Here is a 57,671-nt window from a genome sequence, read left to right on the forward strand (position 1 = left end):
GCCAGCACCAGCCTCAGGAGCTTCAGCACCAGCCTCAGCACCAGCCTCAGCACCAGCCTCAGGAGCCTCAGCACCCACGTCCAGCGTCTTCTGGCCGGTTGCCACTGCGGTTGCTTCCTCTTCGCCTTCGTCCTCAACGTTGCGGTCGATGGCGAGCAGCTCCACGCCGTCTGCAAGGTCCACCAGGCGCACGCCCATGGTTGCGCGAGAGGACGGACGGATCTGGTCCACCTCGGTGCGGATCACGCCGCCGGCGGAGGTGATGGCGAAGATCTGGTCTTCCTCCTCCACAGCCAGGGCGCCGATGAGCTTGCCGCGCTTCGGGGTGTACTTGAACGTCATCACACCCATGCCACCGCGGCCCTGGGTGTTGTACTCCTCAATCGCGGTGCGCTTGCCGTAGCCGCCGGAGGTGGCAACCAGCAGGAATTCGCCGTCCTTGGCCACGGCCATGGACAGCAGCTGGTCGTCCCCACGGAATCGCATGCCCTTCACGCCTGCGGTGGCGCGGCCCATTGGGCGTAGCTGCTCATCGTCGGCAGTAAAGCGGATGGCCTGTCCCTGTTCGGAGACCAGCAGCAGGTCATCGTCCTCACCGGCAAGTACGGCGCCGATGAGGGCATCGCCCTCGTTCAGGTTGATGGCAATCAGGCCTGCGGAACGCGCGGACTCGTAGTCGGAGAGGCGGGACTTCTTCACGCGGCCGTCGCGAGTAGCAAGCACCAGGTACGGCGCATCCTCGTAGGACTGGATCTGAATGATCTGTGCGATCTTCTCCTCCGGCTGGAACTCCAGCAGGTTAGCCACGTGCTGGCCACGTGCGGTGCGGCCTGCCTCCGGCAGCTCGTACGCCTTCAGGCGGTACACGCGGCCGAAGTTGGTGAAGAACAGGATCCAGTCGTGCGTGGAGCAGATGAAGAAGTTCTTCACCACGTCATCCTGCTTCAGCTCAGCGCCGCGGACACCCTTGCCGCCGCGCTTCTGGGACTTGTACGCGTCCACCTTCGTGCGCTTGGCGTAGCCGGTGGCCGTGATGGTCACCACTACGTTCTCGCGGGCGATCAGGTCCTCCTCCGTCACGTCGCCGGTTGCGGCAACGATCTGGGTGCGGCGCTCATCGCCGTACTTGTCCACGATCTCCTTGAGCTCCTCGCCCACAATCGCGCGCTGGCGCTCCGGCTTGGCCAGGATGTCCTTGTAATCGGCGATCTGCAGCTCGATCTCGGCCAAGTCGTCGACAATCTTCTGGCGCTCCAACGCAGCCAGGCGACGCAGCTGCATCGCGAGGATTTCGTTGGCTTGGATCTCGTCAACGTCGAGAAGCGAAATGAGCCCCTGCCTAGCATCCTCCACCGTGCGGGAACCGCGGATGAGCGCAATGACCTCATCCAGCATGTCCAGGGCCTTGACCAGGCCGCGCAGGATGTGGGCGCGCTTCTCAGCTTCGTCCAGACGGTACTGGGTACGGCGGACGATGACCTCGATCTGGTGCTTCACGTAGAAGCGCAGCATCTGGTCCAGGCGCAGCGTGCGCGGCACACCGTCCACAATGGAAAGCATGTTGGCGGAGAAGTTCGTCTCCAGCGCAGAGTGCTTGTACAGGTTGTTGAGCACCACGCGCGGCACAGCGTCACGCTTGAGCGTGACCACGATGCGCATGCCGACGCGGTCCGAAGACTCATCATCAATAGCGGAAATGCCCGCCATCTTGCCTTCGTTGATCTGGGTGGCAATGCTCTGGATGAAGTTATCCGGGTTCACCTGGTACGGAAGCTCCGTGATGGTGATGACCTGGCGCCTGCCTACCTCTTCAATCTCCGTGACACCACGCATGCGGATGGAGCCACGGCCGGTGGTGTAGGCATCCTTGATGCCAGAGTCGCCCACGATCAGGCCGGCAGTTGGGAAGTCCGGGCCCTTCACGCGCTCCATAACCGCGTCGAGGGTGGTCTGGTCATCCGCGTCGTGGTTGTCCAGGATCCAGTAGATGGCCTCGGCCAACTCGTTTAAGTTGTGCGGCGGGATGTTCGTGGCCATACCCACGGCAATACCGTTGGAGCCGTTCATCAGCAGGTTCGGCACACGGCTTGGAAGCACCGTGGGCTCCTGCGTCTTCGAGTCGAAGTTGGGCGCGAAATCCACGGAGTTTTCGCGAATGTCACGCACCATCTCCATCGCAATCGGGGTGAGCTTGCACTCCGTGTAACGCATGGCGGCCGGGCCGTCATTACCCGGGGAGCCGAAGTTGCCCTGACCGTCTACCAGCGGGTACCGCATCGCCCACGGCTGAGCCATGCGCACCAGGGTGTCGTAGATGGCGCTGTCGCCGTGCGGGTGGTAATTACTCATCGTCTCGCCGACGGCCTTCACACTCTTGACGTAAGAGCGCTCGGGGCGGAAACCCGCGTCATACATCGCGTAGATCACGCGGCGGTGCACCGGCTTCATACCGTCGCGCACCTCGGGGAGTGCACGGCCCACGATCACGCTCATGGCGTAATCGATGTAGCTGGTCTGCATCTCCTCGTTGATATCAATGGGTTGGATGCGGTCGAAACCGTCACCACTCAAAGTGTCATCTGCCATAGGCGCCATTCTAGCCCCCTTCCTAGGCCTTGAGCTGGTGCGGCGTGGTATCACGTTGGTATGGCTATGACGTTGCGACTCACCACAGAAGAAGACAAAGCCCTCGTTCTGTTAGCCTCCGCGTGGGGCTGTTCCAAACAGGAAGCCGCCCGCCGCGCCGTGGTCACCGCCGCCACCCGCATGTTGGACACGGCGGCCGTCCAGGCACTCGCCCGCGACATGATCCCGGAGTACCGCGCCACTGAATCCCGCATCCGTCAGGCCCGAGCATGAGAAACTTCACAGGCGAGCAGCTCTTAGCCATCGCAGACGAATTCTGTCCTATATATAAGGTGCAAATCCGCTCATTTGCAGCAATCGCCGCCTGCGCCGCCATCCCCGGCGCCCGGCTACACGGCGTGCCTGTGTGCCAATCACCGCAGGAAGGGGCCTTTTTGCTTGCCGACGCCATACGCAACCTCTCCCCACTGACCTCCCACAACCCAGCGTTTGCAGATGTTGCACGCGATGTGTACCTGCGCTGGGCCAACGAAGTCAGCTGACAATTTGGGCACAGCGTCTTACACTGGGCTGGAACCACCCTGAAAATCCTGAAAGTACACAGTAATGAAGCTGAATAAGCATGTCATCGCCCTGGCCACCACCACCGCCCTGATCGGCGCTGGTCTGGCCGTCCCAACCTCCAACGCCCAAGACAACGTGCAGCCGTTCGCTGCGATCACCGCGGCATCTGCAAGCAGCGCGGCGGTAGAGGGCTTCACCTGGCCAGAAAAGGACATCACCGCAGGTGGTGAGGCGAAGGTCACGCCTTCGAAGGCCGCACCTGACGCGGACACGTACCGCTTTGTCGGCCCTGCCGACGGCCTGGGCTACACCTTCACCACTAACGAGAAGACAGGTGAGGTCACCGTCAAGGCGCCGCTTAACGCGGAGCCCGGCGGCGGCGTCAAATTCACCATCCAGGTGTACAAACTCAACGCTGAAGCGAAGAAGTACGAGAAGGCTGGCGAGTACGAGACCTCCGTCAACGTGGTGAAAGGCGGCGACAACCAGGCCACCAACTACGCAGTTTCCTACGACCCGCTGACGGTCAAGGAGGGCGAGAGCAAGGTTGCCGCCAACAAGGCAAAGACGTTGCCGAAGGGCACGATGTTCTCCGTTGTATTCGCCCCTGAGCAGTTCAACGTGTCTGTGAATAACCAGGGCCACGTCACCGTAACCCCGGGTTCCAAGGTGGGCGCAGGCTCCACGGCAACCGCACGGATCAAGGTGACCTACCCGGACACTTCCGTTGCGTACACCGACCTGAAGATCACGGTTTCTGACAAGGACGGCAACACCACCCCGCACACCGAGCGCGACACCGCAAAGTACTCTCCCACCTGGCCAGATACCACTGAGCTGGATGGCAACGCGGGCGCTGCGAAGACCGCCACGCGCTCCGGTGACGTCCCGGCCGGCACCACGTTCAAGCTGCGTGAAGACCTGCTGAGCAACCTCGGCGACTACGTCACCATCGAAGTAGCAAGCAACGGCAACGTCACCGTCTCCCCGAAAACGCCGGTCAAGGCCGGTTTCGCCTTCAACGTTCCCGTGGAAGTGACCTACCCGGATTCCTCCCACACCACCAAGACTGTCCCGTTCAAGGTGACCAAGGACGGCCAGTGGCAGAGCCAGCAGGCCAAGGTGACCTACCCGGACATCAACACCCCGGCGGATAAGGCTGGCACCTCCACACCCACGGGTCAGTGGCCGGAGGGCACCAAGTTCGCTTCCCACAGCAAGCTGCCGGACGGCTGGACCTTCAACGTCAACGAAACCACCGGTGAAGCGACCATCAAGGCCGCCCCGAACTCCTCCGCCGGGCTGAGCGGCACCGCGTTCGTCCTCGCCACCTTCCCAGACGGCACCAACAACGCCTACCCGGTGAAGTTCACAACCGCAGAGCCTTCCAAGAAGCTTGCCGACGCCCACGAGGTCTCCTACCCCGCCACCACCGTAACCGCCGGCAAATCCACAACCGTCAAGCCGACTGTCACGCCCGCGGCGCCGGCGGGCACCAAGTTCGTTGGCCCGAACCAGGACAAGGACGGGCTGAAGATCAGCACCGACGAGGCAACCGGCGAGGTAACCATCAGCGTTGCTGCAGGTACCAGCGCTGGCACCGCGGAGATCCCCGTGACGGTGCGCTACACGGACGGTACTTCCAAGAAGGTGTCGTTCAAGCTGACTATCAAGACAGCACCCTCCACCAAACCGACCGAACCGACCCCGGAGCCGACCCCACAGCCGACCCCACCAAGCGAAAAGCCCTCGCAGGATGGCTCCTCCGGTTCTTCGGAGAACAACGTTGGCCTGATCGTGGGCATTTTGGTAACCATCCTGGTTGCCATCGGTGGTGCGATTGCCGCGCTGCCGATGCTGCAGAACTTCCGTTTCTAGCCGCTGCCTAACACCCCAAACCGGTGGTTCACCGCCTACAGTGTGAACCATCGGTTTTTCGTTCTGCCTTGAACCATGAGGTGTTTTTATGAAGAGGGTCGCAACTGCCGCGCTGGTGCTGGCTGTGTCTGCTTCCGCCGTTAGCGTCACCCCGGCGCATGCGCAGGCGGGTATTTTTGAGCTGTCGAGTGGCTCCAGCAAGGGCTCGTCAAAGATTGATTATGAGAAAGACCCGAATGATCCTTCCATCGACGTGCCTAAGAAAACCCCGCTGGGCAGCGCATATACCGGCAGTGCCCCGCTTTCCATCGCTCTGGCTGTTGGCCTGACTGCCTTGGCCGTGCAGCTGGTTGTGGATGCAGTGCCGCCACTGCGCCAGGCGGTTGATGACGCCGCCCGCGCCGCCGGCCTTGAGTGGGTACCGGGTTCCTCCGAGGGCAACCGGATTTTCGACGTCCCCGCGTGGATCGCGTTTGCCCAAAAACTGCAGGGCAACGTTCAGATGCCGCTGATGCCGTAGCGCTGCTGGTTTTTGGGGCTCCCCCGCTGGGCCAGGTGCTCCCCCGTTGTTATTCCTGACAAATCATGCAGCGGGCCCTTGCTGACCGGACCACGACCTGGGCAAACGCAAACTGCGTCGTCAGATTTGTCAGGATCCCCTCGGGCCCACTGACAAATGCGACATCCCGACGCACCCTAAATTTTTAAACGCCCAGGTCAGAGACTTTTCGCCAAAATAGCGTGATCAACTTTGTCAGCGCACCACCCAGGCGCGATCACTGCCGCCTCAATTTCGGCACTAATTTGACCCAAGTCAACATTCACAACATTCAGGGGACTCCCAGTTGCTCCCACGGTGTTACGCATGTTACTGTTGTTGCCGTTGTGGTTACAGTGACTTGTAGGTAACAGGGTGCTGTGGTGGAAGAACTACGACACCTGGCAGCGGCCCCGCTCAACCGAGCGCGGGCCGCTAAGCTTTTCTCCATGACTGACTTGAACAACCTTCTTACTGAGGCCAACCGCTCTAAGGTTGTCGCCGAGATCGCCGAGCTTGTAGACACCACCGTGGCCAACCAATCCGGCCTCACCGGCATGGCGCTAAAGTCCGCCGTTGCTGCTGGTAAGAAGGCTGACGCGGATGCCGTCCCGAAGGGTGTGAATCGCTACCTGCCGCAGGTTGTTTCTGAGCTGCAGCCGCTGTTTGAGCGCTTCCAGACTGAGGGCGCCGGCTCCTTCGGCGCATTCCTTTCCGACAACGAAAACGAAGTGGTAGAGAAGATCCTCAACGCCGCCGACGGCGCAACCGGCGAAATGCCCAGTGCCATTCAGAAGGTGTACTCCACGCTACGCGGCAAGGTTGGCAAGATCGTGGCGCCGGCACTGCCTGAACTGGGCAACATCATCGAGCGCTACGCAAAGTAGCGCTAACTAACAACAAACAGCCAAAAACGCCCAGCTATTGCAGCTCCTGGGCAAATTCCAGCACCCGGCCAACAATAATCTCCGGCTCGCGGGCCCACCTGTTGTGGCCCAATCCACCGTCGAGTTCTTCAACGGTCGCGCCGGCAACCTGATCGGCTAGGGACTGCGCGGAGGCATACGTGCAATCGCGGTCGTTCTTAAACCGCGTGAGCACGACGGGGGCGGTGATGCGCTGCATTGCGGCGTCGTAATCAATGTCCGCACCCGCAAGCTTGCCGCGTTTGCCGCTGCGGTTCATCCGCGCCCACTCATTGATGTAGGTGCGCGGGTGGCGTCCCCACGTGCCGCCAATTGAAATCTTGTCACCCGGCCAATAGCCCAACACTTGGCTTACCAGCCAAATCAGTTGGATGCCAATGCCGAACTTGAATTGGTCTCGAAGCGGAAACGCCTTGTGCCAAGGGTTACCGGCGCCCACACCCAGCATGCCAATCACATTCAACGCAGACGCTTCCGGTCGCGCCATGAACAGCGTGCCAACCTGCCCGCCCATCGAGTGCGTCAAAAGGATCACCGGGTGATTCTCATCAAGCCCATGTTCCTGCTTGGCGTTGCTGATCGTCGCTGGGTAGTCCTCTGCCGCAACATGGTGATACCCCCACTGATTGCTCCTAGAAGCAACGTGGGGGCTTTCACCCTGGCCGCGAAGCTCACCAACCGTCGTGGGAAAACCAGCCTCGGTCAGCGCCTCGGCGATGGGGCGGTAGTAGCGCGCCTCCATCCCCATACCAGGGAAAATGACAACCAGTGGCCGTGAATTGCTCATGCGGCACAGCGTACCCGGGCCGCACACAAACACACCCCGCCCAAAACCCGGGCCGGCGACCTACACGTCCAGGAAGCGGACGTCCTTCGCCTTGCGGGTGATGAAGCTGCGGCGTGCTGCAACGTCGTCACCCATCAGGATGGAGAACAGCTCGTCTGCACGCTGTGCGTCTTCAAGCTCAACGCGGCGCAGGATGCGGGTCTCCGGGTCGAGCGTGGTCTCCCACAGCTCCTTGGCGTTCATCTCACCCAGACCCTTGTAGCGCTGGATACCGTCGTCCGTGTTGATCTTGCGGCCAACCTCAAGGCCAGCAGCCAGCATCTCATCACGCTCACGGTCGGAGAACGCGTAGCCGGGCTCGCTCTTTGCCCACTTCAGCTTGTACAACGGCGGGTTAGCCAGGTACACGTGGCCCTGCTCAATCAGCTCCGGCATGAAGCGGAACAGCAGGGTCAGAAGCAGGGTGGCAATGTGCTGGCCGTCCACGTCAGCATCGGCCATGAGCACGATCTTGTGGTAGCGCAGCTTGGAAATATCAAACTCGTCGTGAATACCGGTGCCCAAGGCAGTGATAATGGCCTGGACCTCGGCGTTCTTCAAAACGCGGTCCATGCGGGCCTTCTCCACGTTCAGGATCTTGCCGCGCAGCGGCAGAATTGCCTGGTGCATGGAGTCACGGCCGCCCTTTGCGGAACCGCCTGCGGAGTCACCCTCCACAATGAACAGCTCGGACTGCTTCGGGTCCTTCGAACGGCAGTCAGCCAGCTTGCCCGGCAGACCACCAAGGTCGGTCGCGGACTTACGGCGAACCAGGTCACGCGCCTTACGCGCCGCTTGGCGAGCCTGCGAGGACTGCACCGCCTTGTTCACAATGACCTTCGCCTCAGCCGGGTTCGCGTCGAACCAGTCGGAGAGGTTCTCATTCACCGCACGCTGAACAAAGCCCTTGACCTCGGTGTTACCCAGCTTGGTCTTGGTTTGGCCCTCAAACTGTGGGTCCGCCACTCGGACGGAGACGACGGCGGCGAGGCCTTCACGGCAATCGTCGCCAGTCAAATTGGGCTCTTTGTCCTTGAGCAGCTTGTGGTCACGCGCGTAGCGGTTCATCAACGTGGTCAGCGCGGCGCGGAAGCCCTCCTCGTGGGTGCCGCCCTCATGCGTGTTGATGGTGTTGGCAAAGGTGTGGACGGACTCCTTGTAGGAGCTGTTCCACTGCATGGCCACCTCGGCCTCAAGGCCGTCGCCCTTTTGATCAAAACCAACAATCGTCGGGTGGATCTCGGTCTTGTTCTTGTTCAGGTAGTTGACGTAATCAATCAACCCCTCTGGGTAGTGGTAGGTGACCTTTTTCTCGCGCTTGCGCTTAACGTTCGGCGCAACCTCGTCACCGGCCTCAACCGGGTCACCGTCGCCATCCTGATCAACCTCAGCCGCGGCCTCAACCACGGTGTCATCATCAAAGGAGTCGCCACCAATCAGCGCTGCGGTATCGCCCTCTTCGGCGATTGCCTCAAGCTCCAGCTCCTCCTCGGTGACGCGCTCATCCTTCAGGGTGATGGTCAGGCCCTTGTTCAGGAAAGCCATCTCCTGCAGGCGGCGAGCAATGGTGTCGTAGTTGAACTCAACCGTTTCAAAGATCTCCGGGTCCGGCCAGAAACGGATGGTGGTGCCGGTGCCGCGAGCGTTGCCGCCCTCAACCAGCGGCTCGGGCTTGGCGGCCTCAAACTTCTGAATCCAGTGCTTGCCGTCGCGCTTAATGTCCGCCTCAACGCGGGTGGACAAGGCGTTGACCACAGAAATACCCACGCCGTGCAGACCACCGGAAACGGCGTAAGACTCCGAGTCAAACTTGCCGCCGGCGTGCAGCTGGGTCATAACAACCTGGACAGTTGGTGCGCCCGACGGATGCATCTCCACCGGGATGCCGCGGCCGTTGTCTACGACCTGCACTCCACCGTCTTCAAGCAGGGTGACATCGACGCGATCCGCATACCCCGCCATCGCCTCATCTACAGAGTTGTCCACAACCTCCCACACCAGGTGGTGCAGGCCGCGCGCACCGGTGGAACCGATGTACATGCCGGGACGTTTACGGACGGCCTCCAGGCCCTCCAGGATGGTGATCGATGAGGCGTCATAATGCGGTACTTGTTCAGCCACGGAAAGGGACTCTCCTCTTTTATTCTTCACAAGCGCCCATAGGCGCGTTTAACCCCTTGTATCTTACACGCTTGTGGGGCCATGCCTTGGCAGCACTCGAATCCGTTAGAGGGCGTTTTGTGCGCTTATCCGTAAGTGTCGCGCGGCCCGCGGCCTTTCACATGGAGCGGACCCTTGCGCCAGGACGGCGTCTTCGGCCCGTAAATGTGCAGTTTGGTCACCACTTCCGGCCCCACCTTGTCTGCAATGAGTCGCAGCACGGTCGATTGCATGTATTTCAGCTGCGTGGCCCAGGCGGTGGTGTCGCATTCGATGTGCACCTCACCGTCCTTAATCATGTGCACGGTGGTGTGCTGCGCGATTTTCGCACCCACCAGGGTTTCCCAGTTGCCCATGACCCAGCCGTAGGCCATGTTTTCGCTCCACTCGCGGCGCTTAATCTCGCGCCCGACCAGCGAGTTAAAGGAACTCACCCGCATGCGGCGCGGGATCGCTCGCCCATCCAGCCCGGTTGGTCGCCCGGGGCCTTTCTTGCTTATCGACGCCCCGTCGAACCCCCCAACCTCCAACCCCGGCACCAGCGCTTCAGTGGTTGGGGCGCCAAGTGCTGCAGCGCTTCGCTTCGGCACCGGCAGTGTGCCTTGGCGCGAAAGATCCGGAACGCGCCCGCCGCGCTTGCGCGCCATCTCGCGGGTGAGAAGAAACGTGGTTTTAACCAGATCCTGCAATTGCACTCACCCCGTTATCCATGGTCACCGTGTAGCGCGCGGCCACGGCATCGTGCAGGTTAGCGGGCAAGTCATCGCCCACCGCCGCCGTGATCAGCACTTGCTCTGCTTCTTCGGCAACGTGGACTAAACGCTCGCGTCTTTTAGCATCCAGCTCCGCAAATACATCGTCCAAGATCAGCACGGGTGCCGATCCCTGCTCAGAGAGCAACTGGTACTCCGCCAAATGCAGCGACAGTGCGTACGACCACGTTTCGCCGTGGGAGGCGTAACCCTTCGCCGGTGTGTTACCAAGCATGAGCACCAGGTCATCGCGGTGCGGACCCACCAACGTGGTGCCGCGGTCAATTTCCTCTTTCCTGCGCCGGCCCAACTCCGCCAGGAGCGCCGCCTCAAACGTTGCCGGATCACGCTCTTCGCCTAAGCCTTCGCCTAAACCAACGGTGGATTTGTAGCGAACGCTTGCGGGGCGCGACTCCGGCGCCACGCTGGCGTAGGCGGAGGTGATCAGGGGCGCTAGGGCGTCGATAAGCAAGAGGCGCGCGGTTATCAACTGGCTACCCAAGCTGGCAAGCTGGGCGTCCCACACATCGAGCGTGGACAATGCCGCCGCACCCGATTCATCCTGGTAGCCGCGGCGCAACACCATGCTTGAGGTGCGCAAAAGGGCGTTCCGCTGGCGCAGCACCCGGTCATAATCCGCCCGCACCCCGCCAATCCGTGGCGTGCGAAGCGACAAGAGTTCGTCTAGAAAGCGGCGGCGCTCCGCCGGCTCACCAACCACAAGCCGCAGGTCCTCCGGGGAAAACAGCACCGTACGCAACACGCCCAAAACCTCGCGCGGACTTTTCAGACGCGTGCGGTTGATCTGCGCCTGATTCGCACCGGCTGTCTTAATTAACAGGTGGGTGGTCAGCGCGCGGTCATTATTAATCGTGGTCGCGGATACGCGAGCGTTGTCCTGACCAGTGCGAATCAGCGGCGTGTCCGTAGACACCCTGTGGCTGCCCAGGTGCGAGGTGTAATACACCGCCTCAACGATGTTGGTCTTGCCATGCCCATTGCGGCCAGCAAAGACCGTCACCCCCGGCTCAAGGTCCAGATGCAACTCCGGCCACGAGCGGAAATCGCGCAGATCCAGCTCAGAGACAAACACTTAATCCGGCACTTAACCTGGCGCTTAACCCGGCAAACGCACCGGCATCAGCAGGTACGTGAAGTAAGTATCCGGGGTGGGGAAGGTGCCGTCCGCATTCGCCTCCGGAAGCTCCTCCGGCTCCGGCACCATAATCGCCGGGCGCGAAGACTCCGTGAAGCCAAACATCACACGATCCGTGCCAATCACGCCAAGGCCATCACGCAGGTAACCAGCGTTAAACGCGATGAGCAGCTCATCTTCACCAGTGAACGCAGCCGGGATGGTCTCAGACGCCTCACCGGAATCCGCACCAGACGCGTACAGCGTGAGCTCGCCCTGCTTAAAGTGCAGGCGGATCTGCGCATTACGGTCCGCCACCAGCGACACACGACGAATGGATTCCATCAGCGGCGAAATCTCCACCGTGGCAATACAAGTGTGCGTCTTCGGAAGCAGCGGCGCCACATTCGGGAAGTCCGCATCCAGCATGCGCGTGGTGGTTTCGCGGTTGCTCACGTGCAGACCAAACAGGCCGTCCGCACCAACATTGTCCGCACCACCGACGGCGATCTCCACCGGCTCTTCGATATGCGTATCCAGCGTGCGGGCGTTATCCAGCAGCGTCTTCGCCGGGATCAGCAGCTTCGCCTCAACGTTTGGTGAGGTCGGCTCCCACTCCAAGGAACGCAACGCCAAACGGAAACGGTCCGTAGCCGTCAGCTTCAGATGCGTGCCGTTTACCTCCATGTGGATACCGGTAAGCATTGGAAGCGTGTCATCACGACCAGCAGCAGACGCCACCTGAGTCACTGCCGCGGTCAGGGCGGCTGGCGAAATCTTGCCCGTGACCTCCGGCAAGCTCGGCAGCTGCGGGTAATCATCCAAACCCATCAATGGCAGCTCAAACCTTGCCGAACCACCCTTGAGCTGAAGCTTGTTGCCGTTAGTGGAAACCTCCACCGGGCCAGAGGGCATATTTGCGACGATATCCGCCAACAACTTACCCGCCACCGCTACACGACCCGGCTGATCAATATCGGCGTTGATGCGAACCTTGCTGGAAACCTCATAGTCAAAGCCCGCGAACTCCAAACCGTGATCATCAGCCGTAATCACAACAGCGCGAAGCACCGGCTGAGTGTTTTTCGTAGGCAGGGAGCGCGCAACCCACGAGGCAGCTTCAGAAAGATCTTCCTTCTGAACACGGAATGACACTGAGCTCTCAACCATGGCGCGCGCTGGCCCCCTTTAAACAAGATTCTTGGAATTACCGTTTTCACTCTAGGCAACCACGGCACAAATCTCACGCGAGGGGTCCCAGAAGTTTTGTAATTCGCTCGCTTGCCGACGAACTGTGCACAGCCCCTGTTTCTCCTAATGAATTACAAGTAAAAGAGTTGGTAAGAACAGTAAGTCCTGTGCAATCTGTGGATAACGTGTTGTTTGCGCAGCTCATGAGTCCCGTCGAGGGTGTGAGTGGCGTGTGGACAACGTGTGGATGAACGGCTGCGCGCTGTGGATAGATTTCAGCCATGGAATTCCATCCACATTTCGCCTGCGAGTTGTCCACCGATTACTCACAAGAATTTGTTGTTTGTCCCCAGGGGGTGAGCGGGGCTGGCGGTGTTGTTGCCGGGTCTCGCTGGCGTATCGCCATCACTCCTCCGGTCGGGAATTACACAAGCGTAATTACACAGATGTGGATAAGTCTGTGGATAACTGTGAAATGTTGGTGTTTATGCAGTTCACAGGGCTGAACTTCAGCCTGGCGTGCTTGTGGCTTTGCGTGCCTCTCGACCAGTGGGGGACCTTTTTGTAATTGCGGCAGCACGTTGCCAAACCGGGGATAGTTGCATTGGCTGTCAGGTAATTGCCAGGTTCGGGGCCTGTTTGGGCTTTGCCGGGGTGGGATCGTGTTGTGCCACTAGCAGATAATGATTTCGGCCTCGCGTTTCCCCAGGTCAGTTGTCTTTACTCACCGCGTTTTTTGCAATGTCTGCTAGTGCCCTTCTGCCAGTGGCCTCGTCATGGATGCCGAGCGGGCCTGGTGGGCTCCGTATCCAATGAGCCCGTGTCCAAAGAGTGACTGGACATGAGAAATGTCGTCTAGCAGGCAGCGAAACCCTGCTAGACGACATTGAAAACTGGCCTCCATTCCCCCAGGTCGAATGTGGAGACATTTGGCGGATTTTGCGTTGTCGTCTAGCGGCCGGTGCTGAGTGCTAGACGTGCTGAGTGCTAGACGATAATGACAAAAGACCAGGTCGCGGCTCGGGTGAGCCCGGAAGGAAGGCGGGCAGGCCGGGCAGGCCGGGCAGGCCGGGCGGGCAGGGCGGGCAGGGCGAGTGAGTTAGGCGCCGCGGGCGCGGTTCTTCACAATCTGGGTGAGCTCTTGGATTTCGTCGTACGTCTCACGGTTTTCCGTCATCTCCTTGCGGATCTTGCGGTCCGCGTACATGACGGTGGTGTGGTCTTTGCCGCCGAACTCGTCGCCAATCTTGGGCAGCGAAAGCTCGGTCAGCTCGCGGCACAGATACATGGCAATCTGGCGCGCGTGGGCCACCTGCCTGGTCTTTCCGGCGCCAGTGAGTTGGTCGACGGCCACGCTGAAGTACTCCGCCGCGGCCTCTTTGATGGCGGTGGCGGTGATGTGGATATCGCTTTCGTCGGGAAGAATGTCCCGAAGCGCAACCTGGGCAACTTCCATGGTGATTGGCTCATTGATCAGCGAAGAGTACGCAGAGACGCGGATTAGGGCGCCTTCGAGTTCGCGGATGGAGCTTTGGAACTGCGTGGCAATGAGTTCGAGGACGTCGTGACTGACGTGCGTGCCGTCCGCAGCTGCCTTTTTTAGCAGAATCGCGATGCGGGTTTCCAGGTCTGGCGGCTGAATATCGGTGATGAGGCCGCCTTCGAAGCGGGTACGTAGGCGGTCTTCAAGCGTGGTCAGCTGACGCGGCGGCCGGTCAGAGGACAAAATGATCTGTTTGTTGGACTGGTGCAGTGCGTTGAAGGTGTGGAAGAACTCCTCCTGGGTGCCTTCCTTGCCTTCGAGGAACTGGATGTCATCCACCATCAGAATGTCCAGGTCGCGGTAGCGGCGCTTGAAGGATTCCTGACGGTCATCACGCACGGAATTGATGTAGTCATTGGTGAATTCCTCCGATGACACATATTTAATGCGCAAGTTTGGTTGCAGCACTCGCGCGTAGTTGCCGGCAGCGTGCAGCAAGTGGGTCTTGCCTAGGCCGGAACCACCCCAGATAAACAGCGGGTTGTAAGCACGGGCCGGATTCTCTGCGACGGCCACCGCTGCACCATTGGCAAAGCGGTTGGAAGAGCCAATAACAAAGTTTTCGAAGGTGTACTTCGGGTTCAGGCTGGCTTCGCGGTCAGGGTCATGAGCAGGCTTTTCACGCGGGATACGCTGCGGCACGATGGGATGCGCACTTCCACTTGCCGCGACCTGCTGGGCGTGCATCTGCGCAAGCTCATCAAGACCCATCGGCATCTGCTCCCCCACCGGGGTCTGCGCTGTTTGGCTGGATGCCCACTGCTCCTGGACTGGCGGGATCTCGGGTTCCGGTTCAGGCGCGGCCATGGTTACCGCAAGTGTGCAGGGCGTTCCCAAACGCGACTGCAGCAGTGCCGTGATGTGCGGTGCGAGCGACTCCTCTACTACTGACTTGGCCGCGGCATGCGGTGCAGTGACTACGGCATAGCCGTTGACCAGCACCTCCGGGCGCACCAACTGAAGGTAGGCGCGCTGCTGGTGGGTCAGCGTGGGTACGGATGAGTTGGGACGCTCAGAAAGTTGCAACAACTCCGCAACGAGGTCACGCCACAGTGACTCGAGTTGCTGATCGGCCACGGCAGCTCCTCACAAGAATTAACAGCAATTCACAAGTTAGGTCTGGACTGATAAGCCCGCGACCTCATGTTCCACAAGGTTATACACACCTGTGGATAACTCTATCCACCGGGGTTATCCACAGGAGTGTGTTTACCTGTGGATAACTGTGAGTTTCTGTGTGCAACGCTTGTACCTGCAGAAACTAGCGGAATTTCACGAAAGTCTCAACTAGAACTTCACAGTTATCCACAGGACTCCACAATTGGGGTCTGTGATTTTGTGGTGATAAAACATTGTTACCGCGTCCGACCTCGCACTGTCTAGCAAATGCCTGTGAGTACCCCTGTGGATAACTTTCGCGCTCGAACATGTGTGTTGCACGTAAATGAATAGACAATTACTGTGACGCTGGCTGGCTCGGCGATTCGCCCTCCCACCTGCAGAAAAACACACTGTTGTAATTCCGGGGGTACCCAAAAGAAAGGTTCCGACATGCGGCGCGGCGATTTGTAGCAACGCCTTTCAATCACGTACCCTGACATGGTCTGTCACATCAGTGACTTTTGGAGAGCACCTTCCCGGGACGGTGCATGCGAGCGCGATGATCCACATCACGCACCGCAATCTCACTTACAACGTTTCACCACCGGACGGCCCAGGCCCCGGAGCTGGTGCACACGCGGGGAATCCGCGTGAGTACAAGCTGGCCGTTCGTGCAACCGAAGGAGTATTTCCGTGTCTAAGCGGACTTTCCAGCCGAACAACCGCCGTCGCTCCCGCAAGCACGGCTTCCGTGCTCGTATGCGTACCCGTGCCGGCCGCGCCATCATCTCCGCGCGCCGCAAGAAGGGCCGCGCAAAGCTGAGCGCATAAGAGCGCATAAGCCTATAACCAACGCGCGTGTTACCCCGCCCGCACAAACTGACCTCGTCCGCTGACTTCAAGCAGACGATGCGTCGAGGAGTGCGCGCGGGGTCTCGCACATTAGTGGTGCATGTTTACGCCCGCGAAGATCTTGTTGTACGCGGCGGGCCCCGCTTCGGCCTGGTTGTGAGCAAACAAGTCGGCAACGCTGTAATAAGGCACGCGGTGTCCCGGAGGTTGAGGGCTGTGGTGTTTGCGGGGGGCGTCGATAAGCTTAAGCCCCATCACGATGTAGTGGTGCGAGCACTACCACCGGCAGCAACCGCAACCAGCGAAGAGCTGGCCCGGGAGTTTGTATCCGCGCTGGCCAGGGCGTTGAAGAAGCGCTAAATGCCGTACTTCAACTTCCTGGGCGAGGAAATCCCCCAAGCCAAAGGGCCCCTAGCAAAAGCCATGGTGGGCGCCGTGCGTGGTTACCAAAAATACCTCTCGCCCCTTAAGATGGGTGGCACTTGTCGCTTTATGCCTGTATGCAGCGCGTATGCGCTTGAGGCCGTATCACGCCACGGAGCTGTGCGAGGTGGCGCGATGGCAGCGGCACGAGTGTGTAAGTGCGGCCCGTGGCACCCCGGGGGATACGACCCGGTACCCGGCAGCGCGGGCGAAGCGGAAAAGACAACGAGGAGAAACACCGAACAGTGCTGAACTTTATTTACTGGCCAATCTCGTGGGTGCTGCGGTTCTGGCACGAAGCCCTCGGCTTTGTCCTGCCCAAAGATTCCGGCATCTCCTGGATCCTGGCCATTGTGCTTTTGACCTTTACGGTGCGCATCTTCCTGGTTAAACCCATGGTCAACCAGATGCGCTCCATGCGCAAGATGCAGGAAGTACAGCCGCGGATGCAGGAAGTCCGCGAGAAGTACAAAAACGACCAGACAAAAATGGCCGAAGAAATGCGCAAGCTGCAAAAGGAAATGGGTGTCAACCCATTGGCCTCCTGCATCGTGCCGCTGGTGCAGATGCCAATCTTCCTTGGCCTGTTCCACGTGCTGCGCTCCTTTAACCGCACCGCGCGTCCGAACGACCCGCTGAGCGTTGAGGTAAACCGCGAAACCGCCAACTACGCCTTCCCAGCGGAAGACGTGCAGTCCTTCCTGGACGCCAACTTCTTCGGCGTGCCGCTGTCGGCCTACATGTCTATGCCGGAAGCCGCGTTCGAGGCGTTTACCGGCGTTGACCTGACGCGAACCCACATCATTGCGGTCTGCTTGCCGCTGGTGATCATCTCCGCAGTGTTCGTGCACTTCAACGCGCGTATTTCCATCAACCGTCAGAATGAGCGCCGTGCAGCTGGCAAGGTTGCCGCACCGACTGGTGATACTGCGAAGATGATGGAATCCCAGATGGGCATGATGAACAACATGATGCTGTGGATCATGCCGATCATGATTCTGGCGTCCGGCTTCCTGTGGCACGTCGGCCTGCTGTTCTACATGCTGGCCAACAACGTGTGGACCTTCTTCCAGACCCGCATTGTCTACGACAAGATGGATAAGGAAGAGGAAGCGGAAGAGGCAGCGAAGCGTGAGGCTAAGCGTGCATCCGCACCTGTGGTTGGTGCCCGCACTGTGGATAAGCGCACCAAGAAGCAGCGCAAGCAGGGCAAGTAAGACAAGTAGCCCGGAAGCGTAAAGCCACATACCGGCAGCGTCGGCCCTTCGGGCCGGGGTTGCCGGTTATTTGTTGCCTACCTGCGGATATGGCGGCGGCTGCATGGTGTGTGGCGGCGTTGACTAACATCTAGGGAACAACACTGCAGCTTTGCAGAACGCCCACCTGAGCAAGGAGTACACAGCCGTGTCAGATCAGTTGCCCGAAATAGCCAAAGTGGTCTTTGGGGACCGCTTCAACCTTGCGGTGGCGTACCACGACTCGCTGGCAACAACGGCTGCGGAACGTGGGTTCATCGGCCCGAAGGAAGTGGAGCGCCTGTGGGAGCGCCACATCCTCAATTGCGCGGTGGTTGGTGAGGCATTCACTCCGGATCTCAAAGTTGCGGACATCGGTTCCGGCGCCGGACTGCCGGGTATCCCGCTGGCTATTGCGCGTCCGGATCTTCAGATCACGCTGATTGAGCCGCTGCTGAAGCGCTCGGTGTACCTGGGCGAGGTCAAAGAGGCGCTGAACCTGGATAACGTCACCGTGGTCCGCGGCCGTGCTGAGGAGCAGAAGAAAGGCCAGTTCGACGCGGTGACCTCTCGCGCCGTGGCGCCGCTGGGCAAGCTCGCTGGGTGGTCTTTGCCGCTGGTGAAACATGGGGGGCAGATGGTGGCGTTGAAGGGGGCGTCTGTAAGCGAAGAGCTCGAACGCGACCGTAAGGAAGTGACCAAGGCCGGCGGCGGGGACGCGGAGATTTTCACGGTGGGTGCGGTGCTTGCAGAGCCGACCACGTTGATCAGGATTGTGCGGAGGTAGGCCATGAGCAACGTGCGCTTATTTACGGTGGCAAACCAAAAAGGTGGCGTGGGTAAAACCACCACCAGTGTGAACATTGCTGCCGCCTTGGCCAAGCAAGGCCACAAGGTGCTGGTGGTGGACCTAGATCCGCAGGGCAATGCCTCGACCGCACTAGGTGCGGAGCACACCTCCGGCACGCTGTCCTCCTACGAGATCCTGATCGGGCATGCAACGCCGGAGGAGGCGATGCAGCCGAACCCGGACAACCCGAACCTGTTCTGCATCCCCGCAACCATTGACCTGGCCGGTGCTGAGATTGAGCTGGTCAGCATGGTGCGCAGGGAGTACCGGCTTTACGACGCATTGAGGCGCGGCTTCCTCGAATCACACGGATTCGACTACGTATTTATTGACTGCCCGCCGTCGTTGGGCCTGCTCACCATCAACGCGATGACCGCGGTGGATGAGGTGATGATCCCGATTCAGTGCGAGTACTACGCGCTTGAGGGCGTAGGCCAGCTGCTGAACAACATCGGCATGATCCGCGAGCACCTGAACCAGAACCTGCACATTGCGGCTGTGCTGCTGACTATGTACGACGCACGCACGAAGCTTGCCGCCGACGTTGCGGAGGAAGTGCGCAGCCAGTTCGGTGAAGTGGTGCTGCGCAACATGATCCCGCGCTCCGTGAAGGTCTCAGAGGCGCCCGGCTTTGGCCAGACGGTTGTGGAATATGACCCGACCTCGCGCGGCGCGTTGGCCTACATTGATGCTGCGAAGGAACTTGATACGCGCGGTGATTACACACCGCACCCCACCACCGGACCGATTGGTGTCAGCCCGGAGGTATACGCCCAGCTAGATGCGGATTCAAACTACGAGATCGAGGAGGACTAAACAATGGCACAGGAACGCAAAGGCGGCCTTGGCCGCGGCCTGGGTGCGTTGATCCCCTCGGCCCCGGCGCAGATGGACAAGTCCGGCAAGACCGGCGGCATTGGTGGCGGGGCCTCCGACATCATCTTTGGCAAGGCGAAACCGGCCGAGGAAAAGCCTGCTCAGGCAGCCAAGCCGGCTAAGCCGAAGCGTCCGAAGGGCGCCCCGAAGGTTGGTGTGAAGGGCGCGCCGACGGTGGCGGCGAGCGCGGAGAACGCGCTTTCCCCGATGCCGGTCGGTGGCGCGCGCTACCAGGAGATCCCGCTTGGCCAGATCATCCCGAACCCGAAGCAGCCGCGCCAGGTCTTCGATGAGGACGACCTGGCGGAGCTGGTCCACTCCATCCGCGAGTTCGGTTTGCTGCAGCCGATCGTGGTACGCGATACGCGCGAGGGCTTCGAGCTCATCATGGGTGAGCGCCGTTGGCGCGCGGCCTCCAAGGCGGGCCTCAAGCACATCCCGGCGATCGTGCGCGAGACCTCCGATGAGGACATGCTTCGCGACGCCCTGCTGGAGAACATCCACCGCGTCCAGCTCAACCCACTGGAAGAAGCGGCCGCCTACCAGCAGCTTTTGCAGGAGTTCGGCGTGACCCAGGAGCAGCTGGCTGACAAGCTTGGCCGCTCGCGCCCGGCCGTGACCAATGCGATTCGTCTGTTGGGGTTGCCGGTTGCGGTGCAACGCCGCGTAGCAGCCGGTGTGCTGTCCGCCGGCCACGCCCGTGCACTTTTGGGCATCAAGCTTGGCGACGCCACAACCAACGCCCAAGACACCCTCGCCGAGCGCATTGTGGCCGAGGGATTGTCGGTTCGCGCAACCGAAGAAGCCGTGACCCTGATCAATAACAACGGCCAAGTCCCGGAGAAGCCGAAGCGCACCCCGACGCCGCAGCCGGAGTACCTCCAGACCGCCGCTGAGCGCCTGGCGGATGTGTGGGATACCAAGGTGTCCGTGACCATGGGCAAGCGCAAAGGCAAGATCGTGGTGGAGTTCGGTGACCGCGATGACTTTGAGCGAATCATGGAGCTCATGCAGGGGTAATTAACTTCTGGATTCCATCGATGTCATTAAATGATTGAATCTGATGTAAACTCTCGGGCGTGAATAGTGCGGAGATTCAGCAGCTTATCGCCCGAGGGGAATCCCTGTCGGTTGCGTTCGCGCGCCGAGTTTCATCCGCATACATCAATGAGCGGCGATTGATTGAAACCATGGCGTGCCTGGCTAACGCCGACGGCGGCACGCTGCTCATCGGGGTGGACAAGGACGGTACCGTCAGCGGCTGCTACCCCTTCCATGGCGAGACGACCGACCCGGCGCAACTCGCCGCAAGCGTCTTCCGGCATACCTCCCCCTCCCTTCCCGTGACCGTCTCGGTGGTACGTGTGGACGGCAAGGACGTCGTGGCGGTCCACGCGGACGCCGCCGCAAGCCCCGTGGCAACCAAGTGGGGTGTGTACCGCACGCGCCGCCTTAACGCGCAGGGCACCCCGGAGTGCGTTGGCATGGACCCGGCGTATCTGTTCACCCGCTACCGCGACGCCAACGGGATGGACTGGGCACTGGCGCCCGCCGCGGGGGCCTCGCTTGCAGACGTCAACCCGGACGCCATCAGCACCTACCGGGCACACCTCCAGGCCGCTCACCTGCGACAACTTGGTGATGAAGCACTGCTTCGCGCACTGGGCTTCTACAACGACTCCGCAGAACCGCTCAGCCTCGGAGCTATTGCGTTATTTGGTCACAGTGACGCTCTGCAGCGCTTCCTCCCCTACCACGGTCTGACCGTGGCGGATCGTCGCGTGCGCCCGGGCGCCACCCCGAAGACAATGCGCAGCCAAGCGCCACTTGCGCTGATGCTCGATGATCTCAGCCGCAACGCCGACACCTTCGGCGCCGCCTACCCGCTTGTGATCAACGCACTGTTGCACAGGGACTACTTCATGCCCGGCCCCGTGTACGTGGCGTTGGACCAACGCGGCGTCAAAGTCACCAGCCCGGGGCCTCTCCCCCGCGGCGTGGATGGCACTGGCGGAGTCCACGCGCCGCGCTCCATGTATCTGACCAGCGCAATTGCCCACACCGGCCTCACCCCAGGCGCAGGCACTGGGCTGGCCACGCTTGCGCAGGACGGCCACGCCGTGAGTTTTGAAGGCAGCCACGACCAGGCCGTCGTAGCCAGCATGCAGTGGGCACCCACAACAAGAAACATAAGCGAAGCCACCGGCAATGAGGCGCGCGTGCTCAAGATGATGGGCAGGGTGGGTGACGAAGGGGCGTCCAGTAGCACCATCGCCGAGATGGCCGGTCTGAGCAAGCAGCAGGCCTACCGAGCACTCCGCAAACTGGTAGACCAAGGCGCGATCCGGCGCACCGGCGAGACCAGAACTACGCTCTACCTGCCGCTTTAGTCTCTAGACACGAGACACGCGCCGCTAAGCCTTCTCCTCACGCAGCAGGTCAGAGAAGTTGTACGTGCCGGTCGGCTGGTCATCCATCTCCATCAGGTAGAGACGCTTCACCGCAACCACAATCGCCTCCGCAATTGCGTCGCGTTGCTTCGGATCTGTCAACACCGCAACGTCGCCAGGATTGGTCACATACCCCAGCACTACCTCAACGGTAGGCATCTGCGTCATGCGCAGCATGTCCCACGTGCGGGCGTGGTTGTGGCAATTCTGCAGGTCAGTGCGTGCAGCGATCTCGCGCTGAATGAACCCGGAGAGCACCTCGCCGGTCATGGAGGACGTGCCCTGCTCAGAACCAAAGTAAAACGTGGCGGTACCGTTGGCCTTTTCGTTGGCGTAGCGGTCCAGCTTCAGCGAAATCACAACGTCAGCGCCAAACCCATTCGCCAAATCAGCACGGGCCTTCGTCGACGGGTTATCCCCACGCGGCCGGGACAGGATCGTCTCCATCCCCGCGGCAACCATGCGGCCCTCAATACGGCCAGCGAGATCCCACAGAATCTCTTCCTCATGAATCTCACCAAAACGCCCGGACACCGCCGAACCGTGGTCGTCCCCACCTAGCGCCGGGTCAATCACCACACGCTTGCCGGACAGGTGCGGACCAGCCTGGCGCACGTGCTCACGCTCACGAATATTGTGCGCGGAACCGCCAGTAATCCGACGGCCCAAAAGGCTCAGCGCGCGCAACGTCTCCGGGCCGCAGACACCGTCATCCTCAAGACCGGTGTCCAGCTGGAAGTTCGCCACAGCCTCATGCGTATCCGGGCCAAAGCGCCCATCCACACGATGCTGATAAAAGCCCAGTTCATGCAGCTGATTCTGCAGCTGCGTCACATCATCGCCCACCATGAGCTGGCCCGGCTGATAACTCAGCACACGCGCGCCCAACTTGTAGGACGCCTCGCGCAGCTCACGCAGCGTCAAATCATCGATGGCCCCGGAGGGAACGATGCCGCGGGACTGTTGGAAGGCGCGGATGGCTTGCTCCAACGCAGCGTCGAAAAGCATCTCCTGCTTCGAAAACTGTCTGGAGTTAAAGCCGCCAACACTGCCCTCAAAGCCCTCAAGAACGCCGATGCGAGCAAGCGCGGTGCGGACCTCAGCCACACGCGCGCTCGAATCACCGACGCGAAGAATTTCCGGCATATTACATCTGCGCCTGGAGGCGCTTAACAATCTCACTCTTCGGACGAACGCCGACAAACTCATCGACCTTCTCGCCGCCCTTGAACAGCAAGACAGTCGGGATGGACATGACCTGGAACATCGCGCCAAGGGTGCGTTCCTGGTCAACATTGACCTTGGCAACCTTGACCGAATCGCCCATCTCAGTGGCAATTTCGTCCAGAATCGGGCCGAGCTTCTTGCATGGGCCGCACCATTCGGCCCAGAAGTCCACCAGCACAGGGGTGTCGGCGTCTACCACCTCAGATTTGAAGGTGGCCTGGGTGACATCAATTGGAGCGTTCATAGCCTCACATCCTAGTTGGGCAACCGGCAAAGGTGTTACAGCGCGGCCAAGTAATGCTGCGCGTCCAGCGCCGCGCGGCAACCGGAGCCCGCCGCAGTAATGGCCTGACGGTAGGTTTTGTCCACCAAGTCGCCCGCCGCGAACACGCCCGGCACACTCGTTGCCGTGGACGGATCCGCCACCGTGACGTACCCGCCCTCATCCACGGCGACCTGGCCCTCAAGGAACCCGGAGCGCGGATCGTGCCCGATAGCCACAAACAGCGCCGTGGCGTCCAGCACGGACTTCTCCCCGGTCACCGTGTTCACCACGTTCAGGCCCTCGACCTTTCCGCCGCCGTCAACCACGGATTCCACAACGGTGTTGGTGAGGAACTTAATCTTCTCGTTCTCACGGGCGCGCTCCAGCATGATTTTGGAGGCACGGAAGTTCTCCGAGCGGTGAATCAGCGTGACCTTGGAGCCGAACTTGGTCAGGAAGGTGGCCTCCTCCATCGCGGAATCGCCACCGCCAACAACGGCAATGTGGTGGTCCTTGAAGAAGAAGCCGTCGCAGGTTGCGCAGGTGGACACGCCGCGGCCGGTCAGCTGCTCCTCACCCGGCACACCCAGGTGACGCGGCGCCGCACCCGTGGCCAAAATCACGGCCTTGGCCTGGTAGACCTCATCATCCACGTAGACCTTCTTCAGGCCGGAAGCGTCAGAGAAGTCCACCCGAGTGACCAGCTCACTGCGCAGATCAGCGCCGAACTTCTCGGCCTGCTCGCGCATGTTCTCCATCAGATCCGGGCCCATCACGCCCGCATCAAAGCCGGGGAAATTCTCCACCTCGGTGGTGTTCATCAGCTCGCCGCCGTACTCATAGCCTTCAAAGACCAGCGGCTTCAGCTCCGCACGCGCGGCATAAATCGCCGCCGTGTAGCCTGCCGGACCGGAGCCGATAATGATCAGGTTGTGCACCGGAGCATCTTGCTTGTCGACGCCCTCCCCAACCGCATTCGCACCAAGGTTACCCACGTTAATAAATCCCGGATTCGTCATAACTACGTAGTGTAGCGGCGCGGTACACATACGCCCCAGCGAGTTACGCTTCGGCCACAGCCGCAGCAACCAGCTCGCGTGCGCGGAAGCGGCGAGACTTCACCGTGCCGGGACGAACGCCCAGTTTGGTGGCGGCGGATTCGACGCTCATCCCGTAGACGTCTATAAGCAACAGCGCCTTACGGTGCGTGGAGGGAAGATTCGCCACCGCCTGACGCAACGCCAGGAAAGACTCCACCGTTGTCGTCGGATCATGCGACAAGAAACGGTGATTGTCCTGGGTGATCGTCTCCCCATCGTCATAACTGACCACGTTGCCGTTCCTGGTTTCCGTACGACGGTAAAAGTCATACGCCACATTGGTCACCGTGCGGTGCAGCCACGTGGTCATCTTCGCCTCCCCGCGGTACGTGTGCATACTGCGGCTGGCGCGAAACAGCGCCTCCTGGACAATGTCCTGGGCGTCAAACTCATCGCGCGCGTAACTGCGTGCGGTGTAAAACATGCGCTGGTGGTGGCGCTTCACAATCACGCGAAACGCACGGACGTCACCATTGACGTAGTCAGAAGCCAGCTGGATGTCGGAGCGGTGCGGCATAGTTCCCCCTGTGTATCCCCCGAAAAAACATGACGGGTTTAACTATGCCCTGCCGCGGTGCCGTTGCGCTACAAAATGCGTGCACACTTTAGTGGACATGGGTTGCGTGAGCCCCTCCCCACACGTTTGCAGCTACCTAGACCCGGCTACCAAGCGAAAAATCGCTTAGTAGCTGCATGTAGGTAGCTGCATTTAGGTTTGGGGCGGGGTTTGGGGCCGTGCAGCCCGCCGCACCTACTTCATGTAGCCGATGAGCGAGACGTTGCGCAGCGTCGCCTCACCAGCACCAGTACCGTCTTCACGCGGCGGCAGGTAGATCACCACGCCGCTGACCTCGCGCGCTTCGAAGTCGATGTTGTTTTGGCCCTTGTGCAACGTGCCGCTGGCCAGCAGTGGGAACTGCGACCACTGCTCGCGGGTGATACCGGAACCAGCAGAGCCGTCAGAGCCGGAAGAAAAGTCGGCGGGGAGGCCGTAGATTTCGTAGGGGCCGGTGTCGGTTGGGGCGTCGATAAGCATGTGCTCAAGGCGGAACGGGCCGGTGACATCGCCGCCGCGAAGGACCACCGCAACGTCGCGGGTGGTGGTCCAGGAGGTGGTGTTGTCCTGGTCCACGATGTTGTGTACTTGGCCGTCCACAGGCGTGCCGTCGGGGTTCACCGCGGCGGCGAGCAACGGGCGGATGACCACGGGCAGTGTGGAGGCCTCGGTGGTGGTCGGGTGCGGCGCGCTGGTGGTGGCGCCGACCGGGCTGACGGGGCCGTCGGATTCTTCGCTGCTGAACGTGCCGATGAGGTAGGCGGTTAGGGCCGCGATCATGATGACGGCCGCCACCGCAATAGCGGTCAGCAGCGCCACGACGACCGGGCTGAAGCTGCCGGCGCCGAAGCCGCCGCGCAGTGCGTCCGGGTCGTCTTCGGGTTCCTCGGCTGCCGGCGCGAAGTCCAGCGCGGCCGAGGCGTCCGGAGCAGCTTCCGCATTCGTTTCAGACACAGACTCCGTCACGGTCCCCGGCAGGTTCGCTTCCCTGCGCAGGGCGGCTTGGAGGTCGCGGAAGTCGTGGGTTTCAATCGCGTCGGCGTCTACAAGCGCACGCGTGTTGCGTGTGATCTCTTCAAGCGCATCCGAGTTCACGTTGGCGGTGAGCAGCTCCATGGCGGAGGCGAAGCTCGCGGCGTCTGTCACTGCGGAAGAGCCGGGCAGCACGGCCGGGAACGCCAGGCGGATTTTGCCCTCGGTGTCCACGCGCAGGCGCTGGCGGTTGTCCAGACCAAGCGGCACGTCCATGTTGCGGGCGGCGGCCATGGCACCGGCCAAAGGCGCAAGCGCGTTGGCCACGGCCTCAGTGTGCAGGGTCTGGCCGGACTCGCACACGGCCTTGACGGAGGTGCCCTCTACCCAGTCGGCCACGATCAAGGCGCCGGTGCGATACGACAGGATCTCAATGTTGTCCGCCACCGCGGGGTGGCCAAGCTTGGCCAGTTTGCGGGTGCGGCGTGCAACGCTTGCGGCGTCAATAGCAGCCTCGCGCGGGCTGGCCGGCGCCATCGGGGATGCGCCGGTGGTGTCCACAAACGTCAGCGCCACAGGCCGGCCGGTTGTCACCTCGCGGGCCTGCCAGAAGCGTGCGCCGGCGGTGGCGCCGTGGTCCCGGATCAGGCGGAAGCGGCCGTCTGAAACCAGCGCGCCCGGCACCAGACGGGGCCCGCGCACGACACCGGCGGACATCGGCGGCGGCACCGGCGAGGCGTTGAACGTATCGGCGGCGAGGAACTGGGTGGACATCTCGCGCGGGTCCACTTCACCGGTGTCAATGGCGCGCTCTTCATCCGGGCGGATGAAGCGGCCCATGCCCGGAATACGTGCCAGGGCGCGGCCCAGGTTCTGCACCTCTGGCAGGCCGGAGCGTGCCAGCACCAGACCGGTGGCAATGATAAACAGCACGCCCAGGATGCCAACCTCAATCAGGAAGCCAAGCGAAGGCAGGTGGATCAGCTCGCCCAGGAAGTTGGGCATGTCTATGCCGGCAACGTCGCGCACCAGCCAGCGCAGGCCGAACATCACGGCCACGCCAATGACTGCAGAGGCCATCGCCCAGATAGAGGTGTGCAGCACTGAGCGCATGTCCAGGGTGCCCAGCTTGCGCTTGAGCAGCAGCGCGCCGATTGCGGCACCGGCGACAAAGCCGAAGCCGTTGGCCGCACCAAGCAGCACCACCACGTGCTCCGGGCGGTTGGCCACAAGCGGGGCGAGCATGCTCAGCAGCACCTTGGTCAGGGTGATGCCGGCGATGATGAAGGTGGGCGTCCAGGCCTCTTCACGCGCGTAGAACACGCGCAGGTGCAGCATCACTAGCGCGTACGGGATCAGGGTGAACGCGGCGAAGCTGATGGTAAGCCCCAGGGTGCGTGCGGCCTCTGGGTCGAAGTCGCCGTAGGCAAACAGCGCATGGCCAATGTCGGGGCCAAGCGCGGTCATGAACACGATGATGGGGATCAGCGCGATGAACGTCAGCTTGGTGCCCAGGGTCAGGTCGCGCACTACGGCTTCGTCGTCGCCGTCTGCGGCCTTGCGTGACAGGCGCGGCATGATCGCGGTCAGCAGGGTCACGCCGATGATGCCGTATGGCACCTGCAGCAGCATCCAGTGCTGCTGGTAGATAAACGGCGCTGCTTCGTGCGCGTTGGAGGCAATACGCGTGGTCACAATGTAGCCGGCCTGGCTGATGGCCACGTAGGTGATGATCGCCAACGCCATGCCGCCGAATTGCTTCAGCCTGTCATCAATGCCCCACAGCGGCCGCAGGTTAATCCCCAGCTTGCGCAGCGCGGGCAGCATGATCAGGCATTGCACCACCACACCGGCCGTCGTACCCAGGCCAAGCAGGAGCACATGGGGGTTGCTAATCGACGCCGGCGCGGCCGCATTCAACCGCCCCGGCAGCGCCATATACGCGGCCAACACCGCGATGGAGACAATGTTGTTCGCCACCGGCGCCCATGCGCCTGGCCTGAAGTGTTCCTTGGTGTTCAAAATTGCCATGAACAGGGAGAACATGCCGTAGAAGAAGATCTGCGGCAGCAACAGGTAGGCGAATGAGGTGGATTGGATGACGTTGACCTTGCCTTCGTCATCAAGAAACAGCCTGGTCAGCCAGGGTGCGGTGACGATGGCGACGGTGGTCACCACCACCATCAGGGTCAGCGTCAGCGTGAACAGTTGGCGCACGAAGCGTTCGCCGCGGTCCGGGTCTTCCTTCTCTGCACGCACCAGTACCGGCACCACAAGTGCGGTGAGCACGGAGCCGAGCACGATTTCGGTGATGATGTTCGGCAGCGTGTTGGCGGTGTTGAACGCGGATGCGACGGCTGGGCCGAGCGCCGCACCGATCATCACGGTGCGGATGAATCCGGTGATGCGTGAGATCAGCGTGGCAACGGCCATGGAGCCGGTTGCGCGCACCACGGACTGGCTGGAGTTCTCCTCCGTTGCCTCAGCCTCTTGTGCGGCGGGTGCCTCCAGGGTGGCCACTGCCCCACCACTTGCCCCTGCGAGGGTTTCGCCTTTGGGGCTGGTGGTGAGAAGCGACCGGTCCGGCTCGCCGGTTTCCGCCACCGGGTCCGGCTTGGGCTCGCGTGGCGCAGGCACGGGCGCGGGCGGTGCCGGCGCAACAATGCGCTTGCGCAGGTTCTCTGTCACGTCGCTGCTCCATTCGGGTTAGTGGTGGTTGGGGGCTTTTTGCTTATCGACGACGGCGGTGCCAACCCCCTCCTCCGCCTCCTCGCGCCCATCCCGATCAAGGCGAAGAGGGCGAAGAGCACGAACGCGCCTAAGACCAGCACCCAGCCGCTTAAGGCCAAAGACGGGGTGCGCACCGCGATGTCCACGGGCTGCGAGATTGCCTGGCCCTGCTTGCCGGCTAAGAAGAGCTGCAGCGTGGTGTCGCGGGAGTCTTGCGGCAGGTCTGCCGTCATGGTGACGGTGACGGAGCCGCGCGCGGGGATGCGGAACGTCTCTGGAACGTTGAGGCGTGCACCGTCGGCGGCAACGTAGCCGATGGTGGTGTCCACCGGCAGCGGCATGCCGTTTTGGGCGACGATGAGCAGCGGGCTCGATGGCGAGGTCCTTGTGTACACGTTGCCCGGCGGAATCAGCGTGACTGCGGCGCGCAGAGCGCTGAGCTCCGCGCGTGATCCGGTAAGGCGGTCGCTGGTTTCGGCAGCGGCGGCGGCGTAGCCACCAATAGAGCGCCGACCCGTGGGTGCGAATGCCGTGAGGATGTCGCGCCGCAGCGGCAGCGTGAAGCCGTAGCGGGTCAGCGCGATCGAGCTGTCGGAGGCCAACAGCGTGGACAAGTCATTGATAAACCGGGCCTGTTGGGTGGCGCTTAAGATTTCGGCGTCGGAGTAGGTAGCGCCGTCGTCGACAAGCAAAGGCTCGGGGTTCGGCGCAACGTCCATACGCAGCACACGCTGCGCAAGCCCCTCGGGGCGGGAGAAGCCCTCGGCGGTCAGGTAGGCAATGGAGCCGAGCAGCGCCGCTGCGGAATCCGCGTCCCAGCTTGCGGGCGGGTTGAGCAGCACGTTGTTGGTGTTTGGCTCGGGTTCCTGCTCAGGCGTTTCTGGCATTTCTGGCACGGGCACCATGGCCTGGCTTGCGGCCAGCTGGATGGCGGCCACGGCGTTGATGTCGCGGGCAAGCTTGGAGTCCTTGGCGTAGTTAAAGCGGTACGCGGGGTTGGTGTACGCCATGGTGGACGGTGTCTGCCCCATTTGGGCAAGCGTGGCGTTGAGTGCAGCGTTGTAGTCCAGGCTGGCCACGCCGGGGGCGAGCCAGGCGCCGTTAGTCTCCGACCCCGCGGTGAGCACGCGCACCGGCACGGTCGGCTCGGGCGCTGCGGCCCAGTCTGGCGCGGCCTGCTCCTGGCGCTCAAGCGCACTCTTTGCACTACCGCCCACTTCCTCCGTGGCTGCTTGCACGGCGTTTTCCCAGGCGCCGCTTAAGCCTTCTTCCTGGATGCGGGAGCGAGTGTGGTCCGCCCAGCCAAGCGCTGGCGCCACATCGTCGGCCACGTATCCGGTAGCCGGAACCACGGTGTTGAGCACACCGGTTTGGCCAAGGATGCGCTCCAGGGTGAAGGGACCGCGCTCGATGGCTTCGCGCATCAGCCAGGGATCACCCGTTTGGGCTACCGCGTTGAGGTCCGTGTTCGCCCACGGCAGGGCGACGGTGCAGCCGCCGGCAGAAATCTGGCGCATTTTGTCCAGCCATGCGGCGGCGTCCTCGCTGCCAATGCCTGGTAGGCCAAGTTCTGCTTTGGTGTCGCTGCCCCAAGAATCGCGCAGTCGCTTCGGCTCCTCCACCACCGGCGGGCGTTTGTGGGACACGGTGTAGCCGCGGCTCATGCGGTCCACGGTGTCAATAAGCGCGGGGTCGATGGCGGCGCATACGGCATTGGACACGTCCTCACCGGTGTCGGGATCAGCGATAGCGTCCAGGTAGGTTTCCGCAAGCTGGTCCAAACGCCCGCCCGGTGCGATCTGCCTAGCCAGTTGCTCAGAGGCCAAGATCAGCGGCGGGTCCATCGGTGCGTCGCCGGTTTCACCCGGCAGGATGTCCACCGCCGCGGATATCGGATACAACGCCGTGAGCCCGCCCGGGGCCATCTCTTCCGAAGGCGCGCCGCGCGTGTTCAGGTGAAAGCGCTCGGTATCTAGGGTCGTGCCGTCGGCATCCGTGAGTTGCAGCATGACTGGGTAGGCGCCCACCCAATCCATGGGCAGCTCTACGTCAAACTCCACGTCGGTACTGTCGCCCGGCTGCAGCGCTCCCGGCACGTCAACGCGTTGGCCGACCTTGCTGTACTCCCCCACTTGCGCCACGGTTGCCACGCGCTGGTCGGTCACGGAACCGGTTGCCGGCCCGCGTCGGGACGTCACGCTTAAGCCCTCAAGCACCCCATCCGAGTGGTTCGTAACACGAAGTTTCACGTGAAACATTGCGGGGTTGGCGGCTGGGGTGGACAACGGGGCGTCGATAAGCAAAAGCTCCCCCCGCAACCCATCATTAGGGCGAACGGAGGGATTTGCCCAGGTAGAGGCGACAGACGGGTGGTCCGGATCCGTAGGCACCGGAATTGCTGCGGCGGGCTGGATACCCACAGACGCGAGCAACACGGCGCACGTAGCGGCCGCAAGCCGCGGGCGAATCATCGCGGGGTGGCCCTTCCGGAGGTGCGTTCCTTTCGTGCCAATTCGGGCATACGATCCACCGCAATGCGGGCCAACTTGCGCTCATCCGCGTACGCCAGACGCTCGATGAGCTCGCTCATAGGCACCCACGTGACCTCGGTGACCTCCGGGTCCTCATCATTGAGATCCCCGTCCACGTAGCGCAGCAAGTTGTGGTGCACGGTCTTGTGAATGCGCACCCCGTCCGAGACAAACCAGTAATCAATGGTGCCAAGCGTGTCAAAGGCCTCACCGTAAATACCGGTTTCCTCCCACACCTCACGCTCCGCGGTCTTCCACTGGTGCTCATCATCCTCCACATGGCCCTTGGGCATGGACCACAGCAGACGGCCGCGGCGATCCAGGCGACCAATCAGCGCGGCGTAGATCTTGCTCAGGTCCACATTGCCGCCCTTATCCACAGCCTCAGCCATGCCGGAAACCACCAGGCCGCCTGCAGAGGTCTCGTCGCGCGTAGGAATGGAGGAGTCGTAGCGGTCCTGATACTGCGCACGCTTGCGCTGATCCGCGCTTGAACGACGCCTCCCGCCCCAGTTGTTCCGGTGGGCTTTATTATTCTGCCCCCCGCGGCGGCGCTTGCGGTTCGGATTGTTCGGCTTGCCGCCCTCGGAGCTGTCGTGCTGCTGGCCCTGTTTCGAGCCCTGTTGCTGGCCGTTCGAGCCCTGCTTGGAGCGGCCCTTGCCCCGGCCGCGACGACGCCGACGCTTCTGCCCACCTTGGGAACCATCCCGAGGGGCCGAAGCGCCGGTTTGGGATTGCCGCGCGCGGGTGTTGTCAGTCATTCGCCTTATCGTATCTGGTATTGCGGGTTACGCGGGTATCGTGTCACGGGTGAGTGTTTATGACCTGCCCGATGCGCAAGACCCGAACGCTTTGGCGGTGGTAATGGGGCGGTTGCAGTCTGGGGTGCAGGAGCACGCCGAGATTTTGCAGCCGCTTGCCGCTGCTTTCGCCGAGCGCGGTGAGTCCTTATATCTTGTCGGCGGCCCAGTGCGTGATGCCATGCTGGGCAAAACCGGCAATGACCTGGACTTTACTACCTCTGCCCGCCCTGAGGTGATCAAGGAGATCCTTGAGGCTTGGGGTGAGAAGACGTGGGATACGGGCATTGATTTTGGCACGGTGAGCACGGTCAAGCGCGGTGTGCAGGTGGAGATCACCACCTTCCGCGCGGATCTCTATGACGGTGTGAGCCGCAACCCGGAGGTCACGTTCGGCGACACGATCGAGGGTGACCTGGTCCGCCGCGACTTTGCGTGCAATGCGATGGCAGTGGAGCTTTTGCTTGTAGATGGCGCGTTGTCCCCCCAATTCCACGACCCCTGCGGCGGCCTTGAAGATGTGTTGGCGCGCAAGCTGGATACGCCGCAGGCACCGGAAGTGTCCTTCAGGGATGACCCGTTGCGCATGCTGCGCGCTGCCCGCTTTGTCTCCCAGCTTGGGTTTGAGGTGGCACCCCGCGTGTTTGACGCGATGCGGGACATGGCTAGCGAGATTGAGCGCATCACGGTGGAGCGTATCCAGGCGGAGCTGAACAAGCTGATGGCAGGTGCGGCTCCGTGGGAGGGCATGGATCTGCTGGTGCAGACCGGTCTTGCGGATTACGTGCTGCCGGAGGTGCCGGCGCTGCAGTTGGAGCAGGACGAGCACATGCAGCACAAGGACGTGTACCGACACTCGTTGACGGTGCTTCGCCAAGCCGTGGAGCTGGAGGACCCGGAGGAAGAGCCGGATCTGAAGCTGCGTTGGGCGGCGCTGCTGCATGATATTGGCAAGCCGGATACGCGTGCGGTGAAGGAAGGCGGCGGCGTGAGCTTCCACCACCACGAGGTGGTTGGCGCGAAGCTGGCGCGCAAGCGTTTGCGTGCGTTGAAGTATCCGAAGCACATGATTGAAGACATTGGTCAGCTGGTGTACCTGCACATGCGCTTCTACGGGTTTGGTGAGGGCCAGTGGACGGATTCGGCGGTACGCCGCTATGTCACGGACGCCGGTGAGCTGCTCCCCCGCCTGAACAAGCTGGTGCGCGCGGATTGCACCACGCGCAACCCCAGGAAGGCGGCGCGCCTGCAGCGCACCTATAACAATCTGGAGGACCGCATTGCGGAGCTGGCCGCCAAGGAGGACCTGGCGCGCGTGCGCCCGGACCTGGACGGCAACCAGATCATGCAGATCCTGGACCTCAAGCCCGGCCCGGACGTTGGCCGCGCCTGGAAGTTTATGAAGGACCTGCGCCTAGAGCGCGGCGAGCTTGAGCACGACGAGGCGGTTGCCGCGCTCAAGGCGTGGTGGGAGGAGGAGCAGCGTGCCTGAGTACTTCTACGCTGACAGGTTGTTCAACGCGTTAGAGCGTGAAGAGGTCGCGCCCGGCATGTTGCTGGTTGCCGCACCGGGGATGTACTCGCCGGAGTTTGCGCGCACCGTGGTGCTGGTGTTGGAGCGTGACGTGGACGGCACCGTGGGCATCATCCTGAACCGCCGCAGTGACACGGCGTTGTTCAACGTCATGCCCGCGTGGGCGGATCTGGCCGCTTCCCCGCAGGCGCTCTACATCGGTGGGCCGGTCATGCCGCAGGCTGCCGTGGCGGTTGGCGTGACCAAGAATGGTGTGGATATTGAGAACGCGCCGCACTACACGCGCCTAGCCAACAAACTCGTGCATATTGACCTTGGCGCGGACCCGACACTGCTGGCCGATGACCTTGAGGGCATCCGCGTGTTCGCCGGTTACGCCGGGTGGGACACGGGCCAGTTGGAAGAGGAGATTGAGCGCGGTGATTGGTTCATTGCGCCTGCGTTGCCTGGTGACGTTGTTGCGCCGGCGAGGGCGGATTTGTGGGGTGACGTGATGCGTCGACAAGCAATGCCCTTGCCCTTGTTCGCAACTTTCCCCACCAACCTTGAAGACAACTAACTCATGGTTTCACGTGAAACATCCGCGGAAATCCGCAAAGGCATAAAGGACATCTGGCTGGTCGGTCTCGGCCTGATCCCGCTTGGCCTGGCGTTTGGCGTGCTGATGACGCAAACGGGTTTCGCCTGGTGGTGGACCCCGATTTTCTCTTTTGTCATCTACGCGGGCTCGATGGAGTTCGTGGCGTTGAACATGGTGCTCACCGGCGTCGGCCCAGCATCGGCGGCGCTGACCGGGTTCATGGTGAACTTCCGCCATATTTTCTACGGCCTGACCTATCCGCTGGAGAAGGTCCGCTCCCCCATCGGCCGGCTGTACGGCACGTATGCGCTGACTGATGAGTCCTACGCGGTCGTCTCCGCCCTGCCGAAGGGCACGAAGCTGAGCGGGCCTCGTGTGCTAACCATTCAGATTGCGGCGCAGACGTTCTGGGTCGGTTCCGGCATTGTCGGTGCGCTTGCGGGCGCGCTGATTCCGCCGGATCTTCAGGGCCTGGATTTCGCGCTGACCGCGCTGTTTATCGTGCTGGCGTATGAGGCGTTCCAGTCCACGCGTGACATCGGCGCGGTGGCCATAGCGCTGATCTTTGGCCTTGTCGCCTGGCTGATCGCGCCTGGCCAGATGTTGATTGTTGCTCTGACCGCCATGTTCGTCCTCATGCTGGTGCGCTTTTGGCGTCCGCGTCTGGACGCCACACTGACCCACACAATCTAATGGGTCTTCCTACCGGTGTAACCCTGGCCATGGTGTGGGCGGTGCTGCTCCCCGTGGCTGTTGTCACGGTCGCTCTGCGCGCCGCTCCCTTCCTTTTCCGACGCCTCCTGCGCGGCAGCCCCCTCCTGGAGTTTCTCGGCGTGATCATGCCCGTCAGCGTGATGACCGTACTCGTGGTCTACTCCATCGCCGGAGCCACCGATGCGCCCGGCGGCGTCGTGGCCTCCCTCATCGCCACAGTGGTCACTCTGGGGCTTCATGCTTATCGACGCTCCCTCGCACTCTCCATCTTCACCGGCACCTTCCTCTACGTTGTGCTGGTGAACTGGGTGTTTTAGTGGGGTTTGGTTGTGTGAATCTATTGGTTGCGCGGAAATATTTGAGAGTTTAAGTTGTGTGGGGTCAGTTCGCTGACAGGTTCCCATACGTTCACCTCAAGGAGTTTTGTCATGAAGCGTTTCACCGCTGCTTCCATCGCCGCCGCTACCGCTCTGTCCCTCGTTGCAATGCCTGCTCAGGCTGCTGAGAAGAAGTCTTCGGAGATTTCTGACGAGTACGCTATCGGTTACATCTGGGGTGGCATTGTCAAGGATCGTATCAACAAAGGCACTGGTCTCACCCCTTCCATGAGGAGCATTCTGAAGAACTACAAGGAGGGTGACGACACCTCCGCACTCGACAGTTCTCTGCGCAATGACGCTGCCAACGGCTACAAGGTCGGTACCACCTTCGATATCCTCCTCGGCACGGGCATCACCGCTCTCCTGCTCGCTCTGATCGGCGGTGCCGCTGCTTACCAGGGCTTGATCCCGGGCGTTCAGCTCTAAGCAGACATTTTGACTGTTTCTAACCCGCTCACTTCCCAGCTTGGGGTGGGCGGGTTTTTGCTTCTCTTGGTACTCCGCTTGGGTTCGTATCTGTTGCGAGGTCGTGGACCCGCATTTATGTTGTGGGTCACAGACCGTTGAGAGCTTCCAACGTTCACTTGAAGGAGATCCCCATGAAGCGTTTTACTGTCGCATCCCTCGCAACTGTTACTGCCCTATCCCTCATTGCGATGCCCGCACAGGCTGCCGAGGATAAGAATTCCTCGACGAAGAGCTCATCTGAAATCACCCAAGCCGAAGTAGACGAGCATCACCGTAAGGCCATCGAGAAGGAAGAGAAGCAAAAGGGCACGGGTTTCTCCCAGCCTTACGTCAATTCTTCGAACAGTGGCCAGATCAAGAATGACGTCAGTTCCTCAATCAAGAACGATACGGCACGCGACTGGAAGATCGGCACCACCCATGATCTGATCTGGGGCACCGGCATCGTCGCGTTCTTGCTTGCTCTGATCGGTGGCGGTGCGTTCGCGGCACAGCAGGGCCTGATCCCGGGCGTGCAGTTCTAAGCTCACCGTCTAAGCGCTTATAACCCGCTCACTTCCCCCTCGGGAGTGCGCGGGTTTTTGCTCTACAGGTGAAATGTAGAGCGCTGTTCGAACGCCCGTTTGGCATTTTCTTATCGACGGACAGGGCGTGTAGGGGTGGCCGTCTATACTGAATGCAACCGCCAGCATGTGTGGTGAATGTGCATACGGAAATAGTGCAATAAATGCTGGTTTAGCCCTTGCGCATAGAACAGTTCAGCGGGTATAATTAGGGTAACAAAACAACGGGAAAACAGGGAACACAACACTGGGGGTAGACCGTGGGCGAACCATACTTCCGCACACAGCGACCAGAAGATCCACTGAGCATGTTTAGTCAAGGTATTCGTGATATTTACTGGAATGCCTTCGGTCACTTCGCCATACCTGGGGCAAGTGTTGATGACGTCGACCTGGAAGTAGTGGCCATGAGGGAAGCAACCGGCTGGACTAAAGGCTCGGTTGAGCAAGCGATCTTCTCCCATGCACGCCTACAGCACTTACCGAAACTACGAGCACTCCAGGCCAAGACGCGTGTGATGGATCTGCAGCATTTGCGTGCCATCGATACCGTGCTTGCCGAACTTGGGCCAGAGATTACCGATGAGGCGTATGCCGATTTTGATGAGATGTTGACTACTACGTTTACCCCAACCCGGCCTGGGCAACACACTCCACAAACCACCACGATTACCCGACGTATCCGGGAGATGATCAAACGCATCGACCCAACCTGCGCCTACCAACCAAAAAGGCGCCAACAGCGAGTGGCGCAGGCACATGCGGCTGATGACACAGTGACCTTTGAGGTGTCTACACAGTCCGGCACGGTCAAAACACTGGTCACGTTGGCGACCAACCCGTTGACGGCACAGGTCGTGCGCGAGCACGTGTTAGCGACTGCACGTGAACACAAAACCTCCATGGCAGATGCAATGGTCAAACTCCTTAGCGGGGAAATCACCCCAACGAAGACGACCTTGCATGTGTTTGTGCCGAAGGGTCGTAAAGCTGGTGGGCCAGCGTACGTACCAGGTGTAGGCGCCTTAACCCCAGAAGCCACCGCAGCATTAGACGACCTGCTGGCGTCAGCGAAGGTCACCGAAGTGGATATGGAGGCGGAACTTCAAGCACATACGGATAGCTACACCCCAACCGAAGCAATGCGACGGGTCGTCTGCGCACGCCACACGCATTGTGTGTTCCCGGGATGTAGTGTGCCGTCATTGAGGTGCCAGTTGGATCACCGGATCCCGTTTGGCCAGGGTGGCAAAACCACACCGGGAAACCTGTTCCCGTTGTGTCAAAAGCACCACAACCTGAAAACCGATAAACGTGGTTTCTACGTCCCGGATCCGGATACGGGTGAAATCTTGTGGCTGTTTACAAACGGCACGTATGAAACCTGCACCCCAGACAGTCTGATCGCACACAACACGCACGCCGCGGCACCACGGTGGAAGAGCAACCTTGAGCAAGTGTGTGCTCGTCGCAGCCGAGTGGCGCAGTTCTACGCCAAGGGCCACAAAATACTGGACGATTTTGACCACCACCACAACCTTGAACAGGCCGACGCCCAGATCGCAGCCTTGGAGGAAGAATACGGACTGATTTTCCCGATCAAGGCGGTGTTGCCGGAGCCGTTGCCAAAAGAACCCGATTTTTCCGAACCACCCTTCCCGGATCCAGAAGATGCCTACGGATGGGTGGAAGACTACGACCCAGAAGAACTGGTTGACACCCGACCCGAGTAAGAGAATCCAGGTGGCCCGATCCAAACCAAAAAACAGCCCATTTTTCCAAAAGGGTTGCGGAAGACTCTCCCGACTATGCGGAAACGTCGACCGGGGCTTGGCTCACCGATGAGTCAACTATCACCGGGATTTGCCCTATGACGGGAAGCCTCGGGTCGGGAGAGGATCGACACGGCAAAGCGAATAATCTTTAGCGTGATTTTGCTGGTCAAAACATGTTGTAACGGAATGGATAAGTGCTTCGATAGACCAAATAGCTTCCCCTTCAAATCCCTTTGTTGGGATGGCTGTCACTGTTTATTTCCGTGTTTAATCCCCTCCGAAAGGAACTTCACATGAAGCGCATCACCACCGCAGCAGTTGCTGCAGCTACCGCTCTGTCCCTCGTTGCTACCCCGGCTTTCGCTGAGGACAACAAGGGCGGCTCCTCCAACGAGAACCAGGGCTCCTCCCAGCAGCAGGACAAGGAGGGTGACAAGGGCGGCTCCTCCAAGGACGGCGAGACCAAGAAGAAGTCTTCCGAGCTCTCGGACCAGGATGCAATCGACTACGCGAACAAGAAGTCTGATGAGCTCACCGGCCTGGTGAAGAAGGCTGCAGAGAAGGACACCCCGGAAGAGCGCGAGAAGGCTCTGAAGCCGCTCATCTCCTCCCTGAAGTCCGACGCTGCTCAGGGCTGGGCACCGGGCACCACCGCTGACATCCTGCTGGGCACCGGCATCACCGCTGCTCTGCTGGCTCTGATCGCATTCGTTGTTAACTCCGGCCTGGTTCCGGGCCTGCAGCTGCCGTTCTAATTCGGCACAAGCCAAGTGCTGGCCAAGAGCTAGCCAACAAAGCTAGCCAACAGGCAAGTTTTTAGCAGTCACTCGCCAAGCGAGACGTGGCTGCTTTTCTTTTGCCCGGCGCTAACCCCCAGAACCCCCAGAACCCCTCTCCCCCACCAAATGCCAGAGGATTGTCAGAAAAACACATAGTAGTTGTGCGGACCAAGCAATGGTCTCCCAAGCGTCAAGTAGTTAGGTTGGCAAAACAAGCGAACGAAAGCCGAGAGGTATCCGGTCGCTGTAATCCTTACTCGCTTTATTGCTTACTCGTGATGAAAGGACTGTCACATGAAGCGCATCACTACCGCTGCAATCGCAGCCGCAACTGCAATGTCCCTCGCCACTGTTCCGGCAATGGCAGAAGAGGAAGGCAGCTCGGGGAATGGCGGTTCCTCCGTTGGCAGCCAGGAAGGCAACAACAAGAAGTCTTCGGAGTACACCAATGAGGAGGCCATCGACTACGCCAAGGATAACAAGGACAAGGCCAAGGGCCCGGTAAAGAGCGCCCTGGACAAGGACGACCAGGACAAGGCGCTTGGCCCGCTCGCATCCTCCCTGAAGTCTGACAAGGCTAATGACTGGGAGCCGGGCAAGACCGCCAACATCCTGCTGGGCACCGGCATCACCGCCGCGATCCTGGCTGTTATCGCGTTCCTGACCAACGGCGGCGGCCTGAAGCTCCCGTTCTAAGCAGAACTTCCCCTCCACGTAGAAAAATCCCACCCTGGCTGGAAGCTGGGGTGGGATTTGGCGTCGGTAAGCAAGAAGCCCTAATGCGGGAACTTGGCAGCGGCCTCTTCCCACAGGCCCTCGAACTCCTCCGGCGTGAGGCGCGTGGCGCGGATGCCTTCGAGCTGGCTGTAGAGGTCGGGGTGCGGGACCACGTCGAGGGGCTGGTTGGCCTGGCCGATGACGCGGCCGTCGATGAAGATGCCGGTGATGGTTTCCGCCGGGTCGAGTTCGATCATGCGGAGCATCGCGCATTCGGAGGCGCTGCGCTCTTCAAGCTCCGCGATGTTCAGCAGCTCGCCGCCGAGCTCTGGGACGGTGTAGTGGATGCGCACGTAATGTTTCACGTGAAACACTCTAGGCGGTTTCCGCGTGAAGCCGCGAAGCGTACGCGGAGCACGTCACGATCTGGATCATGTGATAGATCATCAGCGGGACAATCAGCACGCCCAGCTGCGCGCCGCCGAAGATCACCGTTGCCATGGGCAGGCCGGTGGCGAGCGACTTCTGCGTGCCGCACATCTGCACAGCAATGCGGTCCTCGCGGTTGAAGCCCAGCGCCTGCGGGAGAACCTTGGAAAGCCACAGCATCGCCACCACCAACACAACGGCGAATACGGCCAGGAAGACGATCTCCCACAGCTTCACATTTGACCACACGCCGGAGACCACGCCGCTGGAAAACGCGGAGTAGACCACCATCCAGATGGAACCGCGGTCCACTATCTTCGTGGCCTTGGACTTGGCAATCTCTTTTGCCCGCGGCACGTAATTGTGCGCCAGCTGGCCAAGTACGAACGGCAGGAGGAGTTGGAGGGCGATGTTGGTGAACACGGTGGCGTCGATACGCACGCCCGTCCCGGTGCCCATCAGCAGCATCACCAGCACAGGCGTTGCCACCACACCGACTAGCGACGACACCGACGCCGCCACCACCGCCCCCGACACATTGCCCCGCGCAATACCGGTCAGCGCCACCGAGGACTGCACCGTGGACGGCACCAACATGGCAAACAGGATGCCCTGGTAAATCTCCTGCGACAAAAACGCCGTAGTTGGCCGGAGCAGCACGCCAATCACCGGGTAAATCAGGAAGGTGAACGCAAGAATCAGGAGGTGAAGGCGCCAGTTGGTCAGGCCTTTCATCGCTTCATGGGTGGAAAGGCGCGCGCCGTACAGGAAGAACAGCAGCGCAATGGCAAGCTTCACCGCCACGGCAAACCCGTCCGCAAAGCTGCCGCTCGCCGGCACAATGAACGCGATGACCATCGAGGCGAAGATGCCCACAAGCAGCGGGTCGAACCGTTTTAAGAAACCTTCAAGAAAACCAGGCATGCGGGTAATTCTACGAACTCGTAGCTATTCTGGCGGCATGCTCCTCAACGAACCGCTCACCCTTCGCTCCCTGACCGTCCGCAACCGCATCTGGCTTCCGCCCATGTGCCAGTATCGCTGCTGCAACGAAGACGGTATCCCGGGCGCGTGGCACATGATGCACTACGGCGCGCGTGCCGCCGGCGGCTTCGGGCTCATCGTCGCGGAAGCCACCGCGATTGTGCCGGAGGGCCGGATCTCCAATTACTGCGCCGGCTTGTGGAGCCAGGAGCACGTCGACGCGTGGGCGCCAATCGTCTCGCTTGCCAAGTCGCTCGGCGCCGCGATGGGCATCCAACTCAACCACGCCGGCCGCAAAGCCTCCACGTACCCGATGCTGCCCCAAGTGACCGGCCGCAGGAGCATTCCGCTTGACGACGCCGGGTGGCAAACCACCGCGCCCTCCCCCATCCCATCCGAGGGCCATGCCGAACCGCGCGAACTGACACTGGAGGAGGTCCGTGAGCTTCCCGCGCTCTTTACCACCGCGGCGACCCGTGCCGTGGAGGCCGGCTTCGACTTCGTGGAAATCCACGCGGCGCACGGCTACCTGCTGCACCAGTTCCTCTCGCCGCTGTCGAACCAGCGAAGCGATGGGTATGGCGGCTCGCGCGAGAACCGGACGCGTTTGTTGCTTGAGGTGGTGTCCGCCGTGCGCGAGGTGCTGCCGGACGGCATGCCACTGTTGGTCCGCCTGTCTGCCTCCGAGTGGCTGGACCCGGAAGGCTGGACGTTGGATGACTCCCGCTGGCTTGGCGCCCAGTTGCGCGACAAGGGCGTTGATTTTATCGACGTCTCCTCTAGCGGCAACGTCCGCGCCAACATTCCCGTTGAACCCGGCTACCAGGTGCCGTTTGCCCGGGCGCTGAAAGACGCAAGCGGCCTGCCGGTAGCGGCCGTGGGTTTAATCACGGACGCCCAGCAGGCCGAAAACATTCTGGAAGCAGGCGACGCGGACGCCGTCATGATCGGGCGCGCCGCCCTGCGCAACGCGGAGTGGGCCATTGATGCCCTGGAGGAGCTCGGCGTGGATCACGCCAAGCTGCCGTACCCGGACTCCTACTTCAGGGCTTACTGATTACTCGCGGTGACGGTGTCGCCGTTGTCTGCAAGCGCGGCCGTCATCATGCCGGACTCGGACGGGCCGGAGGTCACGGAGCCGTCCACAATGCTGAAGGTGGAACCGTGCTTGGTGCAGCGCACCTCATCACCGTTAACCACCGTGATCTTCGCGCCCTGGTGCGGGCACATGGTGGAGTACGCCACGAAGTTGCCCTCGGTTGGCTGGGCGATGATGAAGCGATCCATAATCACCGCGCTGCCAACAGGTACCTCGGTTTTGGCAAGCTCCGCGGTCGGCTCCTGACCACAGGCGGCCAGGAACGCGCCGGCGAAGGTTGCCGCGGAGCCGAGGATGAACATGCGGCGGGAGCAGGTGTGCGGGTTCGGGTTTGTCATGCCTTCACCGTAGCTTGCTTCATAGCCCGGACGTAGTCAGACAGCTCCGCTTTCAGCCCATCCATATCGGTCACACGCCCCGGATTCGGGTGGGTGTGCTCGGTGTATTTGGCAATGATGTTGCTGATCGCGGAACCCGTGATGGCACCTGAGGCACCCGCGGCAATCGCGTCGCGCACGTGCTCCGGGCGGGAAATGCCAAAGCCCAACAGCACTGGCGCCCCACCGAAGGAGTTGATGTTGTCCACAACCTCGCGGAGTCCGTCCACGGTGGCTTCCTTCTCAGCGCCGGTCACGCCGTCGCGAGAAATGGCGTAGATGTAGCCGCGGGAGTTCGCCGCCACACCCTCCAACGTTTCACGCGACGCCTTCGCCGGTGCGATGTAGATCGGATCCACACCCGCGGCGGTGGCGGCCTCGGTGAACGGTTGGGACTCGCGCACGGGGACGTCTGGAAGCAAAATGCTATCCGCACCCGCGGAGTGGAAGTCCGGGTAGAAACGGTCCAGCCCGCGCACGTAGGCAACGTTGGCGTAGATCAACATGCCAATCGGCAGCTCCGGGAAGCGCTGGCGAAGCTCACGCACCTGATCCAGCGCCTGCTGCACCGTCGCACCGCCGTCAAGGGCGCGCACGTGTGCGGTCTGGATCGCCGGGCCGTCCGCAACCGGATCAGAAAACGGCACGCCCAGCTCCACGGCATCCGCACCAGCCTCAACCACGGTGGAGATGATCTCCACGGCCTCTGCCGGCGAGGGGTCAGAGAGCATGATGAACGGAACGAACGCGCCCTCCCCCTTCTCCTCTAGGCGCTTGAACATTGCGTCATAGCGGCTCATCGCTGCTCCTCCTCATCTGATCCTTTAGCAGAAATAACCCAATCCGGATGCTCCTCCAGCGTCTTGCGAACGTGTGCCACGTCCTTATCCCCGCGCCCGGAAAGGCAGACCAGGATGTTCAACGGGGAGGCGTTGGTGGGGTGTTCGGCTGCGCGTCGTAAAGCATAAGCAAGCGCGTGCGAGGACTCGAGGGCCGGAATGATGCCCTCGTGGCGGGAGAGCAGCTGGAAGGCGCGCAGGGCCTCCTCATCAGTCACCGGCACGTACTTCGCGCGGCCGGATTTGGCCAGGTAGGCGTGCTCCGGGCCAACCGCCGGGTAGTCCAGGCCGGCGGAGATGCTGTAGGACTCCTCGACCTGGCCGTCGTCATCACGCATCAGGTAAGAACGCGTGCCGTGCAAAATGCCGACGGTGCCCTGGGCGATCGCGGCGCCGTGCATGCCCACGCCGTAGCCCTCGCCGCCCGGCTCGGCGCCGACGAGCTCCACGCCCTCATCATCAATGAACTCCGCGAACATGCCGATCGCGTTGGAGCCGCCGCCCACACACGCAACCACCGTGTCCGGCAAGGCGCCTGTGCGCTCCAGCATCTGGGCGCGCGCCTCGGCAGAAATCACGCGGTGGAATTCCTTCACAATCTTCGGGAAGGGGTGCGGGCCCGCCGCGGTGCCAAGCAGGTAGTGCGACTCATGGAACGTGGCCGTCCAATCGCGCAGCGCCTCATTCACGGCATCCTTCAAGGTGCCTGCGCCGGACTCCACGCCGATAACCTCCGCACCCATCAGGCGCATGCGGTAGACGTTCGGCTCTTGGCGGGCCATATCCACCTTGCCCATGTAAATCACACAATCCAGGTCCAGCAGCGCGCACGCCAGCGCCGTCGCCGTGCCGTGCTGGCCCGCGCCGGTCTCCGCGATGATGCGCGTCTTGCCCATCTGCTTTGCCAGCAGCGCCTGCCCAATCACCTGGTTGGTCTTGTGTGCGCCGCCGTGCACGAGGTCCTCGCGCTTGAGAAAGATGCGCGCGTTGCCGTTGATAGGCAGGTTGCGGCACTCCGTCAGCGGGGTCGGGCGGCCCAGGTAGTCCCGCAGCAGCGCGCGGTATTCGGCCATGAACTCCTCGTTTTCAAAGGCCTCCACAAACGCGCGCTCCAGCTGGTCCAGTGCTGGCATCAGCGACTCGGGCACAAACTGCCCGCCGAACTCACCGTAATACGCAGGCAGCAGGGTTTTGCCGCCGCGACTGTACTCACTCATTGTTGTCCTCCACATAGAAATTCCCAATCACCGAAAACGCCTGGCGCAGCTTCGCCGCATCCTTGCGCCCCGGCGCATACTCCACACCAGAATTCAGGTCCACGCCGGCCACCGCGGTGGTCAAGGCCTCCGCAACATTGTCCGGGTTCAGCCCACCGGCAAGCAGAGCTTTTTGCTTATCGACGCCACGCAGCACCCCCCAATCAAACCTTTCCCCCGAACCGCCCTCATGGGCATCGAGCACAAGCATGTCCACGTCTTCAGCGATGGCTTGCGCGATCTCCGGGCCGCGGACATCCGTCATGGACACCGCGCGCCACACCTGGACGTGTTCGGGGACCTCGGCGCGAACGCGTGCGATGAGCTCGCGCTCCTTCTCCACCGACGCCTGCAGCGGTGCGTGAATCTGCACAGCCGCGATGCCGTCCTGGATCAGCTCGCCGTAGTTCTCCGTGCGGCGAGAGACCGCGACGTACTTCAGCCCGCGCTCGTGCGCGATGATGTTGGCAGATGTTTCACGTGAAACATTGCGGGGGCTGGCATCCTCAAAGATCAGCCCGCCGTAGACTGCGCCGGCCGCCTTCGCTGCCTGCGCCGCGGATGGGCTGGTGAGCCCGCAGACCTTATTCGGCCCGTAGACCAACTCGCGCACCGCCAGGTCCACGTCCGGCTGGCTGGTCAGTTGCGATCCCACGAGGAACCCGTCAGAGTGCGCGCCGAGCGCGCGAACCGTGCGCACGTCCCTGATCCCCGACTCCGAAACCACCATCGAGTCCTCCGGTGCGAACTGCGCCAGGTGCTTGGAGCGCGTCAGGTCAATGGACAAGTCGTGCAAGTTGCGGTGGTTCACGCCGAAGATCTTCGCGCCGAGCTTGGCCGCGCGGTGCGCTTCCTCTTCATCGATCACCTCGGTGAGCACGTCCATGCCAAGGGAGTCCGCCAGCGCGGAGAGGCGTGCGTACTCCTCATCGTTCAACACAGAGAGCATGAGCAAGATTGCGTCCGCACCAAAGTAGCGGGCGGCATATACCTGGATCTCATCAATGATGAAGTCCTTGCACAGCACCGGCAGGTGCGTGGTGGAGGCGACCGTGGCTAGGTGGTCGTAGTCGCCGCCGAAGCGGTCGGGCTCGCAAAGCACGGAGATGCCCGCCGCCTTGGAGTGGCCGTGGGAGTACACGGTGGCGATCTCCCCCGGCTCGTAGTGTTCGCGGATCATACCTAAAGACGGCGACGCGCTCTTGCACTCCAAAATAAAACTGGTCCCCGGACGCTTCAGATTCTCGTACAACGAGCGTTGCGATTTAGGTAACGTGTCGAAAGCAACGCCGTGCAGCCGTGCATGAATTTCGTCAAGGTGACCTTTTCGGCCGGCGACGATATTCTCCAGAACCGTAGGAAGCTTAGGCACTGTAATCGGTCCCCTCGTGCTTCTGCAGCCAGGCTTGAACGGTGCCGTCGTTAAGCAAGGTGCTCGCATGCGTTACACCTTCCGCAATCGTGTCCGCCTTGCCGTAGAGGTAGTACATGGCGCCGGCGGAAAGCGCAATCGCGTCGTGGTGCGCCTGGGGGCCTTCGCCCGCAAATGTGGCGCGCATGTAGGCGGCGTTCTCCGCGCCGTCGCCACCGCGCAGCGCCTCTAGCGGGTGGCGCGAAACGCCGAGCTCCTCCGGGGTGATGGTGTAGTGCGTGATCTCGCCCTCGCGGTCTAGCTCCCACACCTGGGTGTCACCATGGACCGCAATCTCATCCGTACCCGCGCCGTGTACCACGAGTGCGCGACCGCGGCCCAGCTCACGCATGGTTTCCGCGATTACCTGGCCCTGCTTCGGGTTGGCAATGCCCATGATCTGGAACTCCGGGCGAGCAGGCGAAAGCAGCGGGCCCATCGTGTTGAACAGTGTGGACACGCCGAGGGACTTACGCACCGGCTGCACGTGCGCAATCGCCGGGTTGTAGGCCGGGGCGAATAGGAAGGTGAAGTTGGCGGACTCGAACTGGCGCACCGCACGGTCCGGGTCCAGGTCCAGCGGGATGTTCAGCGCCTCAAGCACGTCCGCGGAACCGGACTTGGAAGATACGGAGCGGTTGCCGCACTTGATCATCTTCACGCCACCAGCAGCCGCGGTCAGTGAGGCGGCGGTGGTGATGTTGATGGTATTCGCGCCGTCACCACCCGTACCGGCGGTGTCCATGATCCCCTCCCCCGTCACCGGGAACGGGCGGCCGGCAGCCAGGAACGCCTGGGTCGCACCCGCGATGTCGGCGAAGGTCTCGCCGCGCGTACGGATCGTGGCCAACAGCGCTGCGATGTGTACGTCGTCATAATCACCGATAGTCAGCGGGGTAAACGCCTCCACGGCCTCTTCAAGCGTGGGCGCCGGGTTATCCAAAAAGCGACGCAGAATTTCCAGAGACTTTTCACTTGCCATTGTTTGCACCTTTCTGCAGCAATTGAGTAACGCAGCGCTCGAGCATGATCGGGCCGGCCGGCGTCAAAATAGATTCGGGGTGAAATTGCAGGCCAATGGCCATACTATCCGTCGTCTCGGCGGCCATGATCACCTCACCAATTTCAGTGTCCGCCCACGCAAGGGCACGCATCCCCTCCGGCTCCTGCGTTGCGCCAAGCGAGTGGTAACGGGCAACAGGGACGCTGTTGCTTGGTTCGGTGGGCGTTCCGCCGGTGGTCAGGCCGCTAAAAAGCACGCTAGCCCTGCCGGCCTCGGTCAGGCGCATCGGTCGGGAGGTGCCGTGCTCCGGGCCGCACGGGCTAACGCGGCCGCCGTGGTGCTCAATCAGTGCCTGGTAGCCAAGGCAGATGCCCAGGATTGGGATGCGGCCCTGGGCGCGGTTGATGACCTCCATCATGCAGCCGGCGTCGGCCGGGTAGCCGGGGCCCGGCGAGAGCACGATCAGGTCCGGGTTGGCGGCCAGCACCGTGTCCGCGGACACGGTGTTGCGGTAGACCACCATCTCGTGGTCGCCGGTATCCCGAAGCGCGTCGACCAGGTTATAGACAAACGAGTCCTGGTTATCCAGCATCACAATTGTCATTTGATTACCTCCAGCTCCGCGTCGGCAGCCAGGGCCAACGCGTTGAGTACGGCGTATGCCTTGTGCAGGGTTTCATCGGCTTCGGCCTGCGGGTCCGAATCCCGAACTACGCCCGCGCCTGCCTGAACCACCGATGTTTCACGTGAAACATAGGCGGAACGGATGACAATGCAGGTGTCAAAGTCGCCGTTGCCGCGCAGGTAGCCCACCGCGCCGCCGTAGGACCCGCGGCGGGTGCCCTCCATCTCACGCAACAACTCGGTGGCCCGCAGCTTCGGCGCGCCCGTCAGCGTGCCCATGTTCATGCACGCGCGGTACGCATCCAGCGCATCCAGGTCCTGCGCAAGCGTCGCCGTGACCCGGCTGACCAGGTGCATCACGCGAGAATAGCGGTCCACCTGCAACAGCTCCGCCACCTTGCGAGTCCCCGGCTCAGCCACACGCGCCAGGTCATTGCGCGCCAGATCCACCAGCATCGTGTGCTCTGCAACCTCCTTCGCATCCGTTCGAAGCTGCAGCTCCATGCGCGTATCCAACTCCAAATTCACGCTGCCATCCGCGTTCAACCCGCGCGGTCGCGTGCCCGCGATCGGGTACAACTGCACCTCGCGCGTGGCCGCATCAAACTTCAGGTTGGACTCCGGCGAAGCCCCAAACAACTCGTACGGCTGCCCCGCCCGGTCCACGCCGCGCACATAAAACATGTACGGCGAGGGGTTCGTCTCACGCAGCCGCTGGTACGCCGCAAACGCATCCCGGCAGGTCGTAGTAAAACTGCGCGCCGGCACCACCTGGTAGATATCCCCGTTGGCAATGGAGCCTTTCAGCTTCTCCACGCCGCTGCGAAACTCCCCGTCACCAACCCCGGCGGTCACACGCAGCGTGTTATCCGGATATGCGGCGGGGGTATAGGTCTGCGTTGGGGCGTCGATACGCATGGCGAGCTCTGAAAGATCAATGCCCTCGCCGGTGGCATCCACGGCGGCTAGGTACGCGGTCTGCGCCTGGTGATCCACCTTCAGCAGCACCTCTGCCAGCACAAACTGGTAATCTGGGTAGGTGTTCTCCCCCTCCTGGACCTGCGGCAGCGTCTCAAACGTCTCCAGATAATCAAACGCGAAGCCGCCCGCCAGCAGTGGAAAGTCCTCGTTGCCGTAGCCGGCCTTGGTGCTCAGGGCGCGCAGCACCTCCGCACTCGACGGCGCCGTCAGCCGCTCCCGCTCATCCTCGGCCTTGCTTGCCGGGAACTCGTAGGTGTTTTCGGCGGTTGCGTACGGCTTGAGCTGCTCTTGGGCTTGCTTGGCTAGCAGCTCGCCGGACTCGGTGAACGGCTCGATGCTCACCTGGTTGCCATTGCAGGTCACTCTTAACGACGCCTTGAGCACCGCCATCGAATGCAACCCCGACTTCGTCGTAATATCAGCGGACTCTAAAAGCACGGAGTCTTCCTGCTCGCAGCCACCAAGGTGCGCGAACAAACTGGAGACGTCCTCGTGATAGCGCACGTCTACCTTTGTAAACCGCGGCTGTGGTGGGGATTTGCTCATTGTGTTCGTCCTTTGTCGTTGTGCTTTGTCTTATGCAGCACCGGGGACTTAGAGCAAAGGCCCGCGGCGCTTGGTTTGAGTTCAAGCTGGCGGGCCAGAAGATTTTTTCTACGTTGACTTGTGGCACGCCGTCTACGCGAGCCACCACCACTGGAGATTGCCGTGGGCCAAGTTGTTGAAAGTCACGCATGACAGCGTAGCGCATAGTTTGCGCCCACGTGTGAATTCCGAAGAATATTGCCGTTTCGGCCGATTTCGTGGCCCATTTGGGTGGGATCGGGCCGCTTTCCGAAGTATACTTCCGATTCAATGCTTTAATCAGCGAAAAACTGGCACTATGCCGTCTGAGCCCGTATGAATCCGAAGGATACTTCCGAAATGCAGCAACGTCCCGATCCGATGGTCGTCGCCGGAACAATTGGCGCCACCATCCGCCAAACCAGAAAATCCCTCGGGCTCACCCAGGTACAGCTGGCGCAGCTTGCCAACCTTTCAGACAAGACGGTGCGCGACCTCGAGCACGGAACGGCAACGCCAAGCCTCAAGGCAGCACTAGAAACACTCGATGTCCTCGGCCTTCGCCTGGAGGTCACGCCGTGAACTCGCTTGAACAGTTACGGACCGTCAAGCGTGCGGACGTCTGGAAGCAAGATGCCCACGTTGCAACGCTGGTGCGAAAAGAAGACGGCGGGGTCACCTTTGCGTATCTTCCCGGGTATGCGGGTCCTCCGGTGGCGAAGTCGTTGCCGGTGGTTGACGGGGGCGTCGATTCGCAAGGCGGTGCACTACCAGCCTTTTTCACCGGGCTGCTGCCGGAGGGCCACCGCTTGAGTGTCATCCGGAAATTGGTGAAGACTTCGCTGGATGATGAGCTGTCCCTTCTTCTGGCAATTGGCAACGACCTACCTGGTGACGTTCGCGTGGTACCCACGGGCACGAAACCCGTGCCACCCGTCCAGCAGGGAGAACCTGGGCATCTCGACTTCCAAACGCTGACCGAAACAGTGGAAACGCAGGGTCTCGCCGGCGTGCAAGGGAAAGCATCTGCCTCCATGATCAACACGCCGCTGACCATCGATCGTGGCGACTACATCCTGAAACTCAGCTCCGCAGAGTATCCGCAGCTTGTGGAAAATGAGCATCTGCACCTGCAGCACGCTGCCAAGTTAGGCATTCCGGTTGCACAATCACAGCTGGTCCAAGACCGCAACGGTGTCAGTGGACTCTTAGTCCAACGCTTTGATCGGTATGGGGGCCGGAGGCTCCCGCTTGAAGACGCTACGCAGATCCTCAACATCCCCCCATCCCAGAAATACAACGTCACAGCCGAAGAAGTGACCCAGGCTCTCGCCGAAGTTACTGCGCAGCCGCGTATTGCAGCCCGAACGCTTTATTTGCAGTTGGTGTTCGCATGGCTGACCGGCAACGGCGACTGCCACGCCAAAAACATATCGGTTGTTCAAAACGTAGCAGGTAATTGGGAGGTCGCGCCCATGTATGACATCCCCTGCACAGCCGTGTACCGCGACTTCACCCTTGCACTGACAGTGAACGGCAAAACTAAAAACCTGCGCGCAAGGGACTGGGATGCCTTCGCGGAGGGCATTAGTCTCCCGCTGAAAGCCGCACACGGTGCAAATGAAATCGCGCTCACGGTTGCCAGCGGTATCAACCTCGCGGAGATTCCCGTGGAAGGTTCTGCACTCTACGGCGCGGAGCGTGAGCTACGGTTCCGACGCTCACAGCTCGAACCCTGACAGTAGGCCCCGGCGGGTTCGGGTGGGTCTGGGTGTGGATCCTGTAAGCAACCCCGGGGTCGCTTACAAAACCCCAGGTCGCGTTTGTCACATCCGTAACAAACGGCCTTGTTTGCAATGAGGCCAGTGGGGCGTGTGGGGTTAGCGCTGGTCAGGGGGCTACTGGCCGCCTAGAGTTACTCGCCGCCGGTCTTGTTGCCGGTCTTGTTGTCGGCTTGGGTGGCGGCGTTTCGCAAGGCACCCAGGTCCACGGCCGGGGCGGCACCAGCACCGGTACCGGCGCTGGCGGAATCGGCGGAGGTGGAGGACAGCGCGTCGTCGACAAGCAGGGCAGCCCTGGCGCCGAAGTTCCCACCAACCGAAAGAGCAACAACGGACGCAACCACCGCAATGGCCGGGGCGATCCACAGCCAACCGGAGGCGATGAACGCAAACGCGGCGGCCAACGCGAGGCCCACACCGGTGAGAATCCAGAAGGGGCCGACCACACGGTGGGCCTGGCGCCAGGTGGACTCGTTCTTGCGAACCTCAGGAACCCGCAGGCCAACAACATTATTGCCGGGGAGTTTGCCGGCGGTAGCCATGGCGCCGACGATAAGGAAAACAAGCGCCAGGACGATAAAAATGGTGCCAAGCACCGCGTTGAGCGTGGTCATGGTTGCAAGCGGGGACATGCACCCAAGCATAAACCCGAAGCGACGGCCAAAGAAAACGCCCCATAATTGGAAAACAGGTGCTTATTTAGGGGAAAATGAGAAATTAGCGTAGGCATGAGCCGCGCCCTGTCCAATTCCCGTTCACTGTAGAAGGGTTTCAGCAATGAAATCGAAACTCCTGAACTCGCTGCTGGCGTGGATTGTGCTGGCGATCATCGCCGGTTACGTCTGCAGCTTGTTCTTCCCTGACTGGCTTGCGCGCGTGTTTGTCACGTTCAACGGCTTGTTCTCCAACTTCCTGGGCTTCTTCGTCCCGGTGTTGATTTTCGCGCTCATCGCGCCGGCCATCGCCGGCTTGGGAAAGGGGGCGGGCAAGTGGCTCGGCGTCACCGCCGGTGTTGCGTACGGGTCCACGATCATTTCCGGTCTCATCGCGTGGGGCACCGCAACCGTGCTGTACCCGATTTTTCTTAATGACGGCCTAGTCACCTCCGTCGACGACCCCAGCGAAGGCGGCCTCGAACCATTCTTCAGCGTCGAAATGCCAGCGCCGTTCCCGGTGATGGCCGCGCTGCTTCTGTCCTTTGTCATCGGTGTTGCAATGACCGCGGTGCCGTCGCGGACCATGCACCAGGTGCTTGATGAGCTCAACGCGGTGATCCTGAAGGTTGTCACCAGCTTTGTCATCCCGCTGCTGCCGATCTACATCTTCGGCACGTTCCTGAGCCTGGGCATGAATGACAACTTCGGCTCCACCATCGCCGCATTCGGTACCGTCCTGGTGCTGTCCATCGTGATGACCCTTGTCATCGTCCTGCTGCTCTACATCATCGCCGGTGTTATCGCTGGTGTGAACCCGTTCGTTGCCCTGAAGAACATGCTGCCGGCGTACTTCACCGCGCTGGGTACCTCCTCTTCCGCAGCCACGATCCCGGTCACCTACGCATCCACCCTGAAGAACAAGGTGGACGAGGACGTCGCCGGCTTCGTAGTCCCGCTGTGCGCGACGATTCACCTGTCCGGCTCCATGATGAAGATCATGCTGTACGCCCTGGCCATCGTGTTCATGGGTGGGCTTGATGTGACCAGCCCGCAAATCCTCGGCTTCATGCTGCTGCTGGGCATCATGATGATCGCTGCGCCGGGCGTGCCGGGTGGCGCCATCATGGCCGCAGTTGGCCTGCTGCAGGCCAACCTTGGTTTTGACGAGTCCATGGTCTCCCTCATGATCGCCGCCTACATCGTTGTGGACTCCTTCGGTACCGCCGCCAACGTCACCGGCGATGGTGCGATTGCGCTGATCATCAACAAGTTCGCCGCAGGCAAGATCAAGAGCACTTCGCTTGACTACGCTGACGCCAACGCAGAACCCTCCACCCCAGCGAACACTGAAGCCAACGCCGAAGCTGCCCGCTAACCGCACTGGCTAGCCGCACAGACTGCTGCCGCACAGACTGCTGCCGCACAGACTGCTGCCGCTGGCGAAGGACCGTTAGCGAAGGACCTCCAGACCTCTGGGGGTCCTTTTTTCAATTGCGGCAAATATCTGCCAAACCGGGGATATCTGCCACGGCTCACAGGTGTTTGCCAGATTTCGCTTTGCGGCCTGGGCTTTTGCATTTGTTGTCGGGCACTCCCCTGCCCTCCCCACACCCCACCCACGCCCAACCCACGCCTTGCTAGACTACAACGCAAAATCCGCCAAATGTCTCCATATTCGACCTGCGGGTTTGCGGGGTAATTTTCAATGTCGTCTAGCAGTGAGGCAACAGTGAGGCAGTGTCGCTCCCTGCAAGGCGCTCCCGGTGGGCCTACTAGCACACAACGCAAAACTCAAGCTGAGTAAAGACAACTGACCTGGGGAAACATAGGGCCAAAATCATTGTCTGCTAGTGGCACACGCACGGCGGGTCGCGGCTACGACTCATCGCAACTCAAACCTGGCAATCACCTGGCAGTCAATGCAACTATCCCCGGTTTGGCAGAATGCTTCCGCAATTCAAAAAAGCTCCCCCACCGCCCCAGGGCCAGCACATCACTGTGCGTCACTACGCCGTCACTCTATTGTCACTCGAAGAATAGGCCCCTCACTCTATAAAGTGACGCCCTCACTGTATAAATTGACCGAAAAGTGAACTGTCACTCTATAAAGTGAGGCCGTCACTCTATAGATTCGCTAAACTGACAGCATGAGTGATCGCATGAACAGGATTATGGAGCGCCTCAATCGGCAGCGGGATGATGATCACTGCATTGAGGCCAAGAGCGGTACGGGCAAACTCGACAAAGCGTTCTGGAGCACTGTCAGCGCCTTTGCTAACACTCGTGGGGGTCTTATTGTTCTGGGGATTTCAGAGGATCAGGAAACTGGGCGTTTTGTGGTGAACCCTGATTTTGACTATCACCAGATGAGCGATCGCTTAGAGGATGCGTTCCGCCCCTCGCAGGAGAACCCGGGTGTCACGCCGCTTCCGCGCGTGGAGCCTGAAGCGGATGAGTACAACGGCGCCCCGGTGATTGTCTTGAGGGTGTACCCGATGAGGGATGATCCGAAGTTGGGCAAGTTAATGCCTTGTTATGTCACAAGCCAGGGTCCGCGGAACGGTTCTTATAAGCGGCTGTTCGATGGTGATCATCGGCTATCTTCGTATGAGGTGTTTCAACTTGCCACCTTGTATGAACCGGATTTGGCGGAGTTGGCACCGGCGCCGAAGGCAACGCTGGATGATCTGGAGAAGCCGGAATGGGAAGCGCTTTTGGGCTCTTTTGTTAAGTCTGGGTCCAGGCTTATGTACGGAACGAAGAGTGATGTAGAGGCGCTTGAGCGTCTGCATGTTGTTGATGGGGGTGGCACGCCTACTCTTGCGGGCACGCTTGCTCTTGGGACGTATCCGCAGCAGTTTTACCCACAATTGTTCATTGATGTTGCGGTACACCCGCAGACAGAGAAATCTTCGGGGGAGGTGCGTTTTCTTGAGCGGAAGCAGTGTGATGGTCCGTTGCCGATTGCGGTTGAGAACGCAATCCAGACTGTGTTAGCCAACCTTCGTACGCGGGCTGTGGAGCGTGGCTCTGCGATGGTTGATGAGCCGGAGATTCCGGAGATTGCTATCCGTGAGGCGGTGGTCAATGCCGTGATGCATAGGGATTACAACCCGCAGGTGTTGGGTCGGCAGGTGCAGATTGATATCTATCCGGATCGGGTGGAGATCAATAATCCGGGCGGTCTTTGGGGTGATCGAACGGTGGACAATATTCAGGAGAATCGGTCGACTGCTCGTAACCAGTACCTGGCTAACCTATTGAGTCATTTGCGCACGCCTGGGGGCTCTTCGCGTGTTGCGGAGAATCAGGGCAGTGGAATTCAGCGTATGAAGTCGGGGATGCAAACGCATGGTCTGCCTCAGCCGTTGTTTACTGCGAACATTGGCGATTTCACTGTGACGCTTTTCCGCTTCGGTTTGTTGACTCCGGAGATTGCGCAGTGGCTGAATCGGGTTGCTCCGAAGGCGACTAGGGAGGAACAGGTGGCGCTTGCGATTGCGCATGGCCTCGGTGCGGTGTCTACCCGGGAGCTGAAAGACAATGTGGGGCTTGATAGTGATGGCGCGCGAGCGATCTTGAACGGGCTTGCGTCGGCAGGAAGCTTGGTGCCTACGAGTGATCCCGATCGGTTTACGCTTGCCCCATCCAACGGTGGTGCGGGTAGTGCGGACCCAGAGATCATTAACGTTCTTGCGGGAGGTGGGGAGCTTTCAGCTCGGGAGATTGCCGATGCGCTAGGTGTCAGCCTTAGCAGTGTGCGGCCTCGCTTGCGCAAGCTTGTCGACGCCAACGTGATCTCACCAACCGCTCCCCCCACGAGCCGCAACCGTCGTTATCGGATTTAGGTGGCCGGCTAGTCGTCAGAGGTGGCGTCGAGACGCGCCTGGTCCTTTGCTCGCCTGCGCTCGCTGATTTTGCCGGCGAGCGCGCCGAAAACCAGCATGCCGATTGCTGCGCCGACGATCGCGCCGATGGTGCCGGCGCCGCTGAACTCGCCCTCGGGGTTGTACGCGCCGGTGATAATGATGATTGCCAGCCACACTGCGACCAGGCCGAAGTAGAGCACAAGCAGGCCGCGCGGCATCTTGCGCAGGCTAGACACTGGCCGTGGCACGTAGTTGCGCATCCAGAGGGCAGCGGCGGCGCTACTGAGCCCAGGCACGCAAAGCACAAGCAGTGACCACATGGCGAGCTGGCCGGGAAGTACCAAGGCAAGGATCGCACCCACGAGCGCTGTTATTGGCAGGGACGTGTACAGCGCTACAGAGTCGGCTTTGTAGTAGGTCGAGGCTTCGAATTCGTCCTGGGCAATGTCCGCAACGTAGTTAACAATGGTGTCGCCGTACTGCTTCATCAGTAATCCTCCCTAAAGCTGTTCCTCGTCATCGCCGAAGATTTCCTCGACGGTTTTGCCAAGTTCGCGGCAAATGTCCAGTGCTAGGTACACGGAAGGCGAATAGTTGCCGCGTTCAATGTTGGCGATGGTTTGGCGTGAAACGCCGACTCGGTCGGCGAGTTCTTGCTGGGAAAGTTCCAGCCAGCGCCGCCACTTGCGCACCATGCTCATGCCATCATCCTTTCGTCCCCTTCCATATACAAAATGTAAACCAGCAATGCCAAACTGTCAAGCAAACTTTACACAACGGCAACTATCCCCGGTTTGGCAGAATGCTGCCGCAATTCAAAAAAGCTCCCCCAGCACTACACCGCAGCTACGCTGGCGCACATGGCATATGAGATCGTCTCTACTCACTTCGTCGCTCACGAGCACGACCTCGCCGACGCGTATGAGCTCTACCGCGCCCGCGTGGCTATGAGTCGCGCGGAGGTTGTTGCGATCTCTCCAAGCCCGCACCCGATTGACAGCGAGTTCTTCCTGTGGGACCTGCGCTGCCAAGCCGCCTACGACAACCTGCCCGCCCCGGAAACCATGCAGCTCTATGAGCTCAATGCGTTGGTGGATTTTGTCACGACGGATCGTGATGAGGCGGTGGAGGATTTCTTCTTCGAAGGCCCCACCGAGCCGACTGCGTACCCGGCGTTTCTTGGCGGGCTTGCGGATTTCCGGGTGCGTGACGCGCCAACAGACGCGATGTCACTGATCACCGTCATCTACCTGGGTGCGGAGCACAACGCGGCCACAGCGGAGACGCTGTACCAGGAGCTTATTGGCCACGTGCACGCCGTGGCGTACCAACCCAACCTCGCCGAAAGTGACAGCACGGAGCAAACCAAACTCGTGGGGCCCCTTTGGCTTCGCGACGCCACACTCAACATCATCGGCAAAGGCGACGGCCTCTTCTCCCCCGGCAAAACCACCTGGACCGGCTGGTTCCTCACCGGAGACACCCCCGAGGCGGTTGAGAACGCGCTCACTGAGCGTATCGACGCAGGCGCCGTCGTCCTTTCCCGCACCGTCGCCGAACCGTTCTAAGCGTCCAGCTTCTCCCCGAGCGGCCCCGCGATGATCAGGCGGATGACGTAGATCGTCAGCGCCGGCAGGAGGAACACCGTCAAGGGCACGGCCCACCCGATCGGCAGCGCAACCACGCCCCACACCCCTGCCGCCAGGACAATGACCGCGCCGAGGGTATGGGGGAGGTGGCGGAGGGTGGACAACGTGGCGTCGATAAGCAAAGGCCCAAAAGGCGCCGGACGGGAGGACGCGAGGCCGTAGAACCACACCGTCACCCCCGCGATGAGGAATAGGCCGGACAAAGCGAGGGCCTGGATGAGCGTGAGTGCGAAGCCGGAGACGCCGGCCTGGAACACCACGAACTGCTGGTACGCAAGCAGACCCAGCAAGAGAACGAGGAGGAACCAGTAGGCGGTGGCGGGTTTCCAGTGGGAGGTGAGCTGGCGAAGAAAGCGGAGCCAGTAGCGCGAGCCGACGCCCTGGACCATCTCGCGCACCACCACATTGGCCGCGCGTACTGCCGCGCCCACCGTGACTACTGGCAGGCAGGCGACCACCAAAAACATGTTGAGAATGACAATGTCCGCCATCAGCGTGACGGCGGACATGAAACGGGACTCTGGGTGGAACACCCTTTTAAGGCTAGCCCGAGTTAGCCCTTCACTGCACCT

Annotated in this window: 56 protein-coding genes (2 of these 56 cut by a window edge); 28 read left to right on the forward strand and 28 right to left on the reverse strand. The window is 61.2% G+C overall.

The window, feature by feature from the left end:
- Positions 1-2,586 carry the 5' portion of a DNA gyrase subunit A gene (gene gyrA / locus AK829_RS09790; RefSeq protein ID WP_083439924.1) on the reverse strand. The gene continues 87 nt to the left of window position 1, outside the view, so the window shows 2,586 of its 2,673 coding nt (coding positions 1-2,586); the start codon lies at positions 2,584-2,586; its stop codon lies off the left edge, out of view.
- A 60-nt stretch (positions 2,587-2,646) separates the two neighbouring features.
- Between gyrA and AK829_RS09795 the strand changes: the two genes are divergently transcribed.
- The 5 genes from AK829_RS09795 to AK829_RS09810 all read left to right on the forward strand — a co-directional run bounded on the left by AK829_RS09795 (position 2,647) and on the right by AK829_RS09810 (position 6,453).
- Positions 2,647-2,859 carry a hypothetical protein gene (locus tag AK829_RS09795; protein WP_052205666.1) on the forward strand — a complete coding sequence of 71 codons (213 nt, stop codon included), beginning with the start codon at positions 2,647-2,649 and terminating at the stop codon, positions 2,857-2,859.
- Entirely contained in the window at positions 2,856-3,128 is a 273-nt protein-coding gene (locus AK829_RS12320) for a hypothetical protein (protein ID WP_083439825.1), read from the forward strand. Before AK829_RS09795 ends, AK829_RS12320 begins: the two co-directional genes overlap by 4 nt.
- Before the next feature lie 64 nt (positions 3,129-3,192).
- A complete protein-coding gene (locus AK829_RS09800) occupies positions 3,193-5,028 on the forward strand; it encodes a Rib/alpha-like domain-containing protein (protein ID WP_052205667.1) in 1,836 nt (611 codons plus the stop codon).
- 88 nt (positions 5,029-5,116) lie between these two features.
- Positions 5,117-5,548, forward strand: a complete 432-nt coding sequence (locus AK829_RS09805; protein WP_052205668.1) for a hypothetical protein — start codon at positions 5,117-5,119, stop codon at positions 5,546-5,548.
- 467 nt (positions 5,549-6,015) lie between these two features.
- The gene (locus AK829_RS09810; protein ID WP_052205669.1) at positions 6,016-6,453 is read left to right on the forward strand and encodes a DUF6918 family protein; all 438 of its coding nucleotides are present in this window, start codon (positions 6,016-6,018) and stop codon (positions 6,451-6,453) included.
- A gap of 34 nt (positions 6,454-6,487) precedes the next feature.
- Here AK829_RS09810 and AK829_RS09815 read toward each other — a convergent pair whose 3' ends face one another.
- The 6 genes from AK829_RS09815 to dnaA all read right to left on the reverse strand — a co-directional run bounded on the left by AK829_RS09815 (position 6,488) and on the right by dnaA (position 15,176).
- Positions 6,488-7,279, reverse strand: a complete 792-nt coding sequence (locus AK829_RS09815; protein ID WP_083439826.1) for an alpha/beta fold hydrolase — start codon at positions 7,277-7,279, stop codon at positions 6,488-6,490.
- A 60-nt stretch (positions 7,280-7,339) separates the two neighbouring features.
- Positions 7,340-9,439 (reverse strand): DNA topoisomerase (ATP-hydrolyzing) subunit B, encoded by a 2,100-nt coding sequence (gene gyrB, locus AK829_RS09820; RefSeq protein WP_052205671.1) that lies wholly within the window; start codon positions 9,437-9,439, stop codon positions 7,340-7,342.
- 125 nt (positions 9,440-9,564) lie between these two features.
- Complete coding sequence (locus tag AK829_RS09825; protein WP_052206498.1) at positions 9,565-10,125, reverse strand: DciA family protein; 561 nt, start codon at positions 10,123-10,125, stop codon at positions 9,565-9,567.
- 25 nt (positions 10,126-10,150) lie between these two features.
- On the reverse strand, positions 10,151-11,323 hold the full coding sequence (gene recF, locus AK829_RS09830; protein ID WP_052205672.1) for a DNA replication/repair protein RecF: 1,173 nt from the start codon (positions 11,321-11,323) through the stop codon (positions 10,151-10,153).
- Positions 11,324-11,347: 24 nt separating this feature from the next.
- Positions 11,348-12,535 carry a DNA polymerase III subunit beta gene (dnaN, locus tag AK829_RS09835; protein WP_052205673.1) on the reverse strand — a complete coding sequence of 396 codons (1,188 nt, stop codon included), beginning with the start codon at positions 12,533-12,535 and terminating at the stop codon, positions 11,348-11,350.
- 1,120 nt (positions 12,536-13,655) lie between these two features.
- Positions 13,656-15,176: a chromosomal replication initiator protein DnaA gene (gene dnaA / locus AK829_RS09840; protein ID WP_052205674.1), complete on the reverse strand. Its 1,521-nt coding sequence runs from the start codon at positions 15,174-15,176 to the stop codon at positions 13,656-13,658.
- Positions 15,177-15,887: 711 nt separating this feature from the next.
- Here dnaA and rpmH point away from each other — a divergent pair.
- The 8 genes from rpmH (at position 15,888) to AK829_RS09880 (ending at position 21,826) form a co-directional block, all read left to right on the forward strand.
- Entirely contained in the window at positions 15,888-16,031 is a 144-nt protein-coding gene (gene rpmH / locus AK829_RS09845) for a 50S ribosomal protein L34 (protein ID WP_180950584.1), read from the forward strand.
- A 27-nt stretch (positions 16,032-16,058) separates the two neighbouring features.
- Positions 16,059-16,412 (forward strand): ribonuclease P protein component, encoded by a 354-nt coding sequence (gene rnpA, locus AK829_RS09850; protein ID WP_052205676.1) that lies wholly within the window; start codon positions 16,059-16,061, stop codon positions 16,410-16,412.
- Positions 16,413-16,727, forward strand: coding sequence for a membrane protein insertion efficiency factor YidD (gene yidD / locus AK829_RS09855; protein ID WP_052205677.1), 315 nt, complete (start codon positions 16,413-16,415; stop codon positions 16,725-16,727).
- Entirely contained in the window at positions 16,721-17,692 is a 972-nt protein-coding gene (yidC, locus tag AK829_RS09860; protein ID WP_052205678.1) for a membrane protein insertase YidC, read from the forward strand. Before yidD ends, yidC begins: the two co-directional genes overlap by 7 nt.
- Before the next feature lie 187 nt (positions 17,693-17,879).
- Positions 17,880-18,497: a 16S rRNA (guanine(527)-N(7))-methyltransferase RsmG gene (rsmG, locus tag AK829_RS09865; protein WP_232305724.1), complete on the forward strand. Its 618-nt coding sequence runs from the start codon at positions 17,880-17,882 to the stop codon at positions 18,495-18,497.
- A gap of 3 nt (positions 18,498-18,500) precedes the next feature.
- Entirely contained in the window at positions 18,501-19,376 is an 876-nt protein-coding gene (locus AK829_RS09870) for a ParA family protein (RefSeq protein ID WP_052205679.1), read from the forward strand.
- A 3-nt stretch (positions 19,377-19,379) separates the two neighbouring features.
- A complete protein-coding gene (locus tag AK829_RS09875; protein ID WP_052205680.1) occupies positions 19,380-20,456 on the forward strand; it encodes a ParB/RepB/Spo0J family partition protein in 1,077 nt (358 codons plus the stop codon).
- 59 nt (positions 20,457-20,515) lie between these two features.
- Positions 20,516-21,826: an RNA-binding domain-containing protein gene (locus AK829_RS09880; protein ID WP_083439827.1), complete on the forward strand. Its 1,311-nt coding sequence runs from the start codon at positions 20,516-20,518 to the stop codon at positions 21,824-21,826.
- Between the two features lie 24 nt (positions 21,827-21,850).
- Here the strand turns inward: AK829_RS09880 and AK829_RS09885 are convergent, their stop codons facing one another.
- From AK829_RS09885 to AK829_RS09915, 7 genes are all read right to left on the reverse strand, one after another.
- Complete coding sequence (locus AK829_RS09885; RefSeq protein ID WP_052205682.1) at positions 21,851-23,032, reverse strand: N-acetylmuramoyl-L-alanine amidase; 1,182 nt, start codon at positions 23,030-23,032, stop codon at positions 21,851-21,853.
- A 1-nt stretch (position 23,033) separates the two neighbouring features.
- Complete coding sequence (trxA, locus tag AK829_RS09890) at positions 23,034-23,357, reverse strand: thioredoxin (RefSeq protein WP_052205683.1); 324 nt, start codon at positions 23,355-23,357, stop codon at positions 23,034-23,036.
- 35 nt (positions 23,358-23,392) lie between these two features.
- Positions 23,393-24,397, reverse strand: coding sequence for a thioredoxin-disulfide reductase (trxB, locus tag AK829_RS09895; RefSeq protein ID WP_083439828.1), 1,005 nt, complete (start codon positions 24,395-24,397; stop codon positions 23,393-23,395).
- Positions 24,398-24,440: 43 nt separating this feature from the next.
- Positions 24,441-24,995, reverse strand: coding sequence for a sigma-70 family RNA polymerase sigma factor (locus tag AK829_RS09900; RefSeq protein WP_052205684.1), 555 nt, complete (start codon positions 24,993-24,995; stop codon positions 24,441-24,443).
- A 234-nt stretch (positions 24,996-25,229) separates the two neighbouring features.
- A complete protein-coding gene (gene murJ, locus AK829_RS09905) occupies positions 25,230-28,694 on the reverse strand; it encodes a murein biosynthesis integral membrane protein MurJ (RefSeq protein ID WP_083439829.1) in 3,465 nt (1,154 codons plus the stop codon).
- A complete protein-coding gene (locus AK829_RS09910) occupies positions 28,691-31,207 on the reverse strand; it encodes a hypothetical protein (RefSeq protein ID WP_052205685.1) in 2,517 nt (838 codons plus the stop codon). Before AK829_RS09910 ends, murJ begins: the two co-directional genes overlap by 4 nt.
- On the reverse strand, positions 31,204-32,028 hold the full coding sequence (locus AK829_RS09915; RefSeq protein ID WP_052205686.1) for an NUDIX hydrolase: 825 nt from the start codon (positions 32,026-32,028) through the stop codon (positions 31,204-31,206). Before AK829_RS09915 ends, AK829_RS09910 begins: the two co-directional genes overlap by 4 nt.
- A 103-nt stretch (positions 32,029-32,131) precedes the next feature.
- Between AK829_RS09915 and AK829_RS09920 the strand changes: the two genes are divergently transcribed.
- The 9 genes from AK829_RS09920 to AK829_RS09960 all read left to right on the forward strand — a co-directional run bounded on the left by AK829_RS09920 (position 32,132) and on the right by AK829_RS09960 (position 39,556).
- Entirely contained in the window at positions 32,132-33,559 is a 1,428-nt protein-coding gene (locus AK829_RS09920; RefSeq protein ID WP_083439830.1) for a CCA tRNA nucleotidyltransferase, read from the forward strand.
- Positions 33,552-34,160: a YqgE/AlgH family protein gene (locus AK829_RS09925; RefSeq protein ID WP_052205688.1), complete on the forward strand. Its 609-nt coding sequence runs from the start codon at positions 33,552-33,554 to the stop codon at positions 34,158-34,160. The genes AK829_RS09920 and AK829_RS09925 overlap by 8 nt, the downstream gene beginning before the upstream one ends.
- Before the next feature lie 3 nt (positions 34,161-34,163).
- Complete coding sequence (locus AK829_RS09930; protein ID WP_052205689.1) at positions 34,164-34,874, forward strand: AzlC family ABC transporter permease; 711 nt, start codon at positions 34,164-34,166, stop codon at positions 34,872-34,874.
- Positions 34,874-35,212 (forward strand): branched-chain amino acid transporter permease, encoded by a 339-nt coding sequence (locus tag AK829_RS09935; protein ID WP_052205690.1) that lies wholly within the window; start codon positions 34,874-34,876, stop codon positions 35,210-35,212. The genes AK829_RS09930 and AK829_RS09935 overlap by 1 nt, the downstream gene beginning before the upstream one ends.
- A gap of 111 nt (positions 35,213-35,323) precedes the next feature.
- Entirely contained in the window at positions 35,324-35,701 is a 378-nt protein-coding gene (locus tag AK829_RS09940) for a hypothetical protein (RefSeq protein WP_052205691.1), read from the forward strand.
- Between the two features lie 173 nt (positions 35,702-35,874).
- Positions 35,875-36,267 (forward strand): hypothetical protein, encoded by a 393-nt coding sequence (locus AK829_RS09945; RefSeq protein WP_052205692.1) that lies wholly within the window; start codon positions 35,875-35,877, stop codon positions 36,265-36,267.
- Between the two features lie 299 nt (positions 36,268-36,566).
- Positions 36,567-38,039, forward strand: coding sequence for an HNH endonuclease signature motif containing protein (locus AK829_RS09950; protein WP_157045346.1), 1,473 nt, complete (start codon positions 36,567-36,569; stop codon positions 38,037-38,039).
- Positions 38,040-38,374: 335 nt separating this feature from the next.
- Entirely contained in the window at positions 38,375-38,836 is a 462-nt protein-coding gene (locus AK829_RS09955) for a hypothetical protein (RefSeq protein WP_052205694.1), read from the forward strand.
- A 318-nt stretch (positions 38,837-39,154) separates the two neighbouring features.
- Positions 39,155-39,556, forward strand: coding sequence for a hypothetical protein (locus tag AK829_RS09960; protein WP_052205695.1), 402 nt, complete (start codon positions 39,155-39,157; stop codon positions 39,554-39,556).
- Between the two features lie 80 nt (positions 39,557-39,636).
- Here the strand turns inward: AK829_RS09960 and AK829_RS09965 are convergent, their stop codons facing one another.
- The gene (locus AK829_RS09965) at positions 39,637-39,942 is read right to left on the reverse strand and encodes a hypothetical protein (RefSeq protein WP_070463187.1); all 306 of its coding nucleotides are present in this window, start codon (positions 39,940-39,942) and stop codon (positions 39,637-39,639) included.
- Positions 39,943-39,952: 10 nt separating this feature from the next.
- Positions 39,953-40,930 carry a bile acid:sodium symporter family protein gene (locus AK829_RS09970; protein WP_052205697.1) on the reverse strand — a complete coding sequence of 326 codons (978 nt, stop codon included), beginning with the start codon at positions 40,928-40,930 and terminating at the stop codon, positions 39,953-39,955.
- A gap of 37 nt (positions 40,931-40,967) precedes the next feature.
- Here AK829_RS09970 and AK829_RS09975 point away from each other — a divergent pair, with 37 nt between their 5' ends.
- Positions 40,968-42,047 carry an NADH:flavin oxidoreductase/NADH oxidase gene (locus AK829_RS09975; protein WP_052205698.1) on the forward strand — a complete coding sequence of 360 codons (1,080 nt, stop codon included), beginning with the start codon at positions 40,968-40,970 and terminating at the stop codon, positions 42,045-42,047.
- Here the strand turns inward: AK829_RS09975 and AK829_RS09980 are convergent.
- The 7 genes from AK829_RS09980 to AK829_RS10010 are packed head-to-tail and all read right to left on the reverse strand — an operon-like array spanning position 42,041 to position 49,126.
- Entirely contained in the window at positions 42,041-42,391 is a 351-nt protein-coding gene (locus AK829_RS09980; RefSeq protein WP_052206502.1) for a Rieske (2Fe-2S) protein, read from the reverse strand. The two genes, AK829_RS09975 and AK829_RS09980, sit on opposite strands and share 7 nt — an antisense overlap.
- Positions 42,392-42,423: 32 nt before the next feature.
- Positions 42,424-43,266 (reverse strand): tryptophan synthase subunit alpha, encoded by an 843-nt coding sequence (gene trpA / locus AK829_RS09985; RefSeq protein WP_052205699.1) that lies wholly within the window; start codon positions 43,264-43,266, stop codon positions 42,424-42,426.
- Positions 43,263-44,522, reverse strand: a complete 1,260-nt coding sequence (trpB, locus tag AK829_RS09990; RefSeq protein ID WP_052205700.1) for a tryptophan synthase subunit beta — start codon at positions 44,520-44,522, stop codon at positions 43,263-43,265. The genes trpA and trpB overlap by 4 nt, the downstream gene beginning before the upstream one ends.
- A complete protein-coding gene (gene trpCF / locus AK829_RS09995) occupies positions 44,515-45,939 on the reverse strand; it encodes a bifunctional indole-3-glycerol-phosphate synthase TrpC/phosphoribosylanthranilate isomerase TrpF (RefSeq protein ID WP_052206503.1) in 1,425 nt (474 codons plus the stop codon). The genes trpB and trpCF overlap by 8 nt, the downstream gene beginning before the upstream one ends.
- Positions 45,926-46,954, reverse strand: a complete 1,029-nt coding sequence (trpD, locus tag AK829_RS10000; RefSeq protein ID WP_052205701.1) for an anthranilate phosphoribosyltransferase — start codon at positions 46,952-46,954, stop codon at positions 45,926-45,928. The genes trpCF and trpD overlap by 14 nt, the downstream gene beginning before the upstream one ends.
- A complete protein-coding gene (locus AK829_RS10005; RefSeq protein ID WP_052205702.1) occupies positions 46,944-47,579 on the reverse strand; it encodes a glutamine amidotransferase-related protein in 636 nt (211 codons plus the stop codon). Before AK829_RS10005 ends, trpD begins: the two co-directional genes overlap by 11 nt.
- Positions 47,576-49,126, reverse strand: coding sequence for an anthranilate synthase component 1 (locus AK829_RS10010; protein ID WP_052205703.1), 1,551 nt, complete (start codon positions 49,124-49,126; stop codon positions 47,576-47,578). Before AK829_RS10010 ends, AK829_RS10005 begins: the two co-directional genes overlap by 4 nt.
- A gap of 378 nt (positions 49,127-49,504) precedes the next feature.
- Between AK829_RS10010 and AK829_RS10015 the strand changes: the two genes are divergently transcribed.
- Entirely contained in the window at positions 49,505-49,726 is a 222-nt protein-coding gene (locus AK829_RS10015) for a helix-turn-helix domain-containing protein (RefSeq protein WP_198147762.1), read from the forward strand.
- A complete protein-coding gene (locus AK829_RS10020; RefSeq protein ID WP_052205704.1) occupies positions 49,723-50,883 on the forward strand; it encodes a type II toxin-antitoxin system HipA family toxin in 1,161 nt (386 codons plus the stop codon). Before AK829_RS10015 ends, AK829_RS10020 begins: the two co-directional genes overlap by 4 nt.
- 176 nt (positions 50,884-51,059) lie before the next feature.
- Here the strand turns inward: AK829_RS10020 and AK829_RS10025 are convergent, their stop codons facing one another.
- Entirely contained in the window at positions 51,060-51,557 is a 498-nt protein-coding gene (locus AK829_RS10025; RefSeq protein ID WP_232305725.1) for an SdpI family protein, read from the reverse strand.
- 145 nt (positions 51,558-51,702) lie between these two features.
- Here AK829_RS10025 and AK829_RS10030 point away from each other — a divergent pair, with 145 nt between their 5' ends.
- Both AK829_RS10030 and AK829_RS10035 read left to right on the forward strand, forming a co-directional pair.
- Positions 51,703-52,956 (forward strand): dicarboxylate/amino acid:cation symporter, encoded by a 1,254-nt coding sequence (locus tag AK829_RS10030; RefSeq protein WP_052205705.1) that lies wholly within the window; start codon positions 51,703-51,705, stop codon positions 52,954-52,956.
- A 772-nt stretch (positions 52,957-53,728) separates the two neighbouring features.
- Positions 53,729-55,429 (forward strand): ATP-binding protein, encoded by a 1,701-nt coding sequence (locus AK829_RS10035; RefSeq protein WP_083439831.1) that lies wholly within the window; start codon positions 53,729-53,731, stop codon positions 55,427-55,429.
- 8 nt (positions 55,430-55,437) lie between these two features.
- On the opposite strand, the gene AK829_RS10040 is transcribed toward AK829_RS10035, so the two are convergent.
- Positions 55,438-55,938, reverse strand: a complete 501-nt coding sequence (locus tag AK829_RS10040) for a hypothetical protein (protein ID WP_052205707.1) — start codon at positions 55,936-55,938, stop codon at positions 55,438-55,440.
- Positions 55,939-55,950: 12 nt separating this feature from the next.
- Positions 55,951-56,151 (reverse strand): helix-turn-helix transcriptional regulator, encoded by a 201-nt coding sequence (locus AK829_RS10045; RefSeq protein ID WP_052205708.1) that lies wholly within the window; start codon positions 56,149-56,151, stop codon positions 55,951-55,953.
- 159 nt (positions 56,152-56,310) lie between these two features.
- On the opposite strand from AK829_RS10045, the gene AK829_RS10050 reads away from it, so the two are divergent.
- Entirely contained in the window at positions 56,311-57,018 is a 708-nt protein-coding gene (locus AK829_RS10050) for a hypothetical protein (RefSeq protein WP_157045348.1), read from the forward strand.
- Here the strand turns inward: AK829_RS10050 and AK829_RS10055 are convergent.
- Both AK829_RS10055 and AK829_RS10060 read right to left on the reverse strand, forming a co-directional pair.
- Positions 57,015-57,632 (reverse strand): MusI family membrane protein, encoded by a 618-nt coding sequence (locus tag AK829_RS10055; RefSeq protein ID WP_456297646.1) that lies wholly within the window; start codon positions 57,630-57,632, stop codon positions 57,015-57,017. The genes AK829_RS10050 and AK829_RS10055 overlap by 4 nt on opposite strands.
- 20 nt (positions 57,633-57,652) lie before the next feature.
- Positions 57,653-57,671, reverse strand: the final stretch of a protein-coding gene (locus tag AK829_RS10060) for a carbohydrate ABC transporter permease (RefSeq protein ID WP_052205711.1). 896 nt of this gene lie beyond the right edge of the window; only the last 19 of its 915 coding nucleotides appear in the window; its start codon lies off the right edge, out of view; the stop codon is at positions 57,653-57,655.

Source organism: Corynebacterium riegelii (assembly GCF_001263755.1).
Classification (GTDB): domain Bacteria; phylum Actinomycetota; class Actinomycetes; order Mycobacteriales; family Mycobacteriaceae; genus Corynebacterium; species Corynebacterium riegelii.

Bases quoted from the DNA above. Each gene is read 5' to 3' on its own strand.
- AK829_RS09795 (WP_052205666.1), top strand. From the start codon at position 2,647: ATGGCTATGACGTTGCGACTCACCACAGAAGAAGACAAAGCCCTCGTT.
- AK829_RS12320 (WP_083439825.1), top strand. From the start codon at position 2,856: ATGAGAAACTTCACAGGCGAGCAGCTCTTAGCCATCGCAGACGAATTC.
- AK829_RS09800 (WP_052205667.1), top strand. From the start codon at position 3,193: ATGAAGCTGAATAAGCATGTCATCGCCCTGGCCACCACCACCGCCCTG.
- AK829_RS09805 (WP_052205668.1), top strand. From the start codon at position 5,117: ATGAAGAGGGTCGCAACTGCCGCGCTGGTGCTGGCTGTGTCTGCTTCC.
- AK829_RS09810 (WP_052205669.1), top strand. From the start codon at position 6,016: ATGACTGACTTGAACAACCTTCTTACTGAGGCCAACCGCTCTAAGGTT.
- AK829_RS09815 (WP_083439826.1), bottom strand. From the start codon at position 7,279: ATGAGCAATTCACGGCCACTGGTTGTCATTTTCCCTGGTATGGGGATG.
- AK829_RS09825 (WP_052206498.1), bottom strand. From the start codon at position 10,125: ATGGCGCGCAAGCGCGGCGGGCGCGTTCCGGATCTTTCGCGCCAAGGC.
- dnaN (WP_052205673.1), bottom strand. From the start codon at position 12,535: ATGGTTGAGAGCTCAGTGTCATTCCGTGTTCAGAAGGAAGATCTTTCT.
- yidD (WP_052205677.1), top strand. From the start codon at position 16,413: ATGCCGTACTTCAACTTCCTGGGCGAGGAAATCCCCCAAGCCAAAGGG.
- AK829_RS09870 (WP_052205679.1), top strand. From the start codon at position 18,501: ATGAGCAACGTGCGCTTATTTACGGTGGCAAACCAAAAAGGTGGCGTG.
- AK829_RS09875 (WP_052205680.1), top strand. From the start codon at position 19,380: ATGGCACAGGAACGCAAAGGCGGCCTTGGCCGCGGCCTGGGTGCGTTG.
- AK829_RS09885 (WP_052205682.1), bottom strand. From the start codon at position 23,032: ATGCCGGAAATTCTTCGCGTCGGTGATTCGAGCGCGCGTGTGGCTGAG.
- trxA (WP_052205683.1), bottom strand. From the start codon at position 23,357: ATGAACGCTCCAATTGATGTCACCCAGGCCACCTTCAAATCTGAGGTG.
- trxB (WP_083439828.1), bottom strand. From the start codon at position 24,397: ATGACGAATCCGGGATTTATTAACGTGGGTAACCTTGGTGCGAATGCG.
- AK829_RS09900 (WP_052205684.1), bottom strand. From the start codon at position 24,995: ATGCCGCACCGCTCCGACATCCAGCTGGCTTCTGACTACGTCAATGGT.
- AK829_RS09910 (WP_052205685.1), bottom strand. From the start codon at position 31,207: ATGATTCGCCCGCGGCTTGCGGCCGCTACGTGCGCCGTGTTGCTCGCG.
- AK829_RS09915 (WP_052205686.1), bottom strand. From the start codon at position 32,028: ATGACTGACAACACCCGCGCGCGGCAATCCCAAACCGGCGCTTCGGCC.
- AK829_RS09920 (WP_083439830.1), top strand. From the start codon at position 32,132: ATGGGGCGGTTGCAGTCTGGGGTGCAGGAGCACGCCGAGATTTTGCAG.
- AK829_RS09930 (WP_052205689.1), top strand. From the start codon at position 34,164: ATGGTTTCACGTGAAACATCCGCGGAAATCCGCAAAGGCATAAAGGAC.
- AK829_RS09935 (WP_052205690.1), top strand. From the start codon at position 34,874: ATGGGTCTTCCTACCGGTGTAACCCTGGCCATGGTGTGGGCGGTGCTG.
- AK829_RS09940 (WP_052205691.1), top strand. From the start codon at position 35,324: ATGAAGCGTTTCACCGCTGCTTCCATCGCCGCCGCTACCGCTCTGTCC.
- AK829_RS09945 (WP_052205692.1), top strand. From the start codon at position 35,875: ATGAAGCGTTTTACTGTCGCATCCCTCGCAACTGTTACTGCCCTATCC.
- AK829_RS09955 (WP_052205694.1), top strand. From the start codon at position 38,375: ATGAAGCGCATCACCACCGCAGCAGTTGCTGCAGCTACCGCTCTGTCC.
- AK829_RS09960 (WP_052205695.1), top strand. From the start codon at position 39,155: ATGAAGCGCATCACTACCGCTGCAATCGCAGCCGCAACTGCAATGTCC.
- AK829_RS09970 (WP_052205697.1), bottom strand. From the start codon at position 40,930: ATGCCTGGTTTTCTTGAAGGTTTCTTAAAACGGTTCGACCCGCTGCTT.
- AK829_RS09975 (WP_052205698.1), top strand. From the start codon at position 40,968: ATGCTCCTCAACGAACCGCTCACCCTTCGCTCCCTGACCGTCCGCAAC.
- AK829_RS09980 (WP_052206502.1), bottom strand. From the start codon at position 42,391: ATGTTCATCCTCGGCTCCGCGGCAACCTTCGCCGGCGCGTTCCTGGCC.
- trpA (WP_052205699.1), bottom strand. From the start codon at position 43,266: ATGAGCCGCTATGACGCAATGTTCAAGCGCCTAGAGGAGAAGGGGGAG.
- trpB (WP_052205700.1), bottom strand. From the start codon at position 44,522: ATGAGTGAGTACAGTCGCGGCGGCAAAACCCTGCTGCCTGCGTATTAC.
- trpD (WP_052205701.1), bottom strand. From the start codon at position 46,954: ATGGCAAGTGAAAAGTCTCTGGAAATTCTGCGTCGCTTTTTGGATAAC.
- AK829_RS10005 (WP_052205702.1), bottom strand. From the start codon at position 47,579: ATGACAATTGTGATGCTGGATAACCAGGACTCGTTTGTCTATAACCTG.
- AK829_RS10010 (WP_052205703.1), bottom strand. From the start codon at position 49,126: ATGAGCAAATCCCCACCACAGCCGCGGTTTACAAAGGTAGACGTGCGC.
- AK829_RS10015 (WP_198147762.1), top strand. From the start codon at position 49,505: ATGCAGCAACGTCCCGATCCGATGGTCGTCGCCGGAACAATTGGCGCC.
- AK829_RS10025 (WP_232305725.1), bottom strand. From the start codon at position 51,557: ATGTCCCCGCTTGCAACCATGACCACGCTCAACGCGGTGCTTGGCACC.
- AK829_RS10030 (WP_052205705.1), top strand. From the start codon at position 51,703: ATGAAATCGAAACTCCTGAACTCGCTGCTGGCGTGGATTGTGCTGGCG.
- AK829_RS10035 (WP_083439831.1), top strand. From the start codon at position 53,729: ATGAGTGATCGCATGAACAGGATTATGGAGCGCCTCAATCGGCAGCGG.
- AK829_RS10040 (WP_052205707.1), bottom strand. From the start codon at position 55,938: ATGAAGCAGTACGGCGACACCATTGTTAACTACGTTGCGGACATTGCC.
- AK829_RS10045 (WP_052205708.1), bottom strand. From the start codon at position 56,151: ATGAGCATGGTGCGCAAGTGGCGGCGCTGGCTGGAACTTTCCCAGCAA.
- AK829_RS10050 (WP_157045348.1), top strand. From the start codon at position 56,311: ATGGCATATGAGATCGTCTCTACTCACTTCGTCGCTCACGAGCACGAC.